55 protein-coding genes (1 of these 55 cut by a window edge) are annotated in these 56,666 nt (G+C 57.5%); 18 read left to right on the plus strand and 37 right to left on the minus strand.

The genetic code is table 11. The annotated features are described in order from the left end of the window. Nucleotides 1-193 precede the first annotated feature (193 nt). From CKF42_RS13660 to CKF42_RS21345, 7 genes are all read right to left on the minus strand, one after another. A complete protein-coding gene (locus CKF42_RS13660; RefSeq protein WP_111208414.1) occupies nucleotides 194-529 on the minus strand; it encodes a gamma-glutamylcyclotransferase family protein in 336 nt (111 codons plus the stop codon). 72 nt (nucleotides 530-601) lie between these two features. Next, nucleotides 602-1,318 (minus strand): fimbrial assembly chaperone, encoded by a 717-nt coding sequence (locus CKF42_RS13665; RefSeq protein ID WP_111208415.1) that lies wholly within the window; start codon nucleotides 1,316-1,318, stop codon nucleotides 602-604. After that, nucleotides 1,284-2,609 (minus strand): fimbrial usher protein StbD, encoded by a 1,326-nt coding sequence (gene stbD / locus CKF42_RS13670; RefSeq protein WP_199559878.1) that lies wholly within the window; start codon nucleotides 2,607-2,609, stop codon nucleotides 1,284-1,286. Before stbD ends, CKF42_RS13665 begins: the two co-directional genes overlap by 35 nt. A 1-nt stretch (nucleotide 2,610) precedes the next feature. Beyond that, entirely contained in the window at nucleotides 2,611-5,175 is a 2,565-nt protein-coding gene (locus CKF42_RS13675; protein WP_369974602.1) for a fimbrial outer membrane usher protein, read from the minus strand. Then, the gene (locus tag CKF42_RS13680) at nucleotides 5,147-5,893 is read right to left on the minus strand and encodes a fimbria/pilus periplasmic chaperone (RefSeq protein WP_111208417.1); all 747 of its coding nucleotides are present in this window, start codon (nucleotides 5,891-5,893) and stop codon (nucleotides 5,147-5,149) included. The genes CKF42_RS13675 and CKF42_RS13680 overlap by 29 nt, the downstream gene beginning before the upstream one ends. A 57-nt stretch (nucleotides 5,894-5,950) precedes the next feature. Then, nucleotides 5,951-6,496, minus strand: coding sequence for a fimbrial protein (locus CKF42_RS13685; RefSeq protein ID WP_009090205.1), 546 nt, complete (start codon nucleotides 6,494-6,496; stop codon nucleotides 5,951-5,953). Nucleotides 6,497-6,516: 20 nt separating this feature from the next. Continuing rightward, nucleotides 6,517-7,131 carry a LuxR family transcriptional regulator gene (locus tag CKF42_RS21345; protein WP_233501044.1) on the minus strand — a complete coding sequence of 205 codons (615 nt, stop codon included), beginning with the start codon at nucleotides 7,129-7,131 and terminating at the stop codon, nucleotides 6,517-6,519. A gap of 2,282 nt (nucleotides 7,132-9,413) precedes the next feature. On the opposite strand from CKF42_RS21345, the gene uraH reads away from it, so the two are divergent. After that, nucleotides 9,414-9,836, plus strand: a complete 423-nt coding sequence (gene uraH, locus CKF42_RS13700) for a hydroxyisourate hydrolase (RefSeq protein ID WP_111208419.1) — start codon at nucleotides 9,414-9,416, stop codon at nucleotides 9,834-9,836. A 22-nt stretch (nucleotides 9,837-9,858) separates the two neighbouring features. Here the strand turns inward: uraH and CKF42_RS13705 are convergent, their stop codons facing one another. Then, complete coding sequence (locus CKF42_RS13705) at nucleotides 9,859-10,782, minus strand: LysR family transcriptional regulator (protein ID WP_111208420.1); 924 nt, start codon at nucleotides 10,780-10,782, stop codon at nucleotides 9,859-9,861. A 152-nt stretch (nucleotides 10,783-10,934) separates the two neighbouring features. Here CKF42_RS13705 and CKF42_RS13710 point away from each other — a divergent pair, with 152 nt between their 5' ends. Together CKF42_RS13710 and CKF42_RS13715 are read left to right on the plus strand one after the other, a co-directional pair. Continuing rightward, nucleotides 10,935-11,684, plus strand: a complete 750-nt coding sequence (locus CKF42_RS13710) for an SDR family oxidoreductase (protein WP_111208421.1) — start codon at nucleotides 10,935-10,937, stop codon at nucleotides 11,682-11,684. Nucleotides 11,685-11,829: 145 nt separating this feature from the next. Next, nucleotides 11,830-12,930, plus strand: a complete 1,101-nt coding sequence (locus CKF42_RS13715; RefSeq protein ID WP_111208422.1) for an NADH:flavin oxidoreductase/NADH oxidase — start codon at nucleotides 11,830-11,832, stop codon at nucleotides 12,928-12,930. A gap of 43 nt (nucleotides 12,931-12,973) precedes the next feature. Here the strand turns inward: CKF42_RS13715 and CKF42_RS13720 are convergent, their stop codons facing one another. Further along, a complete protein-coding gene (locus CKF42_RS13720) occupies nucleotides 12,974-13,558 on the minus strand; it encodes an NUDIX domain-containing protein (RefSeq protein ID WP_111208423.1) in 585 nt (194 codons plus the stop codon). An 83-nt stretch (nucleotides 13,559-13,641) separates the two neighbouring features. On the opposite strand from CKF42_RS13720, the gene CKF42_RS13725 reads away from it, so the two are divergent. Further along, nucleotides 13,642-14,391 (plus strand): DeoR/GlpR family DNA-binding transcription regulator, encoded by a 750-nt coding sequence (locus CKF42_RS13725; protein ID WP_111208424.1) that lies wholly within the window; start codon nucleotides 13,642-13,644, stop codon nucleotides 14,389-14,391. On the opposite strand, the gene CKF42_RS13730 is transcribed toward CKF42_RS13725, so the two are convergent. Together CKF42_RS13730 and CKF42_RS13735 are read right to left on the minus strand one after the other, a co-directional pair. Next, on the minus strand, nucleotides 14,384-14,902 hold the full coding sequence (locus CKF42_RS13730; RefSeq protein ID WP_111208425.1) for a glutamate racemase: 519 nt from the start codon (nucleotides 14,900-14,902) through the stop codon (nucleotides 14,384-14,386). The two genes, CKF42_RS13725 and CKF42_RS13730, sit on opposite strands and share 8 nt — an antisense overlap. Nucleotides 14,903-15,028: 126 nt before the next feature. Beyond that, entirely contained in the window at nucleotides 15,029-15,427 is a 399-nt protein-coding gene (locus CKF42_RS13735) for a VOC family protein (protein ID WP_111208426.1), read from the minus strand. Between the two features lie 321 nt (nucleotides 15,428-15,748). Here CKF42_RS13735 and CKF42_RS13745 point away from each other — a divergent pair, with 321 nt between their 5' ends. Beyond that, a complete protein-coding gene (locus CKF42_RS13745; protein WP_111208428.1) occupies nucleotides 15,749-16,780 on the plus strand; it encodes an NADP-dependent oxidoreductase in 1,032 nt (343 codons plus the stop codon). Between the two features lie 60 nt (nucleotides 16,781-16,840). Here the strand turns inward: CKF42_RS13745 and CKF42_RS13750 are convergent, their stop codons facing one another. Beyond that, a complete protein-coding gene (locus CKF42_RS13750) occupies nucleotides 16,841-19,198 on the minus strand; it encodes a membrane-bound PQQ-dependent dehydrogenase, glucose/quinate/shikimate family (protein WP_111208429.1) in 2,358 nt (785 codons plus the stop codon). Between the two features lie 329 nt (nucleotides 19,199-19,527). Between CKF42_RS13750 and CKF42_RS21085 the strand changes: the two genes are divergently transcribed. The 3 genes from CKF42_RS21085 to CKF42_RS13760 all read left to right on the plus strand — a co-directional run bounded on the left by CKF42_RS21085 (nucleotide 19,528) and on the right by CKF42_RS13760 (nucleotide 22,376). After that, a complete protein-coding gene (locus CKF42_RS21085) occupies nucleotides 19,528-19,863 on the plus strand; it encodes a hypothetical protein (protein ID WP_146239941.1) in 336 nt (111 codons plus the stop codon). A 2-nt stretch (nucleotides 19,864-19,865) separates the two neighbouring features. Then, entirely contained in the window at nucleotides 19,866-20,876 is a 1,011-nt protein-coding gene (locus CKF42_RS13755; RefSeq protein WP_111208430.1) for a GT-D fold domain-containing glycosyltransferase, read from the plus strand. Between the two features lie 177 nt (nucleotides 20,877-21,053). Further along, entirely contained in the window at nucleotides 21,054-22,376 is a 1,323-nt protein-coding gene (locus CKF42_RS13760; protein WP_111208431.1) for an MFS transporter, read from the plus strand. Between the two features lie 75 nt (nucleotides 22,377-22,451). Here the strand turns inward: CKF42_RS13760 and CKF42_RS13765 are convergent, their stop codons facing one another. The 5 genes from CKF42_RS13765 to CKF42_RS13790 all read right to left on the minus strand — a co-directional run bounded on the left by CKF42_RS13765 (nucleotide 22,452) and on the right by CKF42_RS13790 (nucleotide 28,357). Beyond that, nucleotides 22,452-23,867: a cytosine permease gene (locus CKF42_RS13765; RefSeq protein ID WP_046101815.1), complete on the minus strand. Its 1,416-nt coding sequence runs from the start codon at nucleotides 23,865-23,867 to the stop codon at nucleotides 22,452-22,454. Nucleotides 23,868-24,094: 227 nt separating this feature from the next. Beyond that, entirely contained in the window at nucleotides 24,095-24,727 is a 633-nt protein-coding gene (locus CKF42_RS13770; RefSeq protein WP_111208432.1) for a DapH/DapD/GlmU-related protein, read from the minus strand. Between the two features lie 630 nt (nucleotides 24,728-25,357). After that, the gene (locus CKF42_RS13780) at nucleotides 25,358-26,659 is read right to left on the minus strand and encodes a sorbosone dehydrogenase family protein (RefSeq protein ID WP_046101813.1); all 1,302 of its coding nucleotides are present in this window, start codon (nucleotides 26,657-26,659) and stop codon (nucleotides 25,358-25,360) included. Between the two features lie 12 nt (nucleotides 26,660-26,671). Continuing rightward, nucleotides 26,672-27,079 (minus strand): DUF2231 domain-containing protein, encoded by a 408-nt coding sequence (locus CKF42_RS13785; protein ID WP_009090233.1) that lies wholly within the window; start codon nucleotides 27,077-27,079, stop codon nucleotides 26,672-26,674. 162 nt (nucleotides 27,080-27,241) lie between these two features. Further along, the gene (locus CKF42_RS13790; RefSeq protein WP_111208433.1) at nucleotides 27,242-28,357 is read right to left on the minus strand and encodes an ABC transporter substrate-binding protein; all 1,116 of its coding nucleotides are present in this window, start codon (nucleotides 28,355-28,357) and stop codon (nucleotides 27,242-27,244) included. Between the two features lie 320 nt (nucleotides 28,358-28,677). On the opposite strand from CKF42_RS13790, the gene CKF42_RS13795 reads away from it, so the two are divergent. The 6 genes from CKF42_RS13795 to CKF42_RS13820 all read left to right on the plus strand — a co-directional run bounded on the left by CKF42_RS13795 (nucleotide 28,678) and on the right by CKF42_RS13820 (nucleotide 33,039). Continuing rightward, on the plus strand, nucleotides 28,678-28,917 hold the full coding sequence (locus tag CKF42_RS13795; protein WP_009090235.1) for a hypothetical protein: 240 nt from the start codon (nucleotides 28,678-28,680) through the stop codon (nucleotides 28,915-28,917). 273 nt (nucleotides 28,918-29,190) lie between these two features. Then, nucleotides 29,191-29,505, plus strand: coding sequence for an antibiotic biosynthesis monooxygenase (locus CKF42_RS13800; RefSeq protein WP_111208434.1), 315 nt, complete (start codon nucleotides 29,191-29,193; stop codon nucleotides 29,503-29,505). 1 nt (nucleotide 29,506) lies between these two features. Then, a complete protein-coding gene (locus CKF42_RS13805; protein ID WP_009090237.1) occupies nucleotides 29,507-29,917 on the plus strand; it encodes an amino acid-binding protein in 411 nt (136 codons plus the stop codon). Then, complete coding sequence (locus CKF42_RS13810) at nucleotides 29,895-30,605, plus strand: helix-turn-helix transcriptional regulator (RefSeq protein WP_111208435.1); 711 nt, start codon at nucleotides 29,895-29,897, stop codon at nucleotides 30,603-30,605. Before CKF42_RS13805 ends, CKF42_RS13810 begins: the two co-directional genes overlap by 23 nt. 321 nt (nucleotides 30,606-30,926) lie before the next feature. Then, a complete protein-coding gene (locus CKF42_RS13815; protein ID WP_276047101.1) occupies nucleotides 30,927-32,234 on the plus strand; it encodes an MFS transporter in 1,308 nt (435 codons plus the stop codon). A gap of 10 nt (nucleotides 32,235-32,244) precedes the next feature. Continuing rightward, nucleotides 32,245-33,039, plus strand: a complete 795-nt coding sequence (locus tag CKF42_RS13820; RefSeq protein ID WP_111208436.1) for a substrate-binding domain-containing protein — start codon at nucleotides 32,245-32,247, stop codon at nucleotides 33,037-33,039. On the opposite strand, the gene CKF42_RS13825 is transcribed toward CKF42_RS13820, so the two are convergent. The 10 genes from CKF42_RS13825 to CKF42_RS13870 all read right to left on the minus strand — a co-directional run bounded on the left by CKF42_RS13825 (nucleotide 33,014) and on the right by CKF42_RS13870 (nucleotide 39,926). Beyond that, nucleotides 33,014-33,913, minus strand: coding sequence for a LysR family transcriptional regulator (locus CKF42_RS13825; RefSeq protein ID WP_111208437.1), 900 nt, complete (start codon nucleotides 33,911-33,913; stop codon nucleotides 33,014-33,016). The genes CKF42_RS13820 and CKF42_RS13825 overlap by 26 nt on opposite strands. A 111-nt stretch (nucleotides 33,914-34,024) precedes the next feature. Then, a complete protein-coding gene (locus CKF42_RS13830) occupies nucleotides 34,025-34,465 on the minus strand; it encodes a thiol-disulfide oxidoreductase DCC family protein (protein ID WP_046101808.1) in 441 nt (146 codons plus the stop codon). Then, nucleotides 34,434-35,057 (minus strand): AAA family ATPase, encoded by a 624-nt coding sequence (locus tag CKF42_RS13835; RefSeq protein WP_111208438.1) that lies wholly within the window; start codon nucleotides 35,055-35,057, stop codon nucleotides 34,434-34,436. The genes CKF42_RS13830 and CKF42_RS13835 overlap by 32 nt, the downstream gene beginning before the upstream one ends. Continuing rightward, nucleotides 35,054-35,491, minus strand: a complete 438-nt coding sequence (locus CKF42_RS13840; RefSeq protein WP_046101806.1) for a PTS sugar transporter subunit IIA — start codon at nucleotides 35,489-35,491, stop codon at nucleotides 35,054-35,056. Before CKF42_RS13840 ends, CKF42_RS13835 begins: the two co-directional genes overlap by 4 nt. 9 nt (nucleotides 35,492-35,500) lie before the next feature. Then, entirely contained in the window at nucleotides 35,501-35,770 is a 270-nt protein-coding gene (locus CKF42_RS13845) for a hypothetical protein (RefSeq protein WP_058958229.1), read from the minus strand. Between the two features lie 85 nt (nucleotides 35,771-35,855). Continuing rightward, the gene (locus tag CKF42_RS13850; protein WP_009090250.1) at nucleotides 35,856-36,698 is read right to left on the minus strand and encodes a class II fructose-bisphosphate aldolase; all 843 of its coding nucleotides are present in this window, start codon (nucleotides 36,696-36,698) and stop codon (nucleotides 35,856-35,858) included. Next, nucleotides 36,685-38,052: a PTS sugar transporter subunit IIC gene (locus CKF42_RS13855; RefSeq protein WP_009090252.1), complete on the minus strand. Its 1,368-nt coding sequence runs from the start codon at nucleotides 38,050-38,052 to the stop codon at nucleotides 36,685-36,687. Before CKF42_RS13855 ends, CKF42_RS13850 begins: the two co-directional genes overlap by 14 nt. Beyond that, nucleotides 38,045-38,359, minus strand: coding sequence for a PTS sugar transporter subunit IIB (locus tag CKF42_RS13860; RefSeq protein ID WP_009090254.1), 315 nt, complete (start codon nucleotides 38,357-38,359; stop codon nucleotides 38,045-38,047). The genes CKF42_RS13855 and CKF42_RS13860 overlap by 8 nt, the downstream gene beginning before the upstream one ends. A 10-nt stretch (nucleotides 38,360-38,369) precedes the next feature. After that, nucleotides 38,370-39,350, minus strand: coding sequence for a 6-phosphofructokinase (locus CKF42_RS13865; protein WP_111208439.1), 981 nt, complete (start codon nucleotides 39,348-39,350; stop codon nucleotides 38,370-38,372). Nucleotides 39,351-39,632: 282 nt separating this feature from the next. Then, nucleotides 39,633-39,926, minus strand: coding sequence for a hypothetical protein (locus tag CKF42_RS13870; RefSeq protein ID WP_111208440.1), 294 nt, complete (start codon nucleotides 39,924-39,926; stop codon nucleotides 39,633-39,635). On the opposite strand from CKF42_RS13870, the gene CKF42_RS13875 reads away from it, so the two are divergent. After that, a complete protein-coding gene (locus CKF42_RS13875) occupies nucleotides 39,925-40,839 on the plus strand; it encodes a pyridoxal-phosphate dependent enzyme (protein WP_111208441.1) in 915 nt (304 codons plus the stop codon). The genes CKF42_RS13870 and CKF42_RS13875 overlap by 2 nt on opposite strands. A 39-nt stretch (nucleotides 40,840-40,878) precedes the next feature. On the opposite strand, the gene CKF42_RS13880 is transcribed toward CKF42_RS13875, so the two are convergent. The 8 genes from CKF42_RS13880 to CKF42_RS13915 form a co-directional block, all read right to left on the minus strand. Continuing rightward, nucleotides 40,879-41,463, minus strand: coding sequence for a YceI family protein (locus CKF42_RS13880; RefSeq protein ID WP_046101799.1), 585 nt, complete (start codon nucleotides 41,461-41,463; stop codon nucleotides 40,879-40,881). Between the two features lie 84 nt (nucleotides 41,464-41,547). Then, nucleotides 41,548-43,854, minus strand: a complete 2,307-nt coding sequence (pqqF, locus tag CKF42_RS13885; RefSeq protein ID WP_111208442.1) for a pyrroloquinoline quinone biosynthesis protein PqqF — start codon at nucleotides 43,852-43,854, stop codon at nucleotides 41,548-41,550. After that, nucleotides 43,854-45,020, minus strand: coding sequence for a pyrroloquinoline quinone biosynthesis protein PqqE (pqqE, locus tag CKF42_RS13890; RefSeq protein WP_167428221.1), 1,167 nt, complete (start codon nucleotides 45,018-45,020; stop codon nucleotides 43,854-43,856). The genes pqqF and pqqE overlap by 1 nt, the downstream gene beginning before the upstream one ends. Continuing rightward, the gene (pqqD, locus tag CKF42_RS13895; protein ID WP_111208444.1) at nucleotides 44,983-45,261 is read right to left on the minus strand and encodes a pyrroloquinoline quinone biosynthesis peptide chaperone PqqD; all 279 of its coding nucleotides are present in this window, start codon (nucleotides 45,259-45,261) and stop codon (nucleotides 44,983-44,985) included. Before pqqD ends, pqqE begins: the two co-directional genes overlap by 38 nt. 3 nt (nucleotides 45,262-45,264) lie before the next feature. Beyond that, nucleotides 45,265-46,020 carry a pyrroloquinoline-quinone synthase PqqC gene (gene pqqC / locus CKF42_RS13900; RefSeq protein ID WP_009090267.1) on the minus strand — a complete coding sequence of 252 codons (756 nt, stop codon included), beginning with the start codon at nucleotides 46,018-46,020 and terminating at the stop codon, nucleotides 45,265-45,267. Nucleotides 46,021-46,023: 3 nt separating this feature from the next. Further along, nucleotides 46,024-46,941: a pyrroloquinoline quinone biosynthesis protein PqqB gene (gene pqqB, locus CKF42_RS13905; protein ID WP_111208445.1), complete on the minus strand. Its 918-nt coding sequence runs from the start codon at nucleotides 46,939-46,941 to the stop codon at nucleotides 46,024-46,026. Nucleotides 46,942-46,993: 52 nt separating this feature from the next. Further along, complete coding sequence (gene pqqA / locus CKF42_RS13910) at nucleotides 46,994-47,065, minus strand: pyrroloquinoline quinone precursor peptide PqqA (protein WP_009090272.1); 72 nt, start codon at nucleotides 47,063-47,065, stop codon at nucleotides 46,994-46,996. Nucleotides 47,066-47,207: 142 nt separating this feature from the next. Next, nucleotides 47,208-48,224, minus strand: a complete 1,017-nt coding sequence (locus CKF42_RS13915) for a dipeptidase (protein WP_111208446.1) — start codon at nucleotides 48,222-48,224, stop codon at nucleotides 47,208-47,210. A 165-nt stretch (nucleotides 48,225-48,389) separates the two neighbouring features. On the opposite strand from CKF42_RS13915, the gene leuA reads away from it, so the two are divergent. Next, complete coding sequence (leuA, locus tag CKF42_RS13920; RefSeq protein WP_111208447.1) at nucleotides 48,390-50,105, plus strand: 2-isopropylmalate synthase; 1,716 nt, start codon at nucleotides 48,390-48,392, stop codon at nucleotides 50,103-50,105. Here leuA and CKF42_RS13925 read toward each other — a convergent pair. Continuing rightward, on the minus strand, nucleotides 50,026-50,805 hold the full coding sequence (locus CKF42_RS13925) for a helix-turn-helix domain-containing protein (protein ID WP_111208448.1): 780 nt from the start codon (nucleotides 50,803-50,805) through the stop codon (nucleotides 50,026-50,028). The two genes, leuA and CKF42_RS13925, sit on opposite strands and share 80 nt — an antisense overlap. Continuing rightward, complete coding sequence (locus CKF42_RS13930) at nucleotides 50,802-51,662, minus strand: NAD(P)-dependent oxidoreductase (RefSeq protein WP_111208449.1); 861 nt, start codon at nucleotides 51,660-51,662, stop codon at nucleotides 50,802-50,804. Before CKF42_RS13930 ends, CKF42_RS13925 begins: the two co-directional genes overlap by 4 nt. Before the next feature lie 195 nt (nucleotides 51,663-51,857). Between CKF42_RS13930 and pqqU the strand changes: the two genes are divergently transcribed. Next, nucleotides 51,858-53,990: a TonB-dependent receptor PqqU gene (gene pqqU / locus CKF42_RS13935; protein ID WP_199559880.1), complete on the plus strand. Its 2,133-nt coding sequence runs from the start codon at nucleotides 51,858-51,860 to the stop codon at nucleotides 53,988-53,990. Between the two features lie 342 nt (nucleotides 53,991-54,332). Further along, nucleotides 54,333-56,666: the 5' portion of an autotransporter outer membrane beta-barrel domain-containing protein gene (locus tag CKF42_RS13940; protein ID WP_111208465.1), read on the plus strand. The gene runs 468 nt beyond the window's last position; only the first 2,334 of its 2,802 coding nucleotides appear in the window; the start codon lies at nucleotides 54,333-54,335; its stop codon lies beyond the right edge, outside the window.

Here is a 56,666-nt window from a genome sequence, read left to right on the forward strand (position 1 = left end):
CGCGGGCTGGTGGCCCGAAACAGGTCTTAACGGCAATCTATTTTAGTTACATCATACATTAGATCTCTTCCTATAACTGAGATTCGACATCATGCCTGTTTGTAAGGTCTGACAGAAAAGGGAGGCGGGATCAGACAGAGCGGGCTGACAGAATCGCGCCCGGAAGCAGGGCGCGAATTGCAGAACCGGGGTATCAGCACTGTTCACGGGGCTGAAGCTGATAGACCCAGGCGCTGAGCTGCTGATTATCGTGGGTAGAGACGCACACTTCGACGCGATCATAGCCCTCCTCAAACGCATCCAGCATCGGCCAGTGAGCCGCCAGCTTATCGGAGGTAAAGAGAAAACCCGGCACCTGCGGGCCGTGCTCATCCAGAATAATGCCAGGAAAATCAGCCGCTGCACCCCAGCCGCGTTCATAGAAGGTGCCCGTGACCGAACCGGCGAGCCACTCTCCGCCGATATTCTCCAGGATATGCGCATTTTCACGTCCAGGGCAAAGCGTGCCGTAAACAAATAAACGTTTCATTTTCCCTCATCCAGACTGCAAACAGAAACAGGCAACTTTAGCGTGCCGGGACGCCATTGTCCTGCAAAACATTCACTTAAAAGCCGTGGTGTAGTTAACCGGAATGCCCTGGTCGTTGATCACCGTATAGTTCAGCGCCGTTCCGTGAGAGAGCGCGGCCTGACTCTCTGCCTGCAGTTCCGCGTGCGGGGCGATCATCAGGTTTTTAATCGCTGCCTGACCTTGAGGTTTGACGTTCAGGCTCATAAACCAGGGCGTCGGGTTGGTTATTGTGATTTTATCTCCCGTGACGGCGAAACGAAGCTTTTCCGGGTCGGTCGCCTGAGGCGCCTGAAGTCCCGCAGGCCGGATAAGAATCTTCAGCCGGATTCGCAGCGGCAGCACGACTCTGCGTTCAGCCGCGTCAGGCGCTTTTTTCAGCGCCGGAATCTGGTAAATATTCAGCCAGAAGAGGCTCTCTTTACCGGCGGGCAGCGCATCACGTGAGGTCAGCATCAGGCGCAGCGATCGCATCTCGCCCGGAACCATTTTTACCACTGGCGGCAAGACAAGCACGGGCGTGATGCTGGCATCCGGTGACAGCGTCACGTTGCCATCATCCGTCCAGAGTTGCAGAAACGTCTCGGTGTTGCCGCTGTTGACGACGTTAATCGACTGCGTCAGATCGGCCTGATTAAAGATGATTCGGGTCTTATCCACGTTGACCACTGCCCAGACGCTGGACGAGAGCAGAACGCCAGATAACACAATGAGGTTACTGAAAACTGACCACAACCTGTAATTGCGCATTTACTGCTCCTGCTGTAAGGGTTTGGCCGCTGATGGCTTCAAGGGAGGCGGTAAAATCACCGCTGTAGATATCACTGCCTCCGGAGGAGACCTGCGAGGTTAAATCTTTGTAGGCATACCAGCCGCGGCTGTTGCCGGTGCCGGTGCTGGCGCGGTCCGGCAATAAATTGATGGGGGTATTGTTGCTGTCATAAATTCTGATACCGACGCCGGAGGCGGCAGTACTGCTGCCATAATGGGTATCCAGCAGCCAGGTTAACCCGCCGCCCGAGGTGGTCAGCCCCAGATTTCTCGCCTGTATAACCGCATTAGACTGGTTAACCAGAAAGCCCATGGCAACATTGGCCGAAGTGGTCGTCGACGTGGCGGTGCCGGAGAGTGCGCCCGATTCGCACTGGATGGTGATCGTAAATGGTGCCTGGCTTTTTCCGCCTGCCGCGAGCGTGCTGACGCTCACGGTAGGCAGCAGTACCACCGACGGATAATCCTGAACTTCACACAGTGCGCCGCGCACATAGGTGACATTAGAGTAGGTGCTCCACGCTGCCGGCCAGTTACGGTACCAGCCGTACCAGTAGGAGAGGCTGTCCTGGCCCACCTGGAGGCTATTGGTGTCGAGTCCCGGACCTTTGAAAGCGATGTAACCCCGCGGCTGTGTCCAGGTGTCCACGTAACGATTACTGTTGCTGGCGTAATAGCGGGTTGAGTCAATTTTAAACATCTCATACAGCACATTGCTGAAGGCGCTGGCCGGGATGTAGATATAGGTGCCATCGGAATACCAGTCGCTGGCCGTCAGCTGACGCGCTTTCCAGTAGCGGCTGTAATATTCGCCGGTTGAGAGGTTAGTCAGCCTGACCGCGACATTTGCGGCGACATCATAATAAGCGCCGTCCACTTCAGACGTAACGTATTGCCCGGCATAGGGGCTGTCGCCGTTGGTGGCGTACATCTCATACAGGCTGTCGGCATCCGCCACGGCGCAGCGGTAGAGAATCTGATTAGCCGAGTAGGGAACGTTACTGGCCGAGGAGAGAAAGCTCCCCACCGAGCTGGCCAGCAGGGTGCCAGAGGGCTGAAAGGTCTTTCCGCTGTTAATGCTGATCACGGACGGCAGCCCGACATTCCCGGAACAGGTGTCGCAGGCACCGGTCCAGCTGGCGGCGGTGTAGCCCGCCGCGATGGCGCTCTGAGAGAGCGAGGAGGTGGCAGTGACCACGCTGCAGTTCGCCCAGGCGGGCACATTAAGCAGCAGTAACACGATATACAGGAGTAATTTTTCGATTCTCACACTATTCACCCTTGCGGCAGACGGCATCCAGGCGAACGATATTCTCATTCACGCGTCCGGTTATCTGATAATTAACGAGGCAGGTTTTATGGCCTTTATTTTGCCAGCTGACCCTTAAGGTGCCGGAGTCATGCGGAACGCGGGCATAGACCTGTCCGCCCTGACCGACAATGCCGATGACGGTATTATCCGCGTCACGGACTTCACTCCCCATCGGCGGAATCTCCTGATCGTCACTCTTCAGCGCGATCAACACCGCCTTGCCCTGCAGGGTGGCAAAATGAATCCGCGTCACGGAACCGGCATAGGGCACCACGCGCTGGCTGCCGCCACTTAATTCCGCATCGCTATTCATGTAGCGGGTATCCAGGCTAACGGTATTCGCCTGATAAGGCGTGAGCGAAGGCAGGATGGCGTAACCCGCATGATCGATAACTGCGCCCTGACCGTTACGCACGCTGGCGCCCTGAGCGCCTTCCGCATGAATCAGCGCAAAGGTATCGCTGGTATAGGGGCCGGCTGTAATACCGCCGGAATGGATCAGCAACGTGCCCGACAGACCCAGACCCGCCTGACGGTAGTTATCACCCTGGCCATAGTTCGCTCTGACGCCGCCTACGCGGGTATTCTGCTGCACGTTTCCGCCAAACGAGGCGCGCTGGCTGCCGCTATTCTGCGTCTGCCCGGTTCCGCCATACAGCGACCAGGAGAGCTGATTGTTCTCGCCCGACGAACCGGTGAGTGAGAGCGTGGAATTGCGCGTCTCTTTAGACTGGTTGTAGTTGTAGGCCACGGAAGCATTGTGATTGCTCCAGTTCAGCGGGACGGAAACATTCAGGGCAACAGTATTCTCGGTGTACTTCTCCCGGTAGCTATTATCGCCATCGTCCAGGCTCAGCCCGAAGTGATCGCTGCTCCAGGTGGTGCGCTGGCGGGCGACGTTGAGGCTGTAACTGATGTTATGCCAGCTATTGTTGTAACCGAGCTGAAGCTGGGTAATGCGGGAGCGGTTATTGTAATAATCCGCTGTGCTGGCGCTCAGGCTGATCAAGCCATAGTCAGCCATTGTCTGACTCAGCGTGACAGAAAAGTTATTACGCTGATGCAGCGTGTCGGAGTAGTAGCTGAGGCCACCATCCTGCTGGCGACGCACGCCCAGCACATCCTGCAGGTCGCGATAACCGCTGGTTGAGTAGCGATAGGCAGCCAGAACCACGTTGGTGCCGGTGGTAAAGGTTTTGCTGTAGCTCAGTTCAGCGCGCCATCCCGTGGCAGTCTGGTTCTGTGCCACCTTGGCATCCGAGAAGGTGGTATTCAGTCCCACGGCGCCCGCCGCAGAGCTCCAGACACCACCAAGCAGCCAGGCCTGATAATCCTCAGCCAGGCGCGAACCCGCCGTCGCGGTCAGCTGGTTGCTGATACCGCGCTGCAGCAATCCTTCAAAGAAGGTGTTATTGACGGAGTAGAACTGTCGCACCCGTCCCAAGGCAACGGAGTAGTGCCAGTTACCCGGCCTGACCGAATCGGGCACCGAGGCATAGGGGACAGTAAACGAGGATGTTTTGCCACTCGCTTCAACAATCTCCACGTCGAGATCGCCCTGGCTGCGGGTATTGTACAAATCGTTAATGACAAAAGGCCCCGGAGCCACGCTGGTCTCATAAATAACGCGATTGAGCTGCCTGACGATAACCCGCGCGCTGGAAGAGGCCACGCCCCGGATCTCCGGCGCGTAACCCCGACGGCTTTGCGGGCGCATCCTCTCATCCGTTGTCAGCTTAATCCCGTTATAGGACAGGCTGCCAAACTGCGAACTTTCTGTGTAGCTGTCGCCAACGGTCAGCACACTGTTCAGCGGTTCGATGGGGCGCTGAAGCCAGGTTCTGACCGTGGTATAACGCGCGTCGCTGCCGGTGACGTTATTGTCGATAACCCGCAGATTGCCCTGATGGCGCAGCTGCCAGTTATCGATATTGGTGCCCGCCGTGACACCGCTCCAGAGATACTGATATCGGTAACCGGAGGCAGTATTTTCCGTCCAGCTATAGTTGGTGTTATGCCGGATGAAAAGGGCGGCGATCCCTTTATCCCACTCGGAAACGGGGATGGTTCCGCGAGGCAGACGGATTAACTCCGCATCCGGAATCGTCAATTGCAGCCGCAGTGATGACTGATCAAATTGCCAGCTGGCCGCGGAGGACCAGTGACGCAAAGGCTGGCATTGCTCGCTGGCTGCGGTTTTATTCAGTGACTTAAGGCGCAATGATTCCGCCACATTCAGGGGAAGGCAGGGTTCAATGGGCTGACCTTTTTCTGCTGATAAAAAGGTGAGGGTGACACCGCTTTTGATCAGCTTATTATTGAGATAAATGTCGACATAATAGCTGCCGGGGGCAATCGTCTGATGATTAAACTGTTCGATGTTCTGGCCAAAAGCCGAACCTTTAAACAGCGAAGGATCAAAATAATATTCCTCAGCGTGTCCATACGTTGAAAAAGTGAAGGAGGCACAGAGAGGTAAGAAAAGGGTGCGGATATTACCTGGCTGCAAGCGGATAATCTTCACTGACTTTCGCTCCCTGGTCATTCATTGCTGAAAGAGAGACCACGCTGTTCGCGGGTAACGCGTGCGTTGCCGCTTTGCACCTGACAATTTTTTTAGAGAAGGGCGCAATCATATCGGCGTCGCAGGCTATTTTTTTGTCTGCTGTTTTTAGCGTTACGTCGGTCAGCGAGAAAAACCAGGGCTGGGTGTTATTGATTTCGAGGCCCTCTTTTTTCGCCGTTATTTTTATTCCGCTGAAAATATCCCCCGGCTGACCAATCGCCGTAGGCCGGTAGAAGAGTTTCATGCGGTTGCGTAACATCAAAACGATACTGTTACGGCCTGACTCGCCCTGAATATTGGCGGGCGGAATTTGCAGGGAGTTGAACCAGTAGACCGTTTCGCGATCCTGCGGTAAGGAGGCCTCTGGCGTAAAGCGGATTCTCAGCACCTGACCAGTCAGAGGCTGAATCCGGAATAACGGAGGGGTGATAATAAAAGGCACGTCACTCTTATCGCCCGGTTGCGAATCCATATTGCCATTATCAAACCAGGCCTGAATAACATACGGAATATTATCGTTGTTCTTTAACTGAACATCGACGGAGAGAGCATTGCCGGGATAAATAATACGGCTACCCAGAATCGTGACGCTCGCCTGGACTTTATCCGAAATAAACGTCATCAACAGAATGAAAATGACGAACAGTGAGGGGTAGAGCACAATGCGTGAATACATGTCAGAGATCTCAAGCGTGGCGTGCGTACCCGGGATACCGGATACGCACGAAAACGATTATTGATAAGTCACGGCGTATTGCAGTGATGCGGTCACGGTACCGGCCGTTGGTGTGCCTGATGCATAGTAGCGGGCAGAGTAGGTGGCTGAGCCTGAGGTTTCCCCTGCCTGAAGCGTCATATCGCCGCTGCCGGTGTAACCGCTGGTCAGATCGACGACGGTATCTTTCGGGTCGAGGATCTGAACCTCAACGTTTTTCGCGGTGCCGGTGTTCGACAGGTTGCCGGCAGCGCTGACGTTATTGCCCACGAAGACCGTGGAGATTTTCGTGGTCTTGGTGCTGTCACCGGTACAGCCGCTTACGCCCACGGTGAAGGGGGTTTCGCCCGCTGTCGCACCTGAGGCCGCAAGGTCAGAGGTACTCACGGTTGGCAGCAGAACGACAGGTGAAGCGTTGTTACCGTTCACCGACACCGAACAGGTTTCGGTGGTCACTTCGCCCTGGAAGTTGATGGTGTTATCAGAAGCCGCAGAGACGCTGGCTGAAACCAGCGCGGCACTGATTAAGACCGCAAGATTAAGCGTTCTGAAATGGGTGTTCATGTCATACTCCTTTATCATCGTTATACGGAAAGCAATTGGTTGAGGCTGATGCCCATTTTCCGGCGAATAGCCTCTTTGATGTTATAAACACGCTTGATTTCAACTCCCATTTCTCTGGCAATAATCGGCAGTGAGAGTCCATTCACTGCCAGATCAAGGAACTGAACTTCATCCTGTTTAAACGCATTCACTTTTTTTCTGACGTCGCCCTTCAGGCCGAAATAGCAGCCATTAATCTGACGGCTTATCTCTTCACGCGACTGATCGGCATAAATAACGGTCTGGATACGCAGGTCTTCTTTTTGCCAGAACGCGGCAAGGGATTGCATATAGCGATCGCTGACGATAATCAGCATCAATCCGGTGTTTTTTAAATATTCAATCCAGTTACTGTTGGTAAAATACCTGATATTCTCTCTTGAGAAGTCAACAAATATGCATCCCCGGCAAAAGATGCTTTCATATTTACCCGCCACCATGCTAAGCAGGGATGAAGAGAAAAAATGATTTCCTCCGGGCCAGGTGGTTATTTTTTGCAGCGGACATCGGTGATAAATGTCTGATGCGCGATGGGCGAGATCACAGCCATATTTACAACTGGCGCAGCGAATTTCCTCTCTGGTTATCTTTATCATAATATTCTGGTGCTGTTGCGAGAGTTGTATTTATTTTATCGATAAAAATCTCCGCGTTTCAAGGCGATGAAAATTACCCGCTATTTCCTGCATTCGGATTTTTCTTAACGCACCTCCTCTGTAGCCTGGCGTAATATTGATTGAAAATTCGGGACAAAAACGTCTGCCGCCCACTCAGTCGTACTGAGAGACCTGGATTTTTTTACGTCTGTTAGGAATATTTCGCAAATAACGCTGTTTTGATCAATAAAAATTCCGCACGCAAAGCTAAATATGCGTGAATTTTGATCAGTGTCATTTTTTGTATATTTTTGACGCCGGATTGTCGTTGGGGAATAACCTTTTTTTGTCGCTCTTAATGCAAATCCTCTTATTAATACCCGTTGGTTATTTTTCTAATCCTGTTGAGCCAGAACCTCAGAACTACTATTTATCGCTTAAAAAATCCTTTTATTAAGAAAAGTCCTGGTAACAAAGATGTTAATTGACGCATCTGCTAAAAATATTGATCTAAATCAGTAATTTAGCGCGTGTTATCTGTTCTGTTTTCAGCATTGTCATTAATTCTCTATTTAATTTTACGCAGGAAATGATTATTCAGCTTTTGTATAAAATAATCGCTGCGCATTGACGTTTAGCTGCTCTGGCCGGTTTTAATAAACCATTAAGGCTGATTACTGAACAGACAGAGCAGGGATGTTATGTTGTTTTGTCTCCCGTAAACGTCTTATCAAAACCGATTGTCTCTGACTGAATCTCTGCAGGTCATCAACAGGCGCGGCCGATGCGGCAGGCCTTATCATGACGATGCGCGGACGTGTACAGGAGCAGGCGTTGTTCGCGCCGCTGAGCGAGAGTAAAAAGCAGGCATTCAGGAGACGCATTTACAGCATTTCTGTGGCTGTCAGCCCTGATAAGAGCGCTAATTTTCACGTAGCGACGTCTCTGGCGGAGTGCGTAAAGCCGCCGGATGGCGCTAAACGAGCAAAGTGCAAAGATGTACAGACCGGACGCCCAATCCAGAGCAAGGCGGAGTGAACTGAAAAGCTGAGCGCGCAGCATGTCGTGAGCGCTCAATTCATTCACTTAGCCGTAAAGATGAAGCCGGGTGTGACATCTTCGGCATCGGACATTGAAGAGAGTGAGTGAATCAGGCTGCGAAGAGAATGCCGGACGGATGCGCAGCAAACCACAAGGCATTCAGAAAAGCGGATGCGTGGCGGTGAGGAGATGAGGCTGAGTTGCACAGAGATTTACGGCCAGTCAAAAAACAGCCAGGATAGGTGCCGGAAGGTAAACAGCGAAGCCCAACCCTGATAATGATAAAGATGCGTATAATGTATATTATGTTAAATAAGATATCTGATAACGGCTGTGGCTGCTTTATCTCGTTCCCTGCCGTGCTGCTGCTAACTTCGTTCCTGCCCGTCTGATGAGGCAATTATGATTCCCGGTCAACCCGATACCGGCTGTTCCCTTAGCGACGATAACTTTCCGCGTATTCATCTTCCGGCACGTCTGCTGATTAACATCAGGCGATTCTTCGCTTCCACTGTTTTGTGCTGCCTCCACTGAAGCCTTATCAATCTCTTCGCACTCTCCGAAAAATGTCCGCTTCACCCGATGATTCCTCTTTCGCAGCCATCACCACTATTCCCGGCGTCCCTGAAAGCCAGCGCTTCTGGCGTGTGTGCGTGACTTTGCTGCTTTGCGGATAATGATGCCGGTAAAATCCTGGGTAAATGCATCCTGACTATCTCTGCTGACAACGGATTCTGTTTCACGGCCAGTTCAGTAACGGGCGAAGATGACGCCCTGACAGGCAAAGCATTCAGCGTGCGTCGCGCAGGCATACCGGCCCGATGACGCAAACCGCGTGGTTTACGGGCCGTTCGGTGAGCATGGCCCTGAATCCTCTCATCCCTCTGAATCAGCTGGATTTTATCAGCCATCAGAGGCTACAATCCGGGAACTGCAACGGAATAAAACTCTGACACCTGACGGATTTATGTGACGCTGTCACGCTTTCTGTCTCTGTTTTCCCACCCTGCGATTCTGCTGCCCTCTCCTTTTACATACTTTCTGGCCGCCGTTTCATCCTGATTAGCGATGTCAGCACAGAGCTCAACTCAGGTAACGAAAGAGAGTATGTATGATGTAACTAAAAGGCATGCGCTTCTGGGAAATTTCACATTTAGCGCCGTTAAATGTCCCTTTCGCCTCAGCCCGATTACGCTTCAGCAAAACAACACGCACTCCAACAGTCAATAAAGGAAACATTGATGAAAAAGACAACGGCTCTGATTGCCACCTTACTGATGACCTCTGGCGCATCTGCTGTCGCCGCTCAGCCTGCCGCTGCGAAAAATCCACTCAGCGTACACGTGCTCAACCTGCAGACCGGTCAGCCCACCGCGGGCATTGAAGTCGAGCTGGATCAGAAGCAGCAGGATAACTGGGTGAAACTGGCTTCTGGCGTGACGGATAACAATGGCCGCATCAGCGCCCTGTTCCCGCAGGACAAAACGGCCAGCGCCGGCAGCTATCGCGTGGTATTCAAAACCGGTGATTTTTATAAGAAAAGCAGCCAGAAAACCTTCTTCCCGGAGATCCCGGTGGAGTTCAACATGGAAGCCAGCGGTGAGCACTACCATATTCCCTTACTGCTGAGCCCGTTTGGTTACTCAACCTATCGCGGCAACTGATTGATTCTGCCCAATCCGGCATTCAGGTGCCGGATTGGGCCTCTCCCGCTATTCGTGCCGGAAAACAGGCCACCAGCCAGTCGATAAACACCCGCAGGCGTTGCGTGACGTGCCGGTTCTGCGGATAAACCAGATGAAACGGATACCCGGCAGGACGCCAGTCGCGCAGGATCTCCTCCATCTCACCCTGCCGCAGAATCGACGACAGCGAATAGCTGAAGGTCTGAATGATCCCCAGCCCGGCCAGCCCCGCAGCCAGATGCCCGTTGCTCTCATTGACGCCAATGCGATGCGCACTGGTTACCTCGATTTTTTCCCCGTCACGTTCAAACCGAAACGGAAATGGCCTGCCAGTCTGCGGAGAGAGATAGCTCACCAGCCGGTGACCGTTGCGCAGTTCATCCGGATAGGCCGGTACGCCAAAGGCTTTCAGATAGGCGGGCGTTGCACAGGTGATCAGCGTGGCGTGCCCAATCAGACGGGCGATCAGTGAGGAGTCCATCAGCGGACCGCCGCGGATCACACAGTCAGCATTGTCACTGATCAGGTCGATCGGACGATCCGAAACGCCGAGATCCAGCGTAATGTCAGGATAGCGGGCAAAGAAATCAGGCAGCAGCGGAATCAGAACGTCCCGGGCAGTCGAACCGCCGACATCAATGCGTAACTGCCCGCGCGGCTTACTGCGTAGTGCATTAAAACAGGCATCCACATCCTCAAGGTCGTGCAGAATACGCAGCGCCTTCTCATAATATTCCCGCCCTTCCGCAGTCACGGTCACGCGCCGTGTGGTCCGCTGCAAAAGCCTGACGGAGAGATGTGCCTCCAGCTCCTGCACCAGCTTGCTCATCGTCGCTTTCGGCATGTTCAGCGTATCTGCGGCACGGGTAAAACTGCCGCTCTCTACCACCCGTGAAAAGGCTCTGATCGCCAGCAACTGATCCATTCTCTGCCCCTATTGTCCACCCGTGTGGATAGTCATTTTCATTTTAGCGGATTTATCAGTCAATCCCGCTCTTTTACAGTGACCCCCTGTCCGGCAGCGACGCTGACCGGGAAGCTTATCCTCATTCACTGACCGACTCCGGAGACGACTTTATGAGCGCATCACTCGCAGGAAAAATTGCCCTGGTCACAGGCGGAACAAGCGGAATTGGCCTGGCCACCGCACGGGAACTGGCGTCACAGGGCGCGCAGGTCTTTATTACGGGTCGCCGTCAGGCGGAACTGGATGCCGCCGTCGCGGACATCGGTGGAACGGTCACCGGTATCTGGGCCGATGCGTCACAGCTGCACGATCTCGACGACGTGTATGCCCGGATTGCGTCACGGTCGGGCCATCTGGATATCCTGTTCGCCAACGCCGGCGGAGGCGACATGCTGCCGCTGGGGGCGATCACAGAGGCGCATTTCGATCGTATCTTCGACACCAACGTACGCGGCGTGCTGTTTACGGTTCAGAAAGCGCTGCCACTGCTGGTTGATGGCGCGTCGGTTATTCTTACCGGCTCTACCGCCTCGGCTCAGGGTACCGCAGCCTTCAGTGTTTACAGCGCCAGTAAAGCCGCCGTGCGCAACTTTGCCCGTTCATGGGCGCTGGATCTGAAAGATCGCGGCATCCGGGTGAATGTGGTGAGTCCCGGCCCTGTCCGTACTCCGGGCCTGGGCGGGCTGGTCAGTGATGATCAGCGTCAGGGCCTGTTTGATGCGCTGGCTGCGCAGATACCGCTGGGCCGCCTGGGTGAGCCGCAGGAGGTGGCCAGAACCGTTGCCTTCCTGGCGTCAGATGCCGCCAGCTTTATCAATGCGACAGAACTGTTTGTCGATGGCGGAATGGCGCAGGTGTAACGTTACGCTTCAGACCCTGTGGCTGTCACAGCAGGGTCTGAACCGGGACACAATCACAAAATGTCACGTTGCATTACCCACGGTCTCCTCAATCCCCCGCTATAGTTATTGCCTGTCACATTCGTCATAACACCATGGAGATCACATGAGCCAACTTTTTTCCACTGTCTCACTGGGCGACCTTACGCTGGATAACCGCATTGTGATTGCGCCGATGTGCCAGTACTCAGCCGAAGCCGGTAATGCTACAGCCTGGCACCGCATCCACCTGGGTCAGCTCTCTTTTTCCGGCGCAGGCCTGATGATTATCGAAGCCACGGCGGTAGAAGACATTGGCCGCATCTCTCCCGGCGATCTCGGATTGTGGAATGATGAGAATGAAGCCGCACTGAAAACGGTGCTGGAGGATGTGCGCCGTTACTCCTCGATTCCGGTTGGCATTCAGCTGGGCCATGCCGGACGTAAAGCGTCGTGCGCGGTGCCCTGGGAAGGCGGCAAACAGATTGCACCGGATGCCGGCGGCTGGCAGACCATTGCCCCGTCAGCCGTGAGCTACAGCGCGGATGAAGTCAGACCGGTCGCGATGAGCGCCGATGACCTGGCCCGGGTGAAGCAGGCCTTTGTGGAGAGCGCCCTGCGTGCAGAGCGTCTGGGGCTGGATCTTATCGAAGTCCATGCTGCGCACGGCTATCTGCTGCATCAGTTACTCTCTCCGCTCTCGAACCAGCGCACCGATGAGTATGGCGGATCGCTGGAGAACCGTATGCGCTTCCCGCTGGAAGTGTTCAAAGCGGTTCGTGACGCGGTTCCGGCCTCACTGCCGGTAGGCGTTCGCATTTCCGCGACGGACTGGGTCGAAGGCGGCTGGGAAATCAAACAGTCCATCGCCTTCTCGCGTGAGCTGGAAGCGCTGAACTGCGCCTATATCCATGTCTCCAGCGGCGGACTGTCGGAAGATCAGAAAATTAGCGTCGGCCCTAATTACCAGGTTCCGTTTGCCCGCGATATCCGTGAGCAGGTTTCCGTTCCGGTAATCGCGGTCGGACTGATCACTGAGCCACAGCAGGCCGAGGATCTGCTGCAACAGGGCGAAGCCGATCTGGTGGCTCTGGCGCGCGGGATCCTCTACGACCCGCGCTGGCCATGGCATGCGGCCGCCGCGCTGGATGGCAAGGTGCAGGTGCCACCTCAGTATCTGCGCTCCGAACCGCATGACGTAAAAGGCATTCTGACTCAGGATCAGTAAGCCTTTCCCGGCAGACCGCTTATACAGGGGGCTGCCGGTTAACTTATAAAATGCCCTTCAGCCGCAGATGCTGCAGCAGCATGATGGTCTTGGCATCCATGATTTCTCCCTGGTCAATCGCCCTGAGCGCCTGGTCGAAATCAAGCTCCAGCACCTCAATATCCTCGCCCTCCTCTTCGATGCCGCCGCCCTCACCGCTACGCGGCTGATCCCCATATTCGGCAATAAAGAAATAGAGCTTCTCGGTAACGGAGCCGGGACTCATAAAGGCTTCAAACACCCTCTCTACCCGGGTTACCCGATAGCCGGTCTCCTCTTCGGCTTCTGCCACAATCCGGGCTTCCGGCGACGCGTTATCCAGCAGGCCAGCCGCCGCCTCGATCAGGAAGCCATCGTGTCCATTGAGGAAGATGGGGAAACGGAACTGGCGGGTCAGCACCACGCTGCGTTTTTCACGGTTGTAGAGCAGGATCGCCGCGCCGTTACCTCGGTCATAGGCTTCACGGCTCTGCTCCTGCCAGCGACCATCGCGGCGCAGCAGTGAGAACGTATATTTTTTCAGGGTATACCAGTTATCTGACAGCAACTGCTCATTGAGGATACGCACACGGGAAGAGGCTTGCGGCATGACAGGCTCCGGGAGTGATAGACAGCCTTCACGCTATCATGCACAATCGTGCAAATTCAAGAAAGATCATGCAGAGGATAACGATGCTTTCCAGTCAGCGGAAACAGACGATACTGGCGCTGCTCGCCCGTGAAAAACAGGTGCAGTCGCGCGATCTCAGCCAGCGGTTCGGCCTTTCTGAGGACTCTATCCGCCGTGACCTGCGTGAGCTGGCGGCAGAGGGATTGCTGCAGCGGGTGCATGGCGGTGCCCTGCCGGTCTCTGCCGCGCTGGGCACCTTTGAAACACGCAAAAACGTGCAGACCGCATCGAAGCAGGCGATCGCGCAAAAGGCGGTTTCGCTGATCCAGCCGGGGCAGATCGTGCTCATTGATGGCGGCACCACCAGCGCGGAACTGGTGCGACGCTTACCGCCGACGTTGAGCTTTACCGCCGTGACGCACAGCCCGAGCGTGGCACTGGCGCTGGTCGATCATCCGCAGGTGGAGATTATCCTGATTGGCGGGCAGCTCTATAAACACTCCGTGGTGACGGTGGGCGCCGCGATGCTGGAGTCGATAAGTCGCATCAACGCCGATCTCTTCTTTATGGGTGTCACCGGTGTGCACCCGGCTGCCGGACTGACCACCGGTAATTTCGAAGAGGCTACGGTGAAGCGGGCGCTGGCCGGACGCGCAGCGGAAACCGTGGTGCTGGCGTCAGCAGAGAAGCTGAACGCCGCCTCTCCTTTTGCCATTGGCGGGTTGTCGCTTGCCTCCACCCTGGTCGTGGAAACGCCGCCGGATGAGCCGTTACAGCAGGCGCTGACCCGGCAGGGTGTCACGGTTATCTGAGATCGTAGCAGGCCTGCAGCGCGAGATCGGGGCCGGTGAGCGGACGCTGTGCGGCGGGAAACCGCTGTGCCACCGGCGTCATTGAGCTTTGCGCCAGAGCCACCGCCACCGCGCCCTGCTGATAGGCCCGCTCTGTCGCCGCCGCAATCAGGTCAAAATAGCGGGTCGTGTTACCCGCCTTAAAGGCATCCCATGCCCCCGCCACCAGCTCCGTGTTCACCTGCGTGCCGGGCTGACAGAACAGCGCCCGGGTGGCCGCCACGGTCGATTCTGCCGCGCAGAGCGCCACCGCAGGCCCCGCCTGGCGATGCAGCGCCTCCGCCAGCATTCTGTCGGTGCGCATGACCCTTTCCTGCACGGGGAAATCGTCGGCTACCGGGGCCAGCGTCGAACAGGTGATCAGAATGGCATCAAACTGCGGCAGCACGCCCTCAATCAGCCGGGCCATCCTGAGACGTAAGTCACTGTCCATCCCACCGCGCTCTTCGGCCTCAGCCAGCAGTGCAGGCATGACCAGATGATTCAGCGGCGGGGTGTGACGCGCCAGCGAGGCGGCGGCAGCATCGAAAATCGCAATGTTACTGGCCGCGGTGTGGAAGCAAAGTATGTTCAGGGGACACTCCGTTTCATTAAAAGATCAGCTTTCGACATGCCAGGCTGCATGCTGAATCACCACACGATAACCATCATCGTCACTGAATGTCACGCCCTGCCGATCCCAGTAAGGATTAAAAGAAGGCACCCGCCGGAATCCTGCCTCATCCATCGCGGCGCAACGGGCCAGCCAGTCAGGCCGATGCGGCAGGTAAAGCACCAGCAGATCCTCTTGCGACGGTGACGGCGTCAGGGGATGCGTAAGTGACTGCGTGAATTCCATATGCCAGGCCAGACCCGGCGCGCCCAGCATCACGCCACTGAATCCCTCATGGTCGGTAAAGGCACCGATTTTCTGCAATCCTAACCCGTGACAATAGCGCTGAGACATTTCTGTCAGGCTGGTAACCGGCCGTGCGATTCGCATGTGCTGAATGTGCATGGTTCTTTCTCCTCTCTGTTTACTGAGTTCTATCACACTCATCCGCCCGTCCCGTGGCCCCGGATGCGCTGCAGAATCGCGCGAAGCAGTTTAATCAGGGCGCGATTTTGCAAGCGAATGTGAATATCACGCCGTCCGGGCAAGGGGCCGTCATCGCCTGACAGACGCTGTGTCGCCCCGTCCGCAAGGCTGCGCTGGCTGATGGCGGGCAGCAGATTGCCGCTCATCGTGCTAAAGGCATTCCCCTCTCCGTCATCTACACTTTTCCGGTATTCATACGGCGATGCCCTGTGCATTGCCAGGCCATAAAAGGATGACAATATGACTGAACACGCGCCTCAGAATCACGCCTGGTTACTGGCTTCACGCCCACACGGCGAGCCGACCAAAGAGAATTTCCGCCATGTGGCGCAGCCCGTGCCGGAACTGAAAGAGGGTGAAATTCTGCTGAAGACGATCTACCTGTCGCTCGATCCCTACATGCGTGGCCGGATGGATGAGGGGAAATCCTACGCCCCGCCAGCAGAGCTGGATCAGCCGATGGTGGGCGGCACCGTCTGTCAGGTGGCCGAATCAAAAAACAGCGAGTTTCAGAAAGGCGACTGGGTCCTGTCGCAGAATGGCTGGCAGGAGTATGCCGTTTCCGATGGCAAAGAGATCGCGAAGCTGGGCAACGACCTGCCCAACCCTTCCTGGGCGCTGGGCATTCTCGGTATGCCAGGCTTTACCGCCTATATGGGCCTGATGGACATCGGCCAGCCGAAAGCCGGTGAAACCCTGGTGGTCGCCGCCGCAACCGGTCCGGTCGGCGCAACGGTGGGCCAGTTGGGGAAACAGAAAGGCTGTCGCGTGGTCGGTGTGGCGGGCGGTGAAGAAAAATGCCGTTATGCCATCGAAACCCTGGGCTTTGATGCCTGCCTCGATCACCACAGTGCTGACTTTGAAGAGCAGCTGAAGAACGCCTGCCCGGATGGCATCGATATCTATTTCGAAAACGTGGGCGGTAAAGTCTTTGATGCCGTGTTCCCGCTGCTGAACACCGCCGCGCGCGTGCCGGTCTGTGGTCTGGTGTCGGCGTACAGCCAGCGCGAGCTGCCGGAAGGCCCGGACAGAACCTCCCTGATCATGGCGGGTATCCTGAAACGTCGTATCCGTATGCAGGGCTTTATCATCTTCCAGGATTACGGCGACCGCTACCCTGAGTTCCTGAAGGCGATGACGCCGCTGGTGGAGAGCAAAAAGATCCACTATCGCGAGCACATGATTGAGGGATTAGAGAACGCGCCACAGGCGTTTATCGATATGCTGAACGGCAAAAACTTCGGTAAGACTGTAGTGAAGGTCGGCGACTAAGAAAGTCACCGACAAAACCGGGGAGAGACTGAGCGCCCGTATGGCGCTCAGTCTCTGAGGTTACTTCAGGCGGAAAGCGACCACGCTGTCGCCCGCCGTGGTGCCGAGCGAGCCATGCCCCCCCGCCGCAATCACCACATACTGCCGGCCATCTTTACCCATAAAGGTCGATGGTGTGGCCTGCGCACCGGCACTCAGCTCCGTCTGCCACAGCAGTTCGCCGGTGGTGCTGTCGTAGGCACGGAAGAAGTTATCCGCCGTCGCACCGTGGAACACCAGATCACCCGCCGTCAGCAGCGGCCCACCGTGTGCCACCATGCCCATCGGGAATCCCAGCGGGAAGCGGCCGGGCAGGAAACTGGTCTTCAGGTTTTTGGTGGTGCCGACGCGGCGCAGCCACGCGGTTTTACCGGTAGTGAGATCCACCCCCACCATCCGTCCCCACGGCGGCGCAATGCAGGGAATGCCCAGCCCGGAAGCCATCTGCTGAATATGGATCGCGTAGTCACCGTGGAAGTTCTCATTCCAGTATGGCGTGCCATCTTTGGTGAAGGTCCGCTGCGTTTCCGTTTCCGGCGTGCGTTTAATCAGGTTGTATTTGTAGGCCAGACGCACCGGGGTCGCTATCAGCATTTGACGCTGCGGATCGACAGCGACAGAGCCCCAGTTAAAGACACCGATGTTGCCGGGGAAGATCAGCGATCCTTTCTCCGTTGGCGGCGTCCACGGATTGCCATCATAGCGCAGCTCGCGGAACGTGATGCGGCAGGCCATCTGGTCAAACGGCGTAATGCCCCACATGGCGCTCTCCGTCAGCGGTTGCGGAATGAAGTTCAGGCTGGAAACCGGCTGGGTTGCCGCATACTGCTCGCCCGGGATACCGTCCGTGGAGACCTTCACCTGCTTAACCGGATAGACCGGCTCGCCGGTCAGACGGTTCAGCACAAACAGGTTGCCGGTTTTGGTCGGCAGGATCACCGCCGGTTGTGGCTTGCCCTTGTAGCTGATGTCCACCAGCGAGGGCTGCGACGGATTATCGCGGTCCCAGAGGTCGTGGTTCGCGCTCTGATAACGCCATCTGAAAGCACCGGTTTTCAGATCCAGCGCCACCAGCGCATCACGGAATTTCTCGGTATTGCTGGCCGGATCGCGAGCCGTGCCGACTTCATCCGGTGAAGCATTACCAAAGGGAACGTAGACCAGACCGTTCTTCAGGTCGGCGCTCAGGGTTGCCCAGGCGACCGGGGTATCCTGCGGATAGATGACCGTGTCAGCAACAGGCGCGCTCTTTTCCGGGTTAGCCGGATCGAAGTTCCACACCAGACGCCCGGTGACCGCATCATAGGCACGGATGACACCTGACGGATTGCCGGTGTTGAACCCGTTATCCATGACCGAACCACCCACGATCACCAGATTACCGGCCACCAGCGGTGCGGCCGTCTGCATCAGTGCGTGCGGGCGCAGCTCGCCCATATTAGCGCGCAGATCCACCTCACCGTTGTTGCCGAAGTCAGCGCAGGGTTTGCCGGTGTCGGCATCCAGCGCCCGCAGGCGGGCATCGGTGGTGGCGTTAAAAATTCGCTTGCGGCAGAGGGCCGGTGCCCTTTCCGTCGCCTGCTGCGCCAGCTGACCGGCATCGAAGTAGCTCACACCGCGACAGGTCTGATGCTGCTGCAGCCAGGAGCGGTTTTTATCCGGGACGGCTTTCCATTTCACCGCCCCGGTTTCCGGGTCAAGCGCATGCACTTCGTTGTGCGGCGTACAGAAGTAGAGCATGCCATTAGCTTTCAGCGGCGTCGCTTCAAAGGTGTACTCGGTGGCATCGCCCTCCTGACGCAGATCGCCGGTGTGATAGGTCCACGCCACTTCCAGATTTTTCACGTTATCTTTGGTGATCTGTTTCAGCGCCGAAAAACGCTGACCCTCCGCTGTCCCGCCATAGGCGCGCCACTCCTCATCCGCGCCACCGGCGACGGAACTGTTACGGGCTGTCGTGATGGTGCCCTGCTGCGGCAGCGGATCGTAGAAGCAGAGGCCGGCGACCAGCAGCAGCATCACAATAACCGAGCTGCCCAGGAAAGGATGAAAGCGGCGCTGTCCCTGAAACAGAGGACGTACCACCCAGGGCAGCGCCAGCCAGACGCCGAGCACCCCGAACAGATCCCCGCGCGGGATCCACTGCCACTTATCGAAGCCCACTTCCCGGATCATCCAGAACAGTGTGATCCACATCAGCAGCGCATAGAGCGTCAGCGCGCTGCGTTTTTTCATCCACAGCAGAACTGCGCTGAGCAGTACGCCTACACCCATCAGCGCATAAAATGCGCTGCCTCCTGCCAGCAGGAGTTGTCCTCCCATGTAAATCAGGGCAATAGCAAATATCGCCATGATTATACTGGTTATTTTATTGATCATGATCCTTCCTCGGGTCATTAGCGGCGTCAGAAACGTTAAACGTGAAACATAATGCAACGAGATTTTAACTTACACATGAAATATGTAAAAACGTGTACAGACGTAAATCATTAATGAATTTTATTTAACCGCACCCGATCCAGACCGGTATTGCCGCTTTTTCTGCTTCCGGAAGGGACAATAACGCGATATTCATCACAATAAATTAACCTCAGGCCGCAGGTTATCGCACCTTTTGTTCAAAGGTGGAGAAATATCAGACAAACCGGGCTTCAGTAATGCTCACTTATGCGTCATAGCTGAATAAAAACGAGTGTCAAATAATCATAATGCTTTTTAATCCCTGTTCAGGGTTTAATCTTATTGCTGAAACTGGCAACGCGACTGTTCCGCATCTTTTATTTTCCAGCGAGCCCCGACTGACGCAGCGCGAAATTATTTTTCGCCCGTTTATTCGGGACAGACATTTATCACCGCCCTGTTTAACCGGCCGGAAAGCAATAATTAATACATTAATGCAGGAAGGCATTCCGGCGCTGAAAACGATTTCAGACTTTCCGCAGCCTGCCGCTTCATTTATCTGTGATATATATCAGCATTATCTTTCCAGTTTATCCGGCCATCAGGCAGGATTTTTTTCATGCAGCAATAACTCAGGCAGGTAATTATGTCCGCATTGAATGCGATTTATCGCAAGCTTCGTTTTCCGTTTAAATTTATACACGCCGCGATTCGTTACCCTGCCGCCCAGGCGCGGGTAAAACGTTATTCTGTTATGTCGATAGAAGAGACGATTGACCTGTTATTGCGTAATCCTCAATTATCGCTGGCCCGTTATGGTGACGGTGAACTGGAGATGACCTGGTATAAAAACATCGGCTTTCAGCCCTTTGATCCGAACCTCTCTGCGCGGCTCAAGGCCCTGCTGCAGCAGGAGCCGCAGGCCAACCCGAACTGTCTGATCTGTCTGCCCGATGCCTTTCGCACCACCCGTAATATGCGCAGTGGATCGGCCCTGTTCTGGTTCTTCCATAAATCCTTTTATTTCAGGCATTATGACGCGCTGCTGAATAGTCAGTACCGCTATGGAAATACCTCCGTGACCCGCCCTTATCACGACTATAAAGGCAAACAGTTATCCCGGACGATATTTGATAAATTTAAACAGCTCTATAAGGGCCGCCGGGTATTAATTGTCGAAGGCAGCGGAACGCGTCTGGGATTAGGCAACGATTTACTGGATGGTGCCCTGGAGGTGAAACGTATTACCACGCTGAACCGTAATGCCTTTTCTGTTTACGATCGTCTTTTTGACACGGTATTAGCGCAGGCGGTCAGCTTTGATCTGGTCTTAATTTCATTAGGCCCGACCGCTACCGTGCTGGCCTATGATTTAAGTCAGCACGGCATTCGCTGTATTGATAGCGGACACGTTGATATTGAATATGAGTGGATGCTGGCCAGCGCCACACATAAAATGAAAGTCGAAGGCAAAAACGTGAATGAGGCGGGCGTACTGCTGGGTGAACAGACCACGGTGGAAGATGCAACCTATCAGCAGCAGATCCTGCAGCACGTTGGCGAAATGCCACCGGCAAAGCCGGGTTCTGATGTCGCGGTGGTCGCGGTGGTGGTTCCCCTGCCGCACGTCAGCACGACTCACCATAACGCGGCCTGAGACTCCCCATCGGCAGGCAGTGACTGCACTGCATTGATGCGCAGGCGAATAATTAGCGCGATCACTGCCTGATGTGGCGGGCGGGCTCCCCGGCCCGCCGGGCTTTGCCGGGCGATGCGCTTTTCCGGCATCAATTTTGCTTCAGCTCTCCTGAAACTATCAATCAGGAGAAGTGAGATGACACCCAGCCGTTACCGTTACACCATATTTTCACTGCTGTTCCTGATCGCGCTGATTAACTATATCGATCGCGGCGCCCTCTCATTTGCAGCCAACGCCATTGCGGCAGAATACCATTTCAGTAAGGTGCAGCTCGGCGCCGTGCTGGGCTACTTTGGCTTTGGCTATCTGTTTGGTTCGCTGTGCGGCGGGTTTCTGGCTGACCGCATCGGCACCAAAAAAGTCTGGCTGCTGGCGGGCGTACTCTGGTCGTTACTGGAGATCGCCACCGCCTGGGCGGGTGAGCTGGGTATGGCACTGTTTGGTGGCTCAGCCATTATGGGCTTTGCCGCCCTGCGCATTCTGTTCGGCTTTTCCGAAGGCCCGGCCTACGCGCTGATGAACAAGGCGATTGCCCACTGGGCACCCGACAAGGAGCGTGGCTTTGCGCTGGGCATCGGCCTGCTCTCGACCCAGGTCGGCGCGCTGCTGACCGCCCCAATCGCCGTGGGCCTGCTGCTGCTGACCCATGACTGGCGCATGATGTTTATTCTGCTGGGGGTCTTTTCCCTGCTGGCGATGGCGCTGTTTGCCCGGACCTTCAGCGACAGCCCGGAAAAGAGCGCCGCCACCAATCCGGCCGAGCGCGCGCTGATCCACGCCGGGCAGCGCCGCAGCGCGGCCGACAGTGTGCCGCTGCCCTGGTGGCGCTTTTTCACCAGCCGGACGCTGGTCTGCAACGCGCTGGGCTATTTCTCCTTCCTCTACATCACCTTCACGCTGGTGACCTGGATGCCGAAATATCTGCAGGATAATTTCCACTACGATCTGCACTCGCTGTGGTACGTGGCGATGATCCCATGGAGCGGTGCCTGCCTCACGGTCCTGCTGGGCGGTCGCATCGCCGACGCGCTGCTGGCGCGCTTCCATAACCTGCGGCTGGCGCGCAACCTGTTCGCCGCCGTGACGCTCTGCGGCACCGCCTGCTGCTTTATGGCTATCCCCTATATGCAGTCGGCCGCCGGCATTATTGCGCTGATGACCCTGGGCAACGCACTCAATGCGCTGGTGAATAATGTCTACTGGTCAGTGGTGATCGATGTCAGCCCGAAAGCCTCGGTAGGCACCTTCAGCGGCATGACGCTGGCGATTGCCAATCTGGCGGCGATTATCTCACCGATGCTGTGCGGCTGGCTGGCGGAGTATTACGGCTATAACGCGATGTTCACCGTGACGGCGCTTATCGCCTTTGGCAGCATGCTGGCCATGACGCTGCTGCAGCCGGAAAAACCGCTGGTGGCTGACGCCGAGAGCGGCACCGCCGACGTTTCTGCTGCCTGACAGGTCAGCCGCTGGGGCGCACCCGCACCCTCTCAGCATGACAGTCAAAAAAGCCGCCCCTCAGGGCGGCTTTTTTTATCCCGCAGAGGGCGTGCCGCGGCGATCCCAGCGGCTGGCGACGAGCCATAGCAGTGCGGTGACACACCAGCCGATGATCCAGGAGACATCATTGCCGGCAAAAATCCAGGTCAGTGAGCCATGGTGCAAAGGGTTGTCAATAAACGGCAGCTGCACCGCCACGCCCAGAAAGTAGACCACGATGCCGGTGAGGTTCCAGCGACCATAGCGTCCCTCGGGCCGGGAAAGTGCCGGGATATCGACGCGGCCTTTGGTAACGAGGTAGAAATCCGTCAGGCTGATGGCGCTCCAGGGCACAAAGAACGCCAGCAGAAAGAGCAGGAAGTGGGTAAAGGATTTCAGGAAGGCCGGTTCACTGAGCAGAGCGATGACGCAGGCCAGCGTGACCATCAGCACCACAAACAGGATGCGCCCGCCCTGGCTCAGCGTCGTTTGCTGCCGAAAGCCAGAGACAATGGTGGTCAGGGACATGAAACTGCCGTAGGCATTCAGCGTGGTAAAGGTAATCTTGCCAAAGCAGATCGCGAAATAGATCACCATCGCCATCGTGGCCGTGCTGCCCAGACTCACAATGTAGCCGACCTCATTGCCTGAAAACGCGCTGCCGGCAATCGCGGCCACGATCACGCCCAGCGTCATCGACGCCTGGGTGCCCAGCACGGTGCCAAAAAAGACGGCACTGAAGAGTCTCTTCGCGGAAACCTGCGCGGGAAGATAGCGGGAATAGTCAGAGACGTAGGGACAGAACGCGATTTGCCAGGAGGAAGAGAGAGAAACCGCCAGCAGAAAATTTGCCGGGGTAAAGTGCTGGTTCTGCCACACCGCCGATAAATCATGGGTTGTGAACAGGGTAATGAAGAGATAGGCAAAGGCTGCCACGCCAATCACGCTCGCCAGTTTTCCCAGCTGATGGATGACGCGATAACCCAGTACCGCAATGACCACAATCAGGACGCTGAACACCACCATGCCGGTGGCGTTGCTGACGTGAATCAGTCTGGCCAGCGCCTGTCCCGCTAATACCGTCCCGCTGGCTGAAAAGCCCACATACATAATACAGACCAGCACCAGCGGGATCACGGCACCAAAGACGCCAAACTGCATACGGCTGGTAATCATCTGCGGTAAGCCCAGGCGCGGTCCCTGAATCGCATGCAGGGCCATGATACCCGCCCCTAAGATCTGCCCCACCAGTAAACCGGCCAGCGACCACACCACATCGCCACCCAGTACGACAGCCAGCGCACCCGTCACGATCGCCGTAATCTGCAGATTGCCGCCAAACCAGAGCGTGAACTGACTGAAGGGATGACCGTGACGCTCCTGCAAGGGAATGTAATCAATCGAGCGGGTTTCCGACAGGCGCGGTTTCTCTGCGCCTGGATAGTCTGATACAGAGGGTTTGACCGACATAGAGTCCTCGCTGGAACAGTGAGAGATGCGTTGAGTGAAAAGAGATCAGTCAGTACGACGGTTGAAGATACATGTCTATACATGTATTGATGGTGTCATGCGCACAGGAAAGTTACAAGGCAACCTGTCATTCGAAAATGTGATGATAACGACAGGTCCGCCAGGTCGATTATCCTTCCGCGATGACCCGCTGACGATGGCGGGTCCATTTCAGCGTATTCTGCTCACTACTCTCCGTGCCGCTGGCAGAACGCGTCGATATCGCCGTGCTGAAAGTCAGGCAGGTTCGCCAGCAGTTTCTCCAGCGGCCAGTTCCACCAGGCTATGCGCTGCAGGCGGGCGGCAATCGCAGGGGTAAAGCGCATCCGCAGCGGACGCGCCGGCACGCCCCCCACCACGCCGTAGGGGGCGACATCTCTGGTCACCACCGCGCCCGCCGCCAGCACCGCACCGTCACCGACGGTCACGCCGGGCAGCACAATCACCCCATGCCCGATCCAGACATCATTGCCTATCACCACCCGGTCGGCCCGGCGGGCGGCAAAGAAGCCCTGATCGCGGCGGGCGCTGGCGTGATAATACTCCGGGCAGTAGGTAAAGCGGTGCTGTGAGGCGCGATCCATCGGATGATTCGGCGCGCCGATGCGCACCTGATTCGCGATGGCGCAGAAGCGGCCCACGCGGGTATCCGCCAGGCAGCAGTGTTCGCCAACATAGGAGAAGTCACCCAGCTCGCTGTATTCCAGCAGGCTGTGCGCCAGAATTTCACACTGCTGTCCCACAGTGGTTTCCCGCATCCGTACACTGTCGTCGATCCAGGTGTGCGCAAGCCGGGCAGGCATAACGGCGGCAAGAGACATAATCGTTCCGGTCAGGTAAGCCACGCCCCGCTGGCGTGCTTTTGTCGCCCCACCTTACCCGCTGCGCATGACAGAGAATTGACAAAGAAAAAAGGCGGAGTGGTTAGCTCCGCCTTGTTTCAAGTTCCGGTTAACCTGCGTGACCGGTCAGTTGCATAAGGGCAACGATGATCTGCAAGATGACCCGGATAAGATCCAGAATCAGCTTAGTCAGTTCCATCACTTTCCTTCTCCTTTTACAGGAGCGCGCTGTTCGGCAACCAGGGCTTTGACTCTACCCGCCGGGCGCCTAAGCACATCTTTGTGGAGAGGGCTGAGCGGCACTCAAGGTTAAAGCCACAGGCCAGCACCACCTGATACCTGCCGGGATTTTAAAACCGTGCCCCTGGGAGCGGCCAGTCGACAATGAGGCGAGGCTCAACACTCAACACATGTATAAACATACAGTATCTTGGCGAAACTTGAAATCCTTAGCCGCACATTTTACAATCTGTTCTGTGGAGAGAGCTGAGCACCCCGTTCGCAGCGCGGTTACCAGCCGGGTAGCGAACAAAAAAATAAAGGATTTGGCGAGATGCCAAATCCTTTTTTTATGCCTGCTTTCCGGCAGTGAAAACGGACCCGTCCGGGTTACCTGGCGGCGCTGACCCGCCAGATGGTGTTCCCTGCGTCATCCGCAATCAGCACACCCCCCTCTCTGTCGCTGGCGAGACCTACCGGCAATCCCCGCACCTGCTTTTGATCATCCGTCAGGAAGCCCGAGACCACCGTCTGCGGCTGCCCCACCGGTTTGCCGTTCTCAAATTTCACCCACACCACTTTGTAGCCATTCAGCGGTGTCCGGTTCCAGCTGCCGTGTTCACTGATAAAGGCACCGCCACGATACTGCGGCATGTTATCTGCGCCATAGAAGAGCAGACCCAGCGGAGCGACATGTGAGCTCAGGGCGTAATCGGGTTTGATCGCCTTCGCCACCAGATCGGGACGCTGCGGTTCGGCGCGGGTATCAACATGCTGACCAAAGTAGCTGTAGGGCCAGCCGTAGAACCCTTTGTCCTGCACCGAGGTCATGTAGTCGGGCACCAGGTCCGAGCCGATTTCATCACGCTCATTGACGATAGCCCAGAGTTTGCCGCTCTGAGGTTCCCACTGTAAGCCGGTTGGATTGCGCAGCCCGCTGGCAAAGATGCGGCTGGCGCCGGTGGCGGCATCCACTTCCAGCACCGCGGCACGGCGATACTCTGCGCCAATGCCGTTCTCGGTGACGTTACTGTTGGAACCGACCCCGACATAGAGCTTGCTGCCATCGGGGCTGGCCAGCAGCGCCTTGGTCCAGTGGTGGTTAATCGGGCCGCCCGGCAGTTCGGTCACCTCTTCCGGCGCCGTGCGAATCTCGGTTTCCCCTTCGCGATACGGGAACTTCACCAGACTGTCCGCATTGGCGACATAGAGCGTGTTGCCAATCAGCTGCATGCCAAACGGGGAATGCAGATTCTCAATAAAGCGGTGCTGCTCCCATTTGCCGTTCACCTTGCGCAGCAGCGTAATCCGGTTGCCGCCTGCACCGCCCTTACCTGAGGCTTTCTGTACGATGCCCATGATAAGCTGCTTCGGCCGGGTCGTCGGTTTGGCCGGGCCGTTTGATTCCGCCACCAGCACGTCGTCGTTCGGCAGGACATAGACCTGACGCGGATGCTGCAGATTGTCAGCGATCTTTTCAATCTTCAGCCCGTCAGCCACTTTGGGCATCTCACCCGCCTTCCAGGGCGTGCCTTCCGGCACCTGCATCGGCGGCATAAAGAAACTCTTCGCCTTTGGCAGTTCAGGATTCGGACCGGTCTGCTTTTGGGGGTCGATTTGTGCACCATCATCACAGCCTGCCAGCAGGGCTGCCAGGGTCAGCGCGAGCAGCGTTTTATGCGGTATCTTCATGGTGGCTCCTCCTTAAGCGCTACGCTGACGTAACGCAAGTTGCACATTCGCCAGCAGCAGCAGCGCCACCACCAGCGTCGAAAGCGTCACGCCCAGCGGGATCACCGCGGCGGCATCACGGCTGTGAATAAACGCATTAACGACAGCGATCACAACCGCCACCAGCCAGAGCCAGAAATGGCTCTTCTCCGCACTGTCACTGCCGCGAAACAGATAAACCAGCGCGATGAGTCGCGGCACAATGGCCAGAATCAGTCCCAGCGCAATCAGCCAGCCTGCGGCGTCAGTCCAGAACTGTACAAAGGTCTGACTGTAGAAAATGTCGAACAGCCAGGCCGCAACAAAAAAGCCCAGCGGCACCGGCTCCAGCAGAGCGTACAGCGTCACGGCAAAGGCCGATCTTCCCGAGGTATTGCGCATGTTTCTCTCCATTTTTAGCGTGAATGCGGACGACGACACGTCATGCTGCTCAGAGCAAACGAGGCCGCGCCTGTAAAAGGTTAGTAAATCTGAAGGGAAAGAGCGGGTTTATTCGGCGGGAAGTGTAATGCTGGCGATGACATCCCTGTCATCGCCGGTCAGTCAGGGTTTATCTGCGGGCAGCGTCACCCAGTAGCCTGGCTGGTAAGGCAGCGGCAGGAACTTCTGATGAAATTCGCGGAACGTTGCGTCGGGATCGAGATCGGCAAAGAGATCGGGATGCAGCCACTTCGCCAGCGCCTGGATAGCCACAAACTGATAAGGACTGTCGTAGAACTGATGCCAGATCGCGTGGACGTTGCCATTGTGCGCCACCGGCAGGGTTTTAAACGCATCGCGCATCATCAGCGCCTTCAGACGCGCCGTCGCCTCGGTCACATTGGCGCCCGGCCCGACGCCGACCCATTTGCCCACGGTATTGTAGTTCTTCCAGTTGGCCCCGGTGACCACCACCACATCGGGCTGACTGGCGATGATCTGCTCCGGGTTCACGGTGCCGAAGGTGCCGGGGATAAGATCTCTGGCAATATTACGTCCGCCCGCTATCTCCACCATCTGACCGAAGTTCTCATTACCAAACGACATGCAGCACTCATCGCTGTAGCCACCGGCGCGGTCGATCATCACTTTCGGGCGATAGCCGGTAAAGTTCTTCAGCCGCGAGGTCACCCGCTCAATCTGCTGCTGACGGAACCGGATGATCTCCTGCGCCTGCGCGGGTTTGTTCACCAGTTCGCCCATGATGCGGATACTTTTCTCGGCGTTCACCATCGGCGCTTCACGAAAATCGATAAACACCACCGGCACACCGACCGCCTGCAGTTTTTCTGTAAGCTTGCCTTCATCCGTGGCCGCTTTCGATTCCAGATTCATCAGCACCAGATCGGGCTTCAGGGTTAACGCCTGCTCAATGTTAAAGGTGCCATCTTTCGCCCCGCCGAAGGTCGGCAGTTTCCTGATTTGCGGATAGCGTTTCTCATAAGCCTGATAGCCATCCCAGTCTGCCTTGTGGAGATCGTCCCGCCAGCCGATGACCCGCTTAAAGGGCGCGTCGGTGTCAAAGGCTGCCAGCAGATAGATCTGACGCCCCTCACCCAGAATGATGCGCTTTGCCTCCTGCGGCACCTCAACCTGACGGCCTGCGACATCAGTAATCATTTTGGCCGACGCCATTCCTGACAGCGTGAGCATCCCCAGCGCGAAAAACCATTTTTTCATTGTAAAAACCCACACAGATGATAATGAGAATTATTAATGTAAAGCGGCGTTACTATCACTTAAATCAGCGATCAGGGGAAGAGCGTGAATGAAAAGTTTTTTGCCGTCGTGTGAAGTGGATTTAGGTCTGAACAGAGAAAAAAATTTCTGAAAAGGGTTGTCAGATAACTGAATGATTAGCCGGGATTTCCTCTGCATCCCGCGCTGCGCTTAGGCCCGGGTTAAAAATCATTCCATCCCATTCCTGTACAAAATAAGGATCGCTGTATAAGTTTAATAGCAACACCAGTGCATTTTTTAACCCGAAACAGGACAATAATATGCCGATGCAAAACACCCTGACTCTGCCGGTCAATCCCACTCTCCCGACCCAAACCGGGTTCAGCTCCTCTTTTGCTGCCTCTGAACAGGACAAACTTAATTTCCTGATCGAGGAGTTACTGGAAGCGGGCAAGGAGAAAAGCTGCATGGAACTGCTGCGCTATCTCGCCTCCGCAGACAGTGCCGAAGAAGAAGCGTGCTGCCGTGAACTGCTGACCATGCTGATGGCACGGAAATGATGTCTGCTCGTTTTTGTTCCCGCTCCGCGCTCCTCTCTCTGCTTCTCGCCTGACTCCTCTCCGGGTTCAGGCGCAGTTCGTTCTGCCTCCTCCCCGCCTGTAAACCTCGATCTCATTCAGCCAGACCCTTTTCTGCATTAGCCGGATATGCCGGATGCGTGCGTCTGTCACATCTGTCCGCGACCAGAGCAGCCGCGCTTATTTCGTTTCAGGCCGAAGCATTAACGTCTCCCGCCCGCTATTTTCCGGCTATCAACCCTAAGGAGAAGCGCAATGATTGCCGTACTATTTGAAGCTGAAGCCCTGCCGGAACACCAGATGCGTTACAGGCAGCTGGCGGCGGACCTTAAACCGCTGCTGATGGAAAACGAGGGATTTATCTCTCTGGAGCGTTTTCAGAGCCTGACCGATGAGAAAAAAATCCTTTCACTCTCCTGGTGGCGCGATGAAGAGTCGATCAGGGCCTGGAAGCGCAATCTGTGCCATCAGGCTGCCCAGCGCGAAGGCCGTGAGACGCTTTTTGCCGCTTATCATCTGCGCATCGTCACCCTCGTCAGAGAATATGCGTTTAACCCGGGAGAAATGTAATATGTTCGACATTCATGTGATCCTGCAAAATAGCCCGGGCACGCTCTCCCGGCTTACCACGTTGCTGGGCGATCAGGGGATTGGACTGGAAGGCGGTGGCATGTTCTCGTCCGGCACACTGAGCCACGCCCATTTTCTGGTGGCAGAGGGTGAACGGGCCCGAAGGGTGCTGGAAGCGGAAGGGATCGCGGTTGAAGCCGTCCATGTTCCACTCATCCGCCGGCTCCCTCAGCAGCGTCCCGGCGAACTGGGTGCCATTACCACACGCCTGGCCGCAGCAGGGATAAATATCCTGGTGCAGTACAGTGACCACGCTAACCGGCTGATCCTGATCACCGACAACAATCTCTCAGCCGCCGGGCTGACTACAGAATGGGCCGTATCCTCCGATGGCAACACCGCAACCCCATAATGCCCCCGACGACAGTGACGCGCTGGAAAACGCCATTGCCGGTGTCGCCGCCGCGATGGCCGATCCCTCGCGGGTAAAGATGCTGTCAGCGCTGATGGATGGACGCGCATGGACGGCCACGGAGCTCAGTGCCGTCACGGATGTCGCGCCCTCCACCGCCAGCGCACATCTGACCCGGCTGATGAATAGCGGGCTGATCGTGTGCCTGGCGCAGGGCCGTCACCGTTATTACCGGCTGAATGGCAGTGATATCGCCACGCTGATTGAGAACATGATAGGCGTGTCGTGGCAACGGATTGCCGCCCCTGAGAGCACAGCGCCACGCGCGCTTCGCACCGCCCGCACCTGTTATGACCATCTGGCAGGTGAAATTGCGGTGCAGATCTATGCCTCACTGGTGCATCAGGGCTGGATCACGCCCGAAGGCAGCGCGGTCACGCTTCACGGCAGACAGCAGTTTCTGGCATTGCAGATTGACCTGTCACAACCCGGACGACGGAAAGCGTGCTGTGGCTGCCTGGACTGGAGTGAGCGGCAGTTTCATCTCGGGGGCTACGCGGGCGCCGCGCTGCTGACCGGCTTTGAACAGCAGGGCTGGCTGACCCGGCAGGCAGGCTATCGGGAAGTGGCTTTCACCGTGGCGGGTCTCCGCCATCTGCAACAGATTTTCGGTGTCACCCCGCGTTAACGCATAACATGACCTGACCGTTTTATTCCTGCCGCCAGACCCCTTCTGGCGGCACGACAACCGGCGCATCCCCTGCCAGAACCTGTAACACGCCTATGAATCCTGTCACATTTCCGCAAACTCACGTCAGCACCGGTAACAGAAGCAGTCAAAACGCGCAGCTGTCCAACCTTCTGAATCGTAAGCCTTTAAATTGATAACGCCGGGCAATCATGCGGCTGACACATCAATTGATTCTCATTTTGCACTTATTTAGCGCCGGGCGCTGATCCACTCTTCAGTCACAGGCGCGGCAAAAAGCGTCATACCTTACTGGAGCTTCTGATGCAGACCACCTCACCCATGACTCACCGCGCCAGGATTGGCGCAATTTTCCGTGTGACCTCTGGCAACTTCCTCGAACAGTTCGATTTCTTCCTGTTCGGTTTCTATGCCACCTATATCGCTCACACCTTCTTTCCGGCCAGCAGTGAGTTCGCCTCCCTGATGATGACCTTTGCCGTGTTTGGGGCCGGTTTCCTGATGCGCCCTATCGGCGCGGTCGTGCTGGGAGCCTACATCGATAAGGTCGGCCGTCGTAAGGGACTGATCGTCACGCTCTCCATTATGGCGGCGGGCACCTTTCTGATCGTGCTGATCCCCTCCTACCAGAGTATTGGCCTGTGGGCGCCGCTACTGGTGCTGATCGGCCGCCTGTTGCAGGGCTTCTCGGCCGGTGCGGAGCTGGGTGGTGTGTCGGTCTATCTGGCTGAGATCGCCACGCCGGGTCGCAAAGGCTTCTACACCAGCTGGCAGTCAGGCAGCCAGCAGGTGGCCATTATGGTCGCCGCCGCGATGGGCTTTATTCTCAACGCCGTACTGGCAGAAAGTGAAATCCGCGAGTGGGGCTGGCGTATTCCCTTCCTGTTTGGCTGTCTGATCGTGCCGTTTATTTTCGTGCTGCGCCGTAAGCTCGAAGAGACTCAGGAGTTTAACAATCGTCGCAGCCATCCCGAAGTGAAGCAGGTGTTCCGTATTCTGCTCGCCAACTGGCAGGTCGTGATTGCCGGCATGCTGATGGTCGCGATGACCACCACCGCGTTTTACCTGATCACGGTTTATGCCCCGACCTTTGGCAAGAAAGTGCTGCTGCTCAGCGCCTCTGACAGCCTGCTGGTGACGTTACTGGTGGCGGTATCGAACTTTATCTGGTTGCCGATCGGCGGCGCGCTCTCCGACCGCTTTGGCCGTAAGCCGATCCTGGTGGCGATGACCCTGCTGGCGATGGCGACCAGCTATCCGGCGCTGAGCCTGCTGGCGGCGGCCCCCGGCTTCTCAATGATGCTGGGCGTGCTGCTGTGGCTTTCGATGATCTACGGTCTCTACAACGGTGCGATGATCCCGGCCCTGACCGAAATCATGCCGGCTGAAGTGCGCGTTGCAGGCTTTTCACTGGCCTACAGCCTGGCGACTGCCCTGTTTGGCGGCTTTACCCCGGTGATGTCCACCGGCCTGATTGAGCTGACCGGCGATAAAGCGTCGCCCGGCTACTGGATGAGCTTTGCGGCTGTCTGCGCCCTGCTGGCCACCCTCTACCTCTATCGCCGTACCAGCCGTGCGTTATCCCACGCCGGTAAGACCTTTAGCTGAGGAACTGAGAATGAAATCTGCTTTACTGTTAATCCCCCTGTTGCTGGGCAGTGCCGGTGCGCAGGCCAAAGAACTGACGGTGATGATCTCCGGCGGGTTTAAAGCGGCCTGGGATACCCTCTCGCCCCGCTTCGCCCGGCAGGAAGGGATCACCCTCCATACGGTTGCCGGTCCGTCGATGGGCAAGACCCCACAGGCGATCCCGGCGCGACTGGCGCGCGGTGAACCGGCCGATGTGGTGATTATGGTCGGCGACGCGCTGACCGGACTGGAGAAAAAGGGTGAGACGCTGCCGGGTTCCCGGGTAGAACTCGCCGACTCGCGCATCGGCGCGGTCATCAGACAGGGGGCGACGCCGGTTAAGATCGGCAGCGAAAGTGAACTCCGCGCCACCCTGCTCAAGGCCGGTTCCATCGCCTATTCCGACAGCGCCAGCGGCAAATATGTCAGCAGCCAGCTTTTCAGCCGGCTGGGCATTGAGGACCAGGTCAGGAATAAAGCCGTGAAGGTTGAGCGCATTCCGGTGGCGTCAGAGGTGGCGGCCGGGAAATACAGTATCGGGTTTCAGCAGGTGAGTGAGTTGCTGCCCGTGCCAGGCGTCACCTTTATTGGGGAGCTGCCGGCGAAGCTGCAATACACCACCCGCTTTGCCGGTGCCGTGGTGCGCACCTCCGGGCAGCCGGATGAGGCGAGTAAGCTGCTCCACTGGCTCGCGTCGCCGGAAAACCAGAAGGCCGTGCTGGCCAGCGGACTGCACAGCGTGACGGCCTCAAAACCGGTCAGAGAAGCTGATACTGTTCAGTAATCAGGTTTTCCAGTTCGCCCGCGATATGCGACAGCATCCGGCCATTTTTGCGCAGCAGACCGATGGTGCGTTTCACCTCCGGGTCGGTTAACGGCACGCCCGTCAGCAGGGCGTGATCGTAACCCGGCATCGACATGGCGGGGACGGCAGCAATGCCGAGCCCCGCCTCAACCATTCCCAGCATGGTCGTGACGTGCCGGGTTTCGCAGACACAGGGCTTCTCCGGCACGATCGCCTGCAATGCCTGATCCAGCAGGTTGCGATTACCGGAGGTCTTATCCAGCCCGATCCACTCATACTGATAAAACGCCTGCCAGCTCAGACTCTTTTTTACGGCAATCGGATGATCGCGCCGACAGGCCGCCACGTAAGGGTCCTCCCTCAGCGGCTGAAAATGGACATCCGGCTGCGAACGGCTGGAGAAGCTGATGCCGAAATCCGCCTGCCCGCCGATCACCGCGTCATAGACATTGGCCGCACTGCTGTCGATCAGTTTCACCCGCACTCTGGGGTAGCGCACCTGAAACAGCCGGATGATATTGGGCATGAAGTAGTAGGCCGCTGACGGCACGCAGGCGACCGTAATCAGCCCCGTGCGGGCGAGGCTGACCTCACTGAGATCGGCCATCACCTCTTCGAAGTCTGTCAGCAGCTTGTCTGAGCGCTGCGCAAACGCGTGCCCTTTCAGCGTCAGCGTTACGCGGCGCGTGGTGCGCTCAAACAGTTTGATCCCCAGTGCGGTTTCCAGTTTATCGATCCGGCGGCTCAGCGCCGACTGGGAGAGACAGATCGATTCCGCCGCCAGGCGAAAGTTACCAAACTCCACCAGCGCGCGAAACGCGTAGAGATCGTTGAGATCGAAGTTAACCGGCATGCATCCCTCTATCCGTTGTCTGGCAGCACAGGTGTGCTGTGGTCATGGGCAGCAACAATAACCCCAAGGATATCATTGATCTCAGTGCCGCCCACAGCCGCCTTTCACGCTTCAGCGCGGGGCATCAACCTGATGCAGAAAACGTCCGGGATAATCGGGGACAATCGCATGCTGGCTGCTGTAACGGCCGAACAGCCTGTAGCGGTTTAACGCGATGCGGTCATAGGCAAAGTTACTGAGGGTGTCGGGGAAGTGACGCAGCACCGCCAGCCCGCGCCACGGCAGAGGGAGATGCTGCATAACGCGGAATACCGCCTGCGCCCGCAGCCAGTGCTGGTCACCTTTGATGTAGACAATGGTGCTGATCTTCTCTTCCGGCAGTCCGGCCCAGCGCAGCAGCGCCTTGCCCTGCTCGCTCTGCACCGAGGCAAAACGAACCTGCCGCGCCAGCCGGTGGCGCAGCAGAAACTGAACCCAGCCGTTACACAGCTTACAGACGCCGTCATAGAGCACGGCGCTTTCACCGGTTTGCAGATAGGGGGGTGATGTCATCCTGCCGCTCCTCACGTCGCTCATGATGAGCTGAAGTGTAGCGGGTTCTGGTCAGCTGATGTTGCAGCCAGTGAATAACGGCCGTGTCGTCCCGGGCGCAGGCGTCAGTCTCACAGACCGGCCCCAGCGCCATCGGCCTGGCCTGACGCGCCAGCTGGCGCAGCTCCGGCAGATACTCGGCGCCGGGATGTCCCGGCAGCCGCTGCGACAGCCGTGCCTGATAGCGCGCCACCGCCACCTCCGGATCAATCTTCAGCCACAGCTCAAGCGCCTCCTCCACGCCGGCCTGTTTCAGCCCCTGCTCCAGCAGCGCACGCGGCTGAAACCCGAACCAGGCGTCGATCAGCCAGATCTGACTGGCCGGTGCCTGGGCGACAATGTTCCAGATCGCCTGGTAGGCCGCGCAGCCCAGCTGCCGGTTTCGCGCGCGGTCGACCGGGGTAAAGCAACGCATAAACGGCTCTTTGAGCGCGTCGAGCGTCAGCACCGGCCAGCCAAAATGGTGAGAGAGCGCCTGCGTCAGGGTACTTTTACCCGACGCCGGGATGCCGTTCACCAGCACCACCCGTTTTACCGTATTTGTCAGCGTCATAAGATATCGATGACCTCCGCTGCGCTGCTGGCCTGACGTAACCTGACCAGCGTCTCCTCATCCTCCAGCAGCGACACAATGGCCCGGATCCCCTCTTCGATGTGCGCGTTACTGTCGCGCGCACCAAACATGATCACAATGTCCGCCTTGTCACTGCCCGCAAAGGAGATTGGTTCCTTCAGCAGGATCAGACTGAAACAGTCGCGGATCACCCCCGCTTCCGGGCGCGCATGAGGAATGGCAATGCCCTCCTCAAAGACATAGTACGCGCCATGCGTCAGCGTATTGGCAATCACCGCCTCCGGATAGGAGGCGTGAAGATACCCGCCGCTGACCAGCGGAGCCGCGGCCAGGGCGATAACCTGACGCCAGTCCGTGGCGTCAATGCCGGTCTGAATGGCGTCGGCCTCCTGTAATAACTGCTTAATGGTCATCCGCTCTCCTCAGATCGACTGGCGAACCACATTGCGCAATTCATCTATTTTGACAAACAGCGCATCGATTTCATTGCGGTAGCGAGGGCTTTTCGCAAATAAGCTTAACGCCCGGTTATATTCCAGCATTAATTCTTTCTGCGTTGCGCCATCACGCGGATTAATAGCCAGCTGCTCCTCCAGCTGCGTTATTTTGCCGCGGCTGAGTTCCGCCAGATGGTCCTGCTGCTGCGGGCTGACCGGTTCGCCCGCCGGTGACTTTTTCAGAAATCCAAACATAGGCTCTCCTGCCCCGGATTATTTCAGGGGTTCAGTTAAGGCATGAAATAAAAACGTTACGACTGACTGATAACCGATCCGGCGATCAGCGGAATAACTGCATCTTCTCCACCAGCACGTTGGTCACCGCGTCATTTGCCGGCACCAGGAAGTTACGCACGCTGTCATTGACCTTGCCTTTTTCAAAGGTCGATTTGCACTGTGCCACCCACTGAACGTTCATTTCCGTTCCGACGTTGACCTTTTCAATCCCGCTGCTCACCGCCAGCCGCATATCTTCGTCGCTGACGCCGGTGCCGCCGTGCAGAACCAGCGGTGTGCGGGTGGCCGCCGTAATATCGGCCAGCCGCTGATGCTGAATGTGCGCCTTGCCGGTGTAAAGCCCGTGCACGGTGCCGATGGAGATCGCCAGCATATCGACGCCGGTTTCCTCCACGAAGCGACGCGCATCCTCCACCGGCGTAAAGGCAATCGCCTCCATCTCCAGGCTTTTGCCATCTTCCGAGCCGCCAATCGCCCCCAGCTCCGCCTCGACCGAGACGTTGTGCGGTCGCGCCATATCGATCACCCGACGGGTGTTGGCAATATTCTCCTCAATCGGCAGATGAGAGCCGTCATACATGACAGAGCTGAAGCCGGCGTCGATCGCCGTCTGAATAGCCGTTAAATCGGAGCAGTGATCGAGATGCAGACACGTCGGCACGCCGGTGCTCTCTGACAGCGATTTAATGGCGTCGACCAGCAGCTTATGGCCGAGATATTTCGCCGTACCGGTGGAGATCTGGATCATTAACGGGCTGCTGGTTTTCTCTGCCGCTTTAAAATAGGCGGGGAGCATCTCCAGACAGTGCAGATTAAAAGATCCCACCGCTTTAAAGTCACGCTGTTTAGCCAGCTGAAGCAGGTCGGCGAAATTATAAAGTTTCATGGATTTTTTCCTCGTGAGGTCGGGTGGATTTGCCATTAACAAACCAGGCAAGCGCGGTAACAAAGGCAATAAACAGGGCGACAAACAGCCAGTTGTTCTGGAAAGCGTGGCCGAGTACCAGTCCGGTACTGATGACGTCGGAATCGCTGAAGGTCACGCCGGTAAAGCCGTAGCTTTCCAGCATCGGCACCAGGATGGCGGGCAGGAACGTGATAAAGAGGCCGTGAACAAAGCCGCCGATCATCGCGCCGCGCCGCCCGCCCATGGCGTTACCAAAGACCCCGGCGGTGCCCCCGGCAAAGAAGTTGGTCAGCAGACCGGGCAGGATCATCGCTAGCCCCATCATCGGGAAGAGAAGCATGCCGACGATGGAGCCGAGCGTGGTGGCGAGGAAGCCGACAATCACCGCATTAGGGGCGTAAGGAAACATCACCGGACAGTCCAGCGCCGGTTTCGCATCCGGCACCACCCGCATGGCGATACCGCGGAACGCAGGCACCAGCTCGTTAAGCAGCAGCCGAACGCCGCTGTAGAGAACAAACACCCCGGCAACAAACTGAATCGACTGCATAAAGGCGTACATCAGGTAGTTCATGCCGTTGCTGTACTGTGCGATGAAGGCCGGACCGGCGGCCAGGGCGGGGATCAGATACATCGGCACCATCACCAGCGCCATCGACAGATAGGTGTCCTGCAGAAACTTAAAGTTATCCGGCAGCTTCAGATCTTCGGTTGAGCGGGAGCCTTTGCCGACCACTCTGGCGACCGCAGCCGTGACCAGATAGCCAATGGTGCAGAAGTGACCCAGCGCGACATCATCCGACTCGGTAATGCGCCGCACCACCGGCTGCGCCAGCGCAGGCATGATGACCGCCATGATGCCGCCGAAGATGCCGCCGGTCAGGATCAGCGGCAGGCCGGTCAGCCCCGCTTTGTAACCGATGACGGCGCCGATCGTCGCCATCCAGAGCAGCGCCTGTCCCGTCAGGAAGATGTACTTAAAGGGCGTCAGGCGCGCGATGATGATATTGACGATAAAGATCGCCAGCAGCGTCAGCGCCACTTCCGACCCCAGCTCACGGTTTGCCAGCCCGGCAATGGCGGCCACATCGGTGATATAACCGCGCATGCCGAAGCCGTGGGTAAAGATGGTATTCAGGAAGGTCAGCGTGCCGACAATAATATTGATACCCGCCATCATAATTAAAAATCCGAGCAGGGTTTTAAAGGTGCCTTCCATCACCTTCCCTGCCGATTTTTTTTGCAGCAGCAGACCGATAAGGGCAATAAAGGCGATCAGAATCGATGCCTGTCCCAGCAGATCTTTGACCAGAAAATCAATCACACTATTCATGGGCGGCGACCTTCAGGTTGCGTTCTTTTAAAAAGGCCAGGATCTTCTGCTCTATTTCCGCTTTATCGGTGAGCCGGTTAAGAATAATGACCCGTTTAATCTGCTCTGGTGTGGCATCCGCATTTAATACATCGGCAAAGGCTTTTTGCGTCAGGATCATATCTGACTTAAACGCATTCGCTTCTGAAATGGTGGTGTGATCGATATCGGCCTCAATTTCCAGTTTTTTTAAAACGGCCTTTGCGCTCATCTCAATGGCAAAACTGGAGCCTAATCCACAACCACAGACACATAATATTTTCAGCATGTTCTTCTCCTCACACGATGTTGAGTTGTTTAGCGAGTTTGTAATAGTGCCCGTCAATATCGACCAGGCGTTTTTGCATGCTTATTAAATCAATCGGGATCGGTTTATTGCTGCCGTTAATAATGACCGCTTTATTCCGCATGCCTGACTGAATACAACGCACCACCTCACTGGCCATAATGGTGCCCTGATAAATCTCTTCGCAGGTGGGGTCACCATTACGCAGTCCGTAACCGAGAATGGTTTTACGGATCCGAACGCCAATCAGGGGTTCAAGCTGTTTGATTAAGGTGTCGATAGCGCCCTGAAAACCGGGCGAATATTCCCGGGTGTAACCTTCTGAACAGAGAATCACCACGCTGTTCTGCTGTTCCAGGCGCCGGGTAATGCGCTGCGCCAGTTGCGGCACCGGGATCTGGCACTCCGGGATCAGCGCAATATCCGCGTTGGCTTTAATCGCGGACTGCAGGGTCAATTCACCGCAGTAGCCGCCGAGCAGCTCCACCATAAATACCCGGCCCGGTAAGGCGCGCCCGGTATTACGCAGCTTCGCCACCTCTTTTAAGACCTGCTCGCAGGCGGTGGAAAAACCCAGGGTGTAATCACTGCCGAAAACATCGTTGTCGATGGTCATGCCGACACCAAAGCAGTTCACCCCGCTCTGTGAGAGCGTGTGAAGAAACTGCAGCGATCCGTCGCCGCCCGCCAGAATCAATACGTCAATCCGGGCGTTTTTCAGCTGGCGTGCAATCAGCTCGTACTCGCTCTGCACCAGTTTTTTTTCGGTGCGTCCCGACTGAATGACCGGAATCGCGGCGATGGAGAAGTCCAGCAGATCGCGCTGGCTGATTTCACGGTGGTTATTGGCCAGCAGGCCGGGAATGCCGCCGTCAAATATCACCATCCCGGCCTGGGTCAGACGGCCAATCTGAAAAACAAAATTATTAATCCCGGTGACATCGCCGCCACTGATGACCATTCCAATCCGCATCATCCTCTCCTCGCTGGCTGAATCTGCTGAGGGTCATTCTTCCGGTAAGCGGAGTTGCACTTTGCAGGTGAGGTCACATTTATGAGCGGTTTTTCGCTGACCGGAATATTGACAGCGGGTTATGAGGCGCATGATTTGTGATGTGAATCACGTTATTCCGACTTATTACATCTGAGACGAATCGATATAAATCATCGGGTTAGCGTTCGGGCTGGCGGGATGAGGAGAACGGCGGAAAAAGCCGTAATCAGGCGAGACAGTGACGTTGCGAATTTGTGACTTTCACCTCATTTTTCCCGGTTTCGCCGCCGGCCGGCGGATAAAAGGATGCCGATATCCCCTGCCCATCGTCATGTTAATCAGATTCAGCATCGCTGTTGCGAACAGGTAACACTCTTCTGTATAACGATTAAAGCCGACAGAAAATGCAGCAGAAGCATGATGATTTGTAAGGAGAATCGTGCGCCTTATCTTCGGCGAGGCGGACGCCTCCTCTGTCCGACGCTGCTCTCCCGCACCCCCGGCCTGACAGTCAGCCGGTTTGTCATCAACGCCTTTGATCAGGATAAGACGCATGGAAATCACTATCCGCACCCCGCTCATTTACTCCCTGCCACTCAGTCAGCACAGCGGGAGCCATGTCTGGCTGAAAATGGAATCAGCACAGCCGACCGGGTCATTTAAGCTCCGGAGTGCGGCCCACATCTGCCGCCATTACGCCGTGCAGGGCGCAAAAGCCTTTATCAGCTCCTCCGGCGGCAATGCGGGTATTGCCGTGGCCCACAGTGGACGCCGGCTGGGACTGCCGGTCACGGTGGTGGTGCCTGAAACCACCTCGGCGCGCGCCAGACAGCTTATTGAACAGGAAGGCGCCAGGCTCATCGTCCACGGCAGGGTCTGGAGTGAAGCGAATGCATATGCCCTGTCGCTGGCGACAGCGGAGAATATCTATATTCACCCCTTTGACAACCCGCTGCTGTGGGACGGCATCAGTACGCTGGTGGATGAAGTGATCGACGAAGGGCTGCGTCCGGATGCCGTCATCCTGTCGACAGGCGGTGGCAGCCTGCTCTCCGGCGTGATGCAGGGACTGGAAAAACATCAGCTCGGCCATATTCCGGTTTATGCGGTGGAAACAGAGGGAACCGCCTCCCTTAACGCCGCGCTGAAGACGGGCGAGCGGGTCACGCTGGAGAGCGTCAGTGGCATTGCCACGACGCTGGCGGCCAGTCAGGTGTGTGAAAATGCGTTTACGGTGGCGCGCCGTTCAGACGTCCGGGGAATGGTGGTGACCGATGATGAAGCCGTGAACGCCTGTCGCCGCTTTCTGGACGATCATCGTGTTCTGACAGAACCTGCCTGTGGCGTGTCGCTGTCGATGCTCTATGACGGGAAGATTAGCTTTAAGCCGGAAGAGAAGGTGCTGGTTATCGTCTGTGGCGGGGCTTCTGTCACGCTGGAGAGCCTGCAGGGCTGGCTGACAGCGTGAGAAACGTGGCGCAGCCGCACGGGCTGCGCCGCCAGCCTGTTATTTCGCGTAGGCTTCGGTAGACAGAGTCAGGGTGACCTCGTCGCTGACCGCTGGCACATATTTATCCAGTTTGAAGTCAGAACGTTTGATGGTGCCGGTGGCATCAAAACCAATCGCCTGCTTCTTCACCATCGGATGCTCGCCCTGCTTGTTCAGCGTAGCGTGCAGCGTAACCGGTTTGGTGATCCCTTTCAGGGTCAGGTTACCTTCAACATCAAATTTGTTGTCGCCTTTCGCGACCACTTTAGTGCTGTGGAAGGTGGCCGTCGGGTATTTCGCGGTATCGAAATAGTCCGCGCCTTTGAATTCTTTCGTCAGTGCTGCAACGTGGCTGTCGATTTTGCTGACCGGCAGGGTCACGTCAACGCGTGAAGCTTCCGGATGATCTTTGTCAAACACCAGCGTACCGGTGGCATCCGGGATATCCGCGGTCGGGTTGGAGAAGCCGAAGTGGTTCCAGGCAACGATAACGGACGTATGCTCAGGGTTCAGCTGGTAGTGCATCGCCTCAGCCTGGGACAGGGGAGCATACAGGGTCGCAGCGGCTAACAGGGGCAGTGCAATACGTTTGAAGTTCTTCACGGTCAATTCCTTATGCGGACAAAAGTGCACTAAGTGTGGTGCAAATTTCCCGTTTTAGACAGTGAAGAGATTTGTCGGTAATTTTCAAATAAATTCAGCAACTCTCTGCCAGGCCTGTGTCCGTTCTCCGTCTGTGAACAGCACCCGCCAGCGGCGGCGATCCTGCATCAGCGTGCGATGCAGCTGCTGCAGATCCCTGAGATCCAGCGCCTGGATCTGCGCCGCATCGGGTTCGGCCAGGCCATTCTCCTGACGCAGCCGTGCCAGCGGCTGATCGCTTTCTCTGCTGAGCAGGCGGGTTTTCAGTGCCACCAGATCGCACTCGCCCAGCGTCGGCGTCAGCGAGCGCAGGAAGTTGCGGCAGTAGCGCAGCAGGGAGAGCGCGCTGTAGTCGGGTGACTGCAGCGCAAACAGTACTCCGTCTTCGTCGGCGCAGCGCAGATAGCGGCTGCTGACCACGTAGCCCACCGGCTGTTCGACCCGATAGCGCTGGAAAAAGCGCGGCTCGTAGATCAGGGCCAGCGCCCGCAGCGCAGCCAGCTGTTCACTCTGCTGCAGCGGGATAAAGAGCAGCAGCGCATTATCGGTGCTGGCATGGGGCAGACGCGTCAGACCGGTCCGGGGCGTCATGCGCGTCGGCGGCGCGGCCGGGTTGACCGGCAGCGACAGCGCACTCAGCCGCCGGGCAATCAGGGCGTGCAGCGCCGCGTTGCCCCCTTTCAGTGCCGCCCGCCAGCTGCCGGGCGCAACGTTTACCGCCAGCTCATAGGGTAACTGCTGCAGCAGCGCACGAATGGCGATGCTCTCCACAGGCGGAGTCGGCCCGGATTCGGCAGGCGGCGTGAGAGCAGGCACAATCAGGCTGAGCGCCCTGTCGGCCACCGCCGCATCCGGCGGCAGCTGCAGCGTCAGTTGCCACACCCCCTCCACTTCCTGCCAGCGCCCATGACCGCCCTGATGGCGCAGCGCGGCAAACAGCGGACGCAGCCGTTTTTCCAGCGCCAGGCCCCTCTCCGGCGTAAAAGTTGTCCAGAATTCCGGGCGCAGGATCAGCGTAGCGTCCCCGTCGTCAGGCTGATGATGGGGTAAGTCTACCGCTGTGGCAGGCAGCGGTTCAGCGGTGACGGCGCTGCTGAGCGGATAAAAGGTGAATGAGGCCGGGAATGGCTTCGTGCGGGGAAACGCATTCCGTGGGGAGAGCGGCAGGCTGAATCCCTGCGTGACCAGATTCTCCGCCGCCGGTTGCGGCGAGCAGATCAGCCAGCTTTGCGGCGCGCGGCAGAGCGACGCCAGCAGCCGCGGCAACGCAGACTCTGCCTGATCCGGCGCAAAGCCGAAGGCGCGCTGGCGTAACTGATCCAGCGGCGCGAGCGCGTCAAAACGCTGCTGTGCCAGCCGCTGATAGTGCTGATGCTGCGGTTCAGTGGTCTGGCGCAGCGCGGCCAGATAGTCATCGATCATGCTGTCTGTCAGCTCAGGCTGATCGGTCTCCACCTTCAGGGCCAGCCAGTGCGCGTCATCGGCCTGATAGATCCATTGCAGATCCAGCGCCTCCGCCAGCTTCCGCTCGCGCAGCGTCGCCAGCAGTGAACCGGGCGCTTCATCGAGCAGAAACTCACGCCATAACGTGACACCGTCACTACTATCTAGCAGCCAGCTGCGCCACAGCGCCGCGGGTGCGCCCTCCGCCAGCTGCCAGACAGCCTCACCTGTCAGTCCGGGCGGCGACAGATCCTGCTGCGCGTGACCGGACGGCAGCCCGGCGGCAAAATCCCGCGCCAGCTGCTCCAGCTCATCCAGCGTCTGCGGTCCCTGCAGCCAGAGCCGCATAGTGCCGGAAACGTAATAGCGCTGGTGGAAATGGCGCAGCGCCCGCTGCAGAGCGGGAAGATCATCGCCAAAGGTGGCGCGACTCCCTGCCTGAAAGCGGCGGAATGCGGGGGGTGATATGGCGGCGTGCAGCAGTGCCGCCTCCGTGCGTGTCGGCTGATGGCGCTGTAACAGCTGATACTCTGCGTCGATCACTGCCACTTCCTGCCCGATCGCCTGATTGTCGAGCAGCGGATGGGCAATCATATCCTGCAATCGCAGCAGCCCGTCAGCCAGCAGCGACGGCGTAACCTCAAAGAAGAAGGCGCTGCGGCGGGCCTGCGTGGTGGCGTTAACTCTGCCACCCTGCGCCTGGATCCAGCTCATCAGCCGCCCCTCATCAGGCCAGCCGGTGCTGCCGGTGAAAAGCAGATGCTCAAGCAGATGCGCCAGGCCCGGCCAGCGGTCAGGCTCGTCGTGGCTGCCTCCCGCCACCTGAATCAGCGCCGCGGCCTGGCTGGCGTCGGCGTGATGCACCAGCTCAATCGTCAGGCCATTGATCGTCAGGCCGCGCGTTATCATCAGAGGTTCCGGGTTTTATAGATCAGCTGTGAGTTGCTGCGGTTGCGGAACTGCAGCTGACCAATTCTGATGTCGCTGCAATCCGCCTCGCGGCGGGCCTCAAGGATTTTGCCATGATGCGGTGATTTGCTGCAGACCGGGTCGGTGTTGTCGGCGTTGCCGGTCAGCATATACGCCTGGCAGCGACAGCCGCCGAAGTCTTTCTCTTTCTCGTCACAGGAGCGGCACGGCTCTGGCATCCAGTCGAAACCGCGATAGCGGTTAAAACCGAACGAGTTGTACCAGATATCGTCCAGACTCTGCGTCAGCACCGACGGAAACTCCACCGGCAGCTGGCGCGCACTGTGACACGGCAGCGCGGTGCCTTCCGGCGTGACGCTGAGGAAGATGGCACCCCAGCCGCCCATGCAGGGCTTGGGCCGCTCTTCGTAATAGTCCGGGGTCACAAACAGCAGATTGGTCAGGCTGCCGCTGTCGCTCATGCGCTCACGGTAACGGTTTACCACCGCTTCCGCCTGCGCGATCTGCTCACGGGTAGGCAGCAGGCCCTCGCGGTTCAGCTGCGCCCAGCCGTAGAACTGACAGGTCGCCAGCTCGACGTCATCCGCTTCCAGCTCGATGCAGAGGTCGATAATTTTATCGATCTGATCGATGTTGTGGCGATGCAGCACGAAGTTAAGCACCATCGGATAGCCGTGGGCCTTCACCGCCTTCGCCATCTCCAGCTTCTGCTGAAACGCCTTTTTCGAGCCTGCCAGCGCGGCATTCAGGGTTTCATCACTCGCCTGGAAGCTGATCTGGATATGGTCCAGACCCGCCTCGCTGAAGGCATCCAGCTTTTTCTCTGTCAGGCCGATGCCGGAAGTAATGAGGTTGGTATAGAAGCCGAGATCGCGCGCGGCCTTAATCAGCTCCGGCAGATCTTTGCGGGTCAGCGGCTCGCCGCCGGAAAAACCGAGCTGCACGCTGCCCATGGCGCGCGCCTGGCGAAACACCTCAATCCACTGCGCCGTCGTCAGCTCCTTCTCCTGCTGCGCAAAGTCGAGCGGATTCGAGCAGTAGGGACACTGCAGTGGGCAGCGATAGGTCAGCTCGGCCAGCAGCCAGAGCGGCGGATTTACGCCAGGTTTATGCGGGGTCACGGAACTGTATCCACTTCTGTTCATAGGCTGACTGCAGGAACTCTAAAACGTCTGCACCCACGCCGCCCGCTTCCGGGAAACGGCTGTCGAGCGTCGCGATAATCGCGGCGATATCCTGTTTGCCATCCACCAGCTCAAGAATGGCGGCGGCGGTTTCATTCAGTTTCGCCATCCCTTCCGGATAGAGCACGACGTGGCTCTCCTGGGCGGCTTCCCACTGCATGCGGTAGCCGCGACGAAACACGGCAATTGAGTTCTCATTCATCGGTTATACCAGTCGGGTGGTGTGCCACGCCGCCTTGTCAGTGACGGTGTGATAAGGCGGACGTTTCAGCTCGTAAGCCATGGTCATCGCATCCAGCATGCTCCATAAAATATCGAGCTTAAACTGCAAAATTTCCAGCATGCGGTTCTGGCTCTCTGCGGTGGTGAAAAAGTCCAGCGCCAGCGCCAGGCCATGTTCCACATCGCGGTTCGCCTGACCCAGGCGGCTGCGGAAGTAGAAGTATCCCTCTTCTTTGATCCATGGATAGTGCTGCGGCCAGCTGTCGAGCCGCGACTGATGGATCTGCGGCGCGAACAGCTCGGTCAGTGAACTGCACGCGGCCTCCTGCCAGTTAGCGCGGCGGGCAAAGTTGATATAGGCATCCACCGCAAAACGCACGCCGGGCAGCACGTGTTGCTCCGACAGCAGTTCCTCACGCGTCAGACCGACGGCCTCGCCCAGCCGCAGCCAGGCTTCGATGCCGCCCTCTTCGCCATTACTGCCGTCATGGTCAAGGATGCGCTGCACCCATTTGCGCCGGGTAGCCGGATCGGGACAGTTCGCCATGATCGCCGCATCTTTCAGCGGAATGGTGGTCTGGTAATAGAAGCGGTTGGCCACCCAGCCCTGAATCTGCTCGCGGGTCGCCTGACCGTTGTGCATCGCAATGTGATAGGGGTGATAAATGTGGTAGTACGCACCCTTGTCGCGCAGAGCCTGTTCAAAAGCCTGTGGCGACAGCGTTTCGGTGATCTGCATGATTTAGCCCTGAAGGTGGATCGCCATTCCGTCCCAGCTCACCTCGATGCCCTGCTCTGTCAGAAACTGACGCTGGGATGACTGCTCGTTAAGGATCGGATTGGTGTTGTTAATGTGGATCAGAATTTTGCGTTTTGCCGGCAGCGACGCCAGCAGCGCCATCAGCCCCTGCTCTTCTGCCAGTGCCAGATGGCCCATCGCCTTGCCGGTGTTGTGGCCTACGCCGGTGGCGAGCAGCTCATCATCCTGCCAGACGGTGCCGTCAATCAGCAGGCAGTCTGCCTTGTGCAGCCACGGCAGGATGACGTCATCAGGCTCTCCCAGACCGGGTGCATAGAGCAGCGTCTGGCCGCTGGCGCGGTTTTCGATAAACAGCGCCACGTTGTGACCCGGCAGCGGCCGATCGCGATAGGGCGAGTATGGCGGCGCGTTACTGATGATCGGAATCGCGGTAAACACCAGATCGCGACAGACATCAACGCTGAACGGCGTCAGTGGCGCAATGGGCCGGTGCTGTAAGCCGCCGTTCCAGTGGCTGAGCATCGGAAAGATGGGGAAGCCGGTGCTGAGGTCGGCATGCACCTCAGGGGTGCACCATACCTGATGCGGACAGCCTTCACGCAGGCTGAGCAGCCCGGTGGTGTGATCGATCTGACTGTCGGTCAGGATAATGGCACCTATCGCGGTGCCGCGCAGTACCCCTTTGCGGGTCAGCTCGGGCGTATGCAGGATCTGTTGACTGATATCGGGAGAGGCATTGCACAGCACCCAGTCCTCGCCGTTATCGCTGAGGATAATCGACGACTGTGTACGCATGCTGGCCTGAATCGTGCCGTTTCGCACGCCGTGGCAGTTGGCGCAGTTGCAGTTCCACTGCGGAAACCCGCCACCCGCGGCCGAACCGAGGATTTTGATAAACATAGAGGAAAACCAGAAGTTGAAAAAATGCCCGCTCAGAAGGCGGGCATAACGATTAACGGTTGGAGATGTAGAGAGTCACTTCCAGACCGAGACGCAGATCAACGAAGGTTGGTTTTTTCCACATAATTTATATCCTCTTTATTAACAGTAATTTAGCTGCCTGGAATCAGCGTGACAGCGATTAAATGAGAGCACTGTCACAATTTCCAGGCAGATGGTGCGCCAATGGCGCGTCGGGATCAAGTCCGGACGTAAGGAAATTGTTATCACAGCCCGGTCAGACGTAAAACCCGCTGCCAGTTTCCCCATGCCAGCTTCTCTGTCAGTGTCTGATCATAGCCCGCTTCCCGGAAAGCCGCGAGCAGACGCGGCATCCCGCTGACATCCCCCAGCGCATCCGGAGGGGTGATGCCGTCGAAATCGGAGCCAAAGGCCACATGGTCGCTGCCCATTATCCTTAACAGATGATCACAATGCTTAACAATTTCTGTTAATGGCGTGTCGGCGTCGCGTTTACCGTCGGCCCGCAGAAACGCGTTGCCGAAGTTGATGCCGACCAGCCCCCCGCTGTCGCGGATCGCCATCAGCTGCGCATCCGTGAGATTGCGCGGCTGCGGGCAGAGGGCGTGCGCGTTAGAGTGGCTGGCGACCAGCGGCGCAGCGGCGATCCGGGCAGTGTCCTGGAAGGCCTTTTCATTCATGTGAGAGACGTCGATCATCATATTGAGTGCGCTGGCCTGCTGGATCAGCCGTTCACCGGCCGGGGTCAGCCCCGGCCCGGTATCGGGCGAGCCGGGGAAGCTGCCGCTGACGCCCTGACCAAAGCGGTTAGGCAGATTCCAGAACGGCCCGATGCTGCGCACCCCCGCCTGCCAGAAGGCGTGCAGCTGTTCGCCCTCTTCATCCAGCGCATCGGCCCCTTCGATATGCGCCATCATCGCCAGCACACCCGCCGCCCGGCACTCCGCAATCTCCTCCACGCTGCGGCAGAGACGCGCCCGACCCCCTGATTCATCGGCCAGTTGCTGCAGGATCTGCAACTGCTGCCACATGATCTCAAGCGGTTGCCAGGGTTCACCGGCACGGGCTGGCACGGTGCGGGCAATGTACTCCTGCGGCGGCACAAAAATCGCAAACAGCCCGCCGCCTAAGCCGCCCTGCTGAATGCGCGGGAAATCGAGGTGGCCCAGTTCAATACCCTGATAAAACGCCTGTACAGGCGCATCGCGATGGTGCAGCCAGAGGTTAAGCAGCAGGTCGTTGTGACCGTCAAAAATCAGCATAAGTGTTCACCCGGAGAAACAGGCGATCATGCTACCCCCGCCTGGCAGATTCATCAAACCGGAGCGCACGCAGGGTGTTGTCACTTTTGCGCATCAGGTTGTCAGCATCGCGCGCGCGGCGGAGAGGCGCTGGCGGCAGACTGATAAAAAAACAAGGAGAACCCTATGCTGACGCAACCCGCTGATAAATACCGTCCCGCCCCGCTGATGTCGCTGCCCGATCGTCAGTGGCCTTCACGCCAGCTCACTCAGGCACCGCGCTGGCTCTCTACCGATCTGCGCGATGGCAATCAGGCGCTGTCGGAGCCGATGGATCGCGAGCGCAAAATGGCCTTCTGGGATCTGCTGCTGCGCTGCGGTTTCCGGGAGATCGAGGTCGCCTTTCCCTCAGCATCGCAGACAGATTTTGATTTCGTTCGCGATCTGATTGAACAGCAGCGCATTCCGCAGGATGTGACGCTGCAGGTGCTGACACAGGCGCGTGCCGATCTGATCGCCCGCACCTTCGAATCGCTGCAGGGGGTGCCGCGCGCCATTGTGCATCTCTATAACGCCACTGCGCCGCTGTTTCGCGAGCGGGTTTTTAAACAGAGCAAAGCGGAGATTATCGCCCTCGCCACCGCAGGCGCGCGGCAGATCCGCGCCGGATGCGAGGCGCAACCGGCAACCCACTGGACCTTTCAATATTCACCCGAGACGTTCTGTTTCACCGAACCGGCGTTCGTTCTGGAGATTTGCGAGGCGGTGGCGGATGTCTGGCAGCCCGATGCCGCGCGGCCGATGATCATCAACCTGCCCGCCACGGTGGAGGTGAATACGCCGAATGTCTATGCCGATCAGATCGAGTATTTCTGCCGCCACTTCAGCCGCCGTGACGCGGTCTGTATCAGCGTCCATCCGCATAACGATCGCGGCACCGGCGTCGCCTGCGCGGAGCTGGCTCTGCTGGCAGGCGCTGACCGGGTTGAAGGCTGCCTGTTTGGCAACGGCGAGCGCACCGGCAATGTCGATCTGGTGACGCTGGCGCTGAATCTCTACACGCAGGGCGTTTCGCCGCAGCTCGACTTCAGCAAAATGCAGGAGGTGATTGAGGTGGTGACCCGCTGCAACCAGTTGCCGGTGCATCCCCGCCATCCCTACGCGGGGGAGCTGGTCTTCACCGCCTTCTCCGGTTCGCATCAGGACGCGATCAAAAAAGGGTTCGCCATTCGCGCCGAACAGCAGGAGACGCTGTGGCAGATGCCCTACCTGCCCCTTGACCCGGCCGACATCGGCTGCAGCTATGAGGCGGTGATCCGTGTCAACAGCCAGTCAGGCAAAAGCGGAGCCGCCTGGCTGCTGGAACAGAATCACGGTTTACAGCTGCCGCGTGCCCTGCAGCAGGATTTCAGCCGCTGTGTGCAGCAGGAGACAGACCGGCACGGTGGCGAGATGACGCACTACGCGCTGTGGCAGCTCTTTTGCCGCCGCTACGGTGTGACGCAGCCGGCAATCACCCTGGAGCAGGCTGACAGCCAGAGCGACAGCGCCGGACAGACGCAGATGCGCGCCAGCGTCCGCTGTCAGGAGCGTCCTGTGACGCTCACCGGCCGGGGCAATGGCTGGCTGTCGGCGGCGGTCAATGCCCTCGCGGGTGCGTTCGATCTTCATCTGACCATTGAGGATTATCATGAACACACGCTGGGGCGGCGCAGTGACAGCCGTTCCGTTGCCTATATCAGCTGTGTGGATGCGCGTGGGGTGCGGGCCTGGGGTGTGAGCATCGACAACGACACAACCCGTGCGGCCCTGCAGACACTGCTCAGCGCGGCGGGCTGCTTTCTGGCGGCGGAAAGTAGTCCGTCGGCGACACGCCCAGCAGACGACGAAACATCGCACTGAAGGCGCTGGGGCTTTCATAGCCCAGCTCCAGCGCCACCCGCAGCACCGCATCGCCCTGCGCCAGTCGCGTCAGGGCGATCGCCAGCCGGGCGCGTCGCACCCAGTCGCTGAACTGCAATCCGGTTTCGCGCATAAAATGGCGGGCCAGCGTCCGGCCCGAGACGTTCAGGTGGGTACTGGCGTGCAGTAGCGTCCAGTTTTCGCCGGGGGTCTGCTGGATCCGCTCACACAGCGCCTGAAGCCGGGCGCTGTGTGGCGTCGACAGCGCAAACGGCAGCACATCCATGCCGCGAATTTCATCCAGAATCAACTCCATTATCCGCTCAGCCCGGCTGCCTGCCTCGTAATGCACCGGCAGCGCGAGTGCGGTAACAATCAGCTCACGCAGCAACGGCGAAATCTGCACCACCTGACAGCTGGCGGGCAGATCGGCGCGTGCCAGCGGATCGATAAACAGCGTGCGCGCCGCGACGCTGCCGGTAATCTGCAACGCATGACGGGTAAATGCGGGCAGCCAGACGCCGCGGCTCGGTGGCACGATCCAGCTGCCATACTCCGTTTCCACCCGCACCACGCCGCTCAGCGTGAGGATCAGCTGTGCGCAGGTATGGTGGTGCCAGGGCTCACTGGCACCGTGCAGGTAGTCGTGCGCCAGCGGCACCAGCGGACGATGGCTGAAGTCAACCGGCTGCTGGCTCATTGCGCCTTCAGATAGCGGTAGATCACCGCCAGATCCTCTTCACCGTGTCCTTCATCAACCGCCTGCTGCCAGAGCCGGGAAATATTCTCCAGCGCTGGCAGCGGCGTTTCTGCGGCATCCAGCGCCAGTCGGGCATCCTTCAGCGCCCAGACCAGATGCATCTGCGGGGTGTAGTCATCGCGGGCCATCATCTCCAGCTTCATTTTTGCATAAGGTGCTGCGAGCGGACCGCCCTCCAGCACCTGCCAGAGATCGTCGGTGGAGAAGCCGAACTGCGCTGCCAGCTGGGTACTCTCTGCCAGGCTCTGCATCATGCCAATCAGCCAGCTGTTGATCACCAGCTTCATACGGCTGCTTTTACCCGCTTCGCCCAGCCATTGCGTACCTTTACCGATGGCGGCAAACACCGCTTCTGCCGCCTGCGCCCGGCTCTGATCGCCACTGGCGAGCACCAGAATCTGTGCGTTTTCGGCCGGTGCCTTAGTGCCGGAAACCGGCGCATCAATAAACAGCAGATCGGGACGGACCTCTGCAAAAAAGGCGATCAGCGCATCCGTTTTTTCCACCCCGATGGTGCCCATCTGACACAGCGTTGCACCCTGTTTAAGGGCTTCCTTAACCTGATGCAGCACCTGCTCAGTGGTATCACCGTCCGCCAGCATGGCGATCACGACATCCGCCTGGCGCACCGCCTCGTCCGGCGAGTCAGCCAGCTGCAACCCCGCGTCCAGCAAATCTTCGCCGCGTGCGCGGGTGCGATTCCAGCCGTGCACGGTAAAGCCTTTCTTCAGCAGATTAGCGGCAAATGCGTGCCCCATTGCGCCTAATCCCAGAACCGCTACTTCAGGTTGTTTCATGCTGACTCCCTTGAGTTATCTGACGGCATCCCACAACGGTGGATGCCCGTGACCAGTAAAGTTGCGTTTCAGCCTGGCGGTAAACAGAGAAAAAATCCAGCCCGAAACGGTGTACCCCAATCGGGCAAACCCTTACCATACGCGACAATTGTTCCATCTGGTTCAATACCTCTTCTCTTTTCCAGGCGACTTATAATGAAAATAATTTCTCTGCGTAAGATGACGCTGGTCATGTTGCCCGCCATGCTGCCGCTGCCGCTGCCGCTGCCGCTGCTGGCGGCGGATAACGACGTGACCCTGGTCGTCACCGCCGCACCGTCAGAACAGGGGCTCAACGAACTCGATACCCCCGCGGCCCTGAGCGTGGTCAGCGGCGACGATATGCGCCAGGCCGCCCCGCGCGTAAACCTGTCGGAAAACCTCAGCAGCGTGCCCGGTCTGCAGCTTCAGAACCGACAAAATTACGCCCAGGACCTGCAGATTTCGATGCGCGGCTTTGGCTCCCGCTCCACCTATGGCGTGCGCGGCCTGCGCATCTATGTGGATGGCATTCCGGCGACCATGCCGGATGGGCAGTCACAGACCTCAAATATCGATATCGGCTCGGTTGACCATGTTGAAGTGCTGCGCGGCCCCTTCTCAGCACTCTATGGCAATGCGTCAGGCGGGGTCATCAACGTCACGACACAGCAGGGGCAGCAGCCGGCGACGCTGGAAGCCGGCAGCTGGTACGGCAGTTACGGCAGCTGGCGCAACAGTGTCAAAGCCAGCGGCGCGACCGGTGACGGCACGCATGCCGGCGATGTGAACTACACCGTTTCTGCCTCCCGCTTTACCACCCACGGCTATCGCGACCACAGCTCCGCCCAGAAAAACCTCGGAAACGCCAGACTCGGCGTGCGCATTGATGATGTCAGTACCCTGACGCTGCTGTTTAACAGCGTTCACATCGACGCACAGGATCCGGGCGGCCTGACCCCGGCACAGTGGCGCGACAATCCGCGTCAGGTGGTGAACAATGTCTCGCTCTATAACACCCGCAAAACGGTCGATCAGACCCAGGGCGGTCTGCGCTATCAGCGCCAGATGAGTGAAAATGACGACCTCAGCGTCATGCTCTATGCGGGCATGCGCGAAACGACCCAGTTCCAGTCGATTCCCGCCACGGTGCAGCTTAAACCTTCCCATCCCGGTGGCGTGATCGCCCTGACCCGCCATTATCAGGGTGCAGACACCCGCTGGACTCATCGCGATACCCTGCTCTCCATTCCGGTAGCGCTGACCGGTGGCCTCGACTATGAAACCATGAGCGAGCGCCGTAAGGGCTACGAGAACTTCATCGTCAGTGACGGCGTTACGCAGCTGGGCGAACAGGGCAATCTGCGACGCAACGAGCGCAACCTGATGTGGACGCTCGATCCCTACCTGCAGACCGCCTGGCAACTGACAGATAAGCTCTCGCTCGATGCGGGCGTGCGCTTCAGCACCGTCAACTTTGACTCGAATGACTTCTACATTCGTCCCGGCAACGGCGACGACAGCGGGAATGCGCGCTATCACAAGTGGCTGCCCGCGGCGGCGCTGAAGTATGCCGTTGATCCCGGCTGGAACGTGTGGATCTCTGCCGGGCGCGGCTTTGAAACCCCGACCATCAATGAGCTTTCCTATCGTTCGGATAATGCGACCGGCCTGAACCTGGGACTGAAACCCGCCACCAGCGACACGCTGGAGGCAGGCGCCAAAAAACGCATCGGCAATGGCCTGCTGAGCGCTGCGCTGTTCCAGACTGACACCCGCGATGAGATTGTGGCAGATGCCAGCAGCGGCGGTCGTACCACCTATAAAAACGCCGGTCAGACACGCCGTCGCGGTCTTGAGCTGGGCCTGGACCAGCAGTTTGCCTGGGACTGGCGGCTGAAGATGGCTTACACCCTGCTGGATGCGCGCTATCGCAGCAATGCCTGCGGCAGTGACAGCTGTGACGGCAACCGTATTCCGGGCATTGCCCGCAACATGGCCTACGCAGGCCTGGGCTACCTGCCGGAAGAGGGTTTCTATGCGGGAAGTGAAGTGCGCTACCTGAGCCAGATTGCCGCTGAAGATCAGAACAGCGTTAACACCCCCTCTTACACGGTGGCCGCACTGAACAGTGGCTATAAATGGAAACTGGACGCGTGGACGCTGGATCTGTTTGGGCGGGTCGATAACCTGTTTGACCGGCATTACGTGGGGTCGGTGATTGTGAACGAGAGTAATGGCCGTTATTTCGAGTCTGCGCCCGGTCGTAATTACAGCGCTGGATTCACGGTGAGTTACGCATTTAACTAATTTAATAAGTGGCTTTTATAAAGCCACTTATTACCGCCCTGCTCTGAACCGTCAGTGAATAATATCACTCACCCTTTCATTTCATTAAAAAATCACACAAGCCCGCACTCATAAAAAAGCCACTGACTTACCCAACTCCATAACCTTATTGCAACCACAATTCTCTTCTGATAACACAACCCGGAATACCTTTGGGATAAATCAAAAATATAAAACTTCTTCCCTGATAAATTATTCTCAGCTCAAACGTATCTGCTTAGCCGCACATGGAATAATGCATCTTTCTGTGTGCGCGTTGATTTTTCGTGCCACACAGGGAATGTTTTGCTGATGAATAAGATAATGAGTAGTTTAACGCCGCTGGCGTTACTGACAGGATTTATGATGAGCGGTAATGTGGCGGGTGAGAATATCGGAAGCCAGACAGGGGCGAATATAACCCTGAATGATGGCGACATTCTGACCGGAGACGCCACCTATTCAGGCGGGCTATATGGCGTCGTCAATCCCTACAATCAGACCGGGATCATCAATCTGGGCCGTCACGCTTTTATAAACGTCACTGATGCCGATAATTATGCACGCGGCGTAGTGATCTGGGGGAATGAGAGCCAGCTGTCTGCGGAAGGACTTACTCTCAATATCAGTGGAAATAGTGCCCTGGGCATTAATATTACGGGTCAGGATATTACTGCCGATCTGGGGACGGGAACCACGGTCAATGTGAACGGGACCGCTACCGCTTCCGGTATTCTGATTCGGGGAGCGTCATCGCTGAAAGCAGAAGCGCTTACGGTGAATCTGACAGGAGACAGTGGTTTAGGCCTCAGCGTCAGCAATGCGGGCACCCGCGTGGATCTGGGAAGCGGCAGCACCATTTCGACTCAGGGTACTGGCAGCCACGCTATCAGGGTCCATACCCTGAATGGGAGAGCATCATCCAGCCGCACATCACTGATCGCAAATAAACTGACTCTCACCACGACAGGCGATTATGCTTATGGTCTCAATCTGCAGGCCGATTCGCTCGCAACTCTGGGATCCGGAAGCACCATCACGACAAGTGGCGCGAAGGCCTTTGGCATCTGGAGTTATGGCGAACTCTCCGCTGATAATCTGACCATTAATACGACAGGAAGCGGATCAATCGGTCTTGAGGTGCGTCAGAATGGCGTTGCTGACATTGGCCCCGGCAGTCAGGTAACGTCTGCTCAGGCTGGCAGCATCGTCGCCAGCGGCACGTCAGCAATCATTAACTTCAAAGGAACAGCAGAACAGCGAAACAGCCTTCATTCAGGCGGTTCTTATGCCGCATCTGCCCAGACGTCTGGCTCCTTTGTCACGCTTGATGAGACCGATATTACCAGCGCCGACATGGCGCTGTGGGCGCTGAACGCGGGTCATATCTCGGCGAATAATGTTTCCATCAGTAGTTCAGTGACTCCCAGAGCGGCGCTTTATGCAATGACAGGCGGCGAGATCAATCTGACCGGTAATGTCGATATCGCTATGGCTTCGGCAGATCAGTTCGCCATCGCCACGCAATATAACGAAGGTTATGCACAGGGCGTGGTTAATATCGACGGCAAACTGAATATGACGGGTTCCGTTTATTCCCGCGGCGGATTCGTTGATTTAGCGCTGCAGCCCGGTTCGGTCTGGCAAGGCGCCGCCATCAGCGACGGTGTGAATAAGGGGTATCTGAATACGACACTGGATAAGAGTGACTGGTATGTCAGCGCAAATTCAAATGTAGACCGGTTAAACATGAATAAGGGGCGGATTGATTTTACCCGGTCAATCTCTGCATCCGACTATTCCACCTTAACCGTTGCCGATCTGTCAGGTAGCGGTAATTTCAATATGCGTGTTGATCCGGTGGGTGAAGGTGATGGCGTTAATAACCGGGGCGATAAGCTGGTTGTCACCAACAGCAGCCAGGGTGACTTCACATTGTCATTTTTTAATCAGGGCAGTCTGGCGACAACAGGCCATGAGTTATTAACCGTGGCAGAAACCCCTGACGGGATAGCAAATTTTACCACAGCATCAGATATTGAACTGGGCGGCTATCTCTACTCAGTGCGTAAAACCGGCACGAACTGGGAACTCTACTCTTCCGGCGCCGCATCAGCACCGGAACCAGAACCCGCTCCGGATCCGGCACCAGAGCCAGCCCCTGCCCCAACACCCGCGCCAGCCCCTGCTCCGGCACCGACGCCAGCCCCTCCGATTACTACCACGGCAGATGCAGGCGGTAATTTCCTGCATATCAGTTACCTGATGAACTATGTCGAAACGCAAACCCTGTTTCAGCGACTGGGCGACATCCGTCAGGACAATGCGAAAGGGAATGTCTGGCTGCGGGGCTTCGGCGGTAAACTGAACACCTTCTCAGGCGGCAGACTGAGTGACTTTGAAATGGGCTACAGCGGCTATCAGTTTGGCGCAGATAAGCACCTGGCCGACGATATAAATGTGTCAGGCGGCCTGTTTATGGGGACCACCCACGCCTCACCTCACTACCGCGGGGGCGAGGGTACGGCCAAATCAGAACATGTGGGGGGCTATCTGACCTGGGTCGCCGATAACGGTTTTTACATCGATCAGGTCGTTAAGATCAACCGCATCCGCAATCAGTTTACGGTAAAAGATAGCCAGCAGAATCTGGTTTCC

This window comes from Pantoea sp. ARC270 (assembly GCF_003236725.1).
Taxonomy (GTDB): Bacteria; Pseudomonadota; Gammaproteobacteria; order Enterobacterales; family Enterobacteriaceae; genus Pantoea; species Pantoea anthophila.

Bases quoted from the DNA above. Each gene is read 5' to 3' on its own strand.
- CKF42_RS13660 (WP_111208414.1), bottom strand. From the start codon at position 529: ATGAAACGTTTATTTGTTTACGGCACGCTTTGCCCTGGACGTGAAAAT.
- CKF42_RS13665 (WP_111208415.1), bottom strand. From the start codon at position 1,318: ATGCGCAATTACAGGTTGTGGTCAGTTTTCAGTAACCTCATTGTGTTA.
- CKF42_RS13680 (WP_111208417.1), bottom strand. From the start codon at position 5,893: ATGTATTCACGCATTGTGCTCTACCCCTCACTGTTCGTCATTTTCATT.
- CKF42_RS13685 (WP_009090205.1), bottom strand. From the start codon at position 6,496: ATGAACACCCATTTCAGAACGCTTAATCTTGCGGTCTTAATCAGTGCC.
- CKF42_RS21345 (WP_233501044.1), bottom strand. From the start codon at position 7,131: ATGATAAAGATAACCAGAGAGGAAATTCGCTGCGCCAGTTGTAAATAT.
- uraH (WP_111208419.1), top strand. From the start codon at position 9,414: ATGAAAAAGACAACGGCTCTGATTGCCACCTTACTGATGACCTCTGGC.
- CKF42_RS13705 (WP_111208420.1), bottom strand. From the start codon at position 10,782: ATGGATCAGTTGCTGGCGATCAGAGCCTTTTCACGGGTGGTAGAGAGC.
- CKF42_RS13710 (WP_111208421.1), top strand. From the start codon at position 10,935: ATGAGCGCATCACTCGCAGGAAAAATTGCCCTGGTCACAGGCGGAACA.
- CKF42_RS13715 (WP_111208422.1), top strand. From the start codon at position 11,830: ATGAGCCAACTTTTTTCCACTGTCTCACTGGGCGACCTTACGCTGGAT.
- CKF42_RS13720 (WP_111208423.1), bottom strand. From the start codon at position 13,558: ATGCCGCAAGCCTCTTCCCGTGTGCGTATCCTCAATGAGCAGTTGCTG.
- CKF42_RS13725 (WP_111208424.1), top strand. From the start codon at position 13,642: ATGCTTTCCAGTCAGCGGAAACAGACGATACTGGCGCTGCTCGCCCGT.
- CKF42_RS13730 (WP_111208425.1), bottom strand. From the start codon at position 14,902: ATGCCTGCACTGCTGGCTGAGGCCGAAGAGCGCGGTGGGATGGACAGT.
- CKF42_RS13735 (WP_111208426.1), bottom strand. From the start codon at position 15,427: ATGCACATTCAGCACATGCGAATCGCACGGCCGGTTACCAGCCTGACA.
- CKF42_RS13745 (WP_111208428.1), top strand. From the start codon at position 15,749: ATGACTGAACACGCGCCTCAGAATCACGCCTGGTTACTGGCTTCACGC.
- CKF42_RS13750 (WP_111208429.1), bottom strand. From the start codon at position 19,198: ATGATCAATAAAATAACCAGTATAATCATGGCGATATTTGCTATTGCC.
- CKF42_RS21085 (WP_146239941.1), top strand. From the start codon at position 19,528: ATGCTTTTTAATCCCTGTTCAGGGTTTAATCTTATTGCTGAAACTGGC.
- CKF42_RS13755 (WP_111208430.1), top strand. From the start codon at position 19,866: ATGTCCGCATTGAATGCGATTTATCGCAAGCTTCGTTTTCCGTTTAAA.
- CKF42_RS13760 (WP_111208431.1), top strand. From the start codon at position 21,054: ATGACACCCAGCCGTTACCGTTACACCATATTTTCACTGCTGTTCCTG.
- CKF42_RS13765 (WP_046101815.1), bottom strand. From the start codon at position 23,867: ATGTCGGTCAAACCCTCTGTATCAGACTATCCAGGCGCAGAGAAACCG.
- CKF42_RS13770 (WP_111208432.1), bottom strand. From the start codon at position 24,727: ATGTCTCTTGCCGCCGTTATGCCTGCCCGGCTTGCGCACACCTGGATC.
- CKF42_RS13780 (WP_046101813.1), bottom strand. From the start codon at position 26,659: ATGAAGATACCGCATAAAACGCTGCTCGCGCTGACCCTGGCAGCCCTG.
- CKF42_RS13785 (WP_009090233.1), bottom strand. From the start codon at position 27,079: ATGCGCAATACCTCGGGAAGATCGGCCTTTGCCGTGACGCTGTACGCT.
- CKF42_RS13790 (WP_111208433.1), bottom strand. From the start codon at position 28,357: ATGAAAAAATGGTTTTTCGCGCTGGGGATGCTCACGCTGTCAGGAATG.
- CKF42_RS13795 (WP_009090235.1), top strand. From the start codon at position 28,678: ATGCCGATGCAAAACACCCTGACTCTGCCGGTCAATCCCACTCTCCCG.
- CKF42_RS13800 (WP_111208434.1), top strand. From the start codon at position 29,191: ATGATTGCCGTACTATTTGAAGCTGAAGCCCTGCCGGAACACCAGATG.
- CKF42_RS13805 (WP_009090237.1), top strand. From the start codon at position 29,507: ATGTTCGACATTCATGTGATCCTGCAAAATAGCCCGGGCACGCTCTCC.
- CKF42_RS13810 (WP_111208435.1), top strand. From the start codon at position 29,895: ATGGCAACACCGCAACCCCATAATGCCCCCGACGACAGTGACGCGCTG.
- CKF42_RS13820 (WP_111208436.1), top strand. From the start codon at position 32,245: ATGAAATCTGCTTTACTGTTAATCCCCCTGTTGCTGGGCAGTGCCGGT.
- CKF42_RS13825 (WP_111208437.1), bottom strand. From the start codon at position 33,913: ATGCCGGTTAACTTCGATCTCAACGATCTCTACGCGTTTCGCGCGCTG.
- CKF42_RS13830 (WP_046101808.1), bottom strand. From the start codon at position 34,465: ATGACATCACCCCCCTATCTGCAAACCGGTGAAAGCGCCGTGCTCTAT.
- CKF42_RS13835 (WP_111208438.1), bottom strand. From the start codon at position 35,057: ATGACGCTGACAAATACGGTAAAACGGGTGGTGCTGGTGAACGGCATC.
- CKF42_RS13840 (WP_046101806.1), bottom strand. From the start codon at position 35,491: ATGACCATTAAGCAGTTATTACAGGAGGCCGACGCCATTCAGACCGGC.
- CKF42_RS13845 (WP_058958229.1), bottom strand. From the start codon at position 35,770: ATGTTTGGATTTCTGAAAAAGTCACCGGCGGGCGAACCGGTCAGCCCG.
- CKF42_RS13850 (WP_009090250.1), bottom strand. From the start codon at position 36,698: ATGAAACTTTATAATTTCGCCGACCTGCTTCAGCTGGCTAAACAGCGT.
- CKF42_RS13855 (WP_009090252.1), bottom strand. From the start codon at position 38,052: ATGAATAGTGTGATTGATTTTCTGGTCAAAGATCTGCTGGGACAGGCA.
- CKF42_RS13860 (WP_009090254.1), bottom strand. From the start codon at position 38,359: ATGCTGAAAATATTATGTGTCTGTGGTTGTGGATTAGGCTCCAGTTTT.
- CKF42_RS13865 (WP_111208439.1), bottom strand. From the start codon at position 39,350: ATGCGGATTGGAATGGTCATCAGTGGCGGCGATGTCACCGGGATTAAT.
- CKF42_RS13875 (WP_111208441.1), top strand. From the start codon at position 39,925: ATGGAAATCACTATCCGCACCCCGCTCATTTACTCCCTGCCACTCAGT.
- CKF42_RS13870 (WP_111208440.1), bottom strand. From the start codon at position 39,926: ATGCGTCTTATCCTGATCAAAGGCGTTGATGACAAACCGGCTGACTGT.
- pqqF (WP_111208442.1), bottom strand. From the start codon at position 43,854: ATGATAACGCGCGGCCTGACGATCAATGGCCTGACGATTGAGCTGGTG.
- pqqE (WP_167428221.1), bottom strand. From the start codon at position 45,020: ATGAACAGAAGTGGATACAGTTCCGTGACCCCGCATAAACCTGGCGTA.
- pqqD (WP_111208444.1), bottom strand. From the start codon at position 45,261: ATGAATGAGAACTCAATTGCCGTGTTTCGTCGCGGCTACCGCATGCAG.
- pqqC (WP_009090267.1), bottom strand. From the start codon at position 46,020: ATGCAGATCACCGAAACGCTGTCGCCACAGGCTTTTGAACAGGCTCTG.
- pqqB (WP_111208445.1), bottom strand. From the start codon at position 46,941: ATGTTTATCAAAATCCTCGGTTCGGCCGCGGGTGGCGGGTTTCCGCAG.
- CKF42_RS13915 (WP_111208446.1), bottom strand. From the start codon at position 48,224: ATGCTGATTTTTGACGGTCACAACGACCTGCTGCTTAACCTCTGGCTG.
- leuA (WP_111208447.1), top strand. From the start codon at position 48,390: ATGCTGACGCAACCCGCTGATAAATACCGTCCCGCCCCGCTGATGTCG.
- CKF42_RS13925 (WP_111208448.1), bottom strand. From the start codon at position 50,805: ATGAGCCAGCAGCCGGTTGACTTCAGCCATCGTCCGCTGGTGCCGCTG.
- CKF42_RS13930 (WP_111208449.1), bottom strand. From the start codon at position 51,662: ATGAAACAACCTGAAGTAGCGGTTCTGGGATTAGGCGCAATGGGGCAC.
- pqqU (WP_199559880.1), top strand. From the start codon at position 51,858: ATGAAAATAATTTCTCTGCGTAAGATGACGCTGGTCATGTTGCCCGCC.